The following is a 46313-nucleotide window of genomic DNA, read 5'->3' as shown; positions in this document are numbered from 1 at the left end:
CTACCCCCCACCCCTCCCCCCCCCCCCCCCCCCCTCCCCTCCCCCCCCCCACCCCCCCCCCCCCCCCCCCCCCCCCCCCCCCCCCCCCCCCCCCCCCCCGCTGCGCGACCTGGACGTGCGAGTCCTGCTGCTCCTGGCCGGGAACAGCAGGACCCATGACACGTACGAGGTGGCGACCAGGGCGGCCGACCTGCTGCCGCGCGCGGAGACGGACGTCCTTCCCGACGTCTCGCATCACGCGCTGCCGCAGGCCGGGCCCTGCGAACTGGGCCGCCGCCTCAGCGAGTTTCTCGCCGGCTGAGGCTCCGGTCGATGCTCACCCCACCTTCTCGATCACTGCCCGGCGGATCAGGAACTTGCCGGGCTCACGGACCTGTTCGAAGGCCGCGTTGTTCAGCAGGGCACAGCTGCCGGAGACCGAAGTGACCTCCACCGTCGTGGACTTGTTGTTGTCCAGGTTGGTGACCTTCAGCTTCGTACCCGCCGGGAACTGGTTGCTGGACGCGGCCGGGGCACCGCCCTCGCCGGAGAGCGTGACGGTGGAGCCGTTGCAGACCTGCTGACCGGAGGCAGCGGCACCGCCGCCGTCACCGGTTTCGCCGGCGTTCCCGGTGTCGTCGGTGTTCCCGGCGGGTGCGCTCTGCGTCGGCTGCGTGGACTGCGCAGGCTGCGGGGTCGTCGCCTGGGAGCCCTGAGCCGACTCCCCAACGACGCACCCCGACGCCTCCTGCTGGACCTTGATCTGCGCGATGACGGCCTCGCGGTTGGCGATCCGGGCGGCCGACTGCGCATCAGGAGCGGCCTTCTGTCCGTCGATGAACTTCTGGTTGTTGCCGAGGGCGGTCGCGAGCCCTTGACAGACGGACGACTCCGCGGCGGTCTGCGGGGACTGCGCGGCGTTCGAGGTGGCCGCCATGGCGAAGGCGCCGCCTCCCGCCACCGCCGCGGCGGTGACCAGCAGAGTGACCTTCTTCTTCGTACTGAGCCTTCTCCTGCGCGACATGCGCGCCTCCTGAGAGGTAGGGGAGCGTACGCCGTCATGTACGAGATACCGAACGAGGTTACTCAGCGGTTTACAGGAGTCAATGAAGTGACCTGCCCCACAAGGGAGTTACGACTTGCCCTCCTCGTACGCCACCACCGTGCCGTTGGCGTACTTGAGCAGGCCCTCCGTCTGGCGGGTGAGCTCGGCCTCGCCGGTCTCCGAGCCGTCGCCCCACTGACCGTTCGCGAACACCACGGACCGCACGGTCATCACCCGGCGGAAGACCCCGGCCGAGCCGGGCGGCACGGTCGGCAGCCCGGCCGACGGCGGCGGATCGAGCGAGACCACCTGGTACGTCACCGGGTCCATGGAAGCCATCATGAACACGCGCGAGGCGTCCTCGACGCGCCGGAAGCTCAGCACGGAGACCGTCACCTGAGAACGCCGGTCATGGTCCGTGAACAGGGCCGCCGTCAACCGGGAGCACTCCTCGCCCTGTTCGATGAGCTGGGCGAGCTGCTGGGACATGCCCCGGGCGCAGTCGGTGGTGGTGGCCAGGTCGACCCGTGTGTACCGGGAGCCGTCCTTCAGGCGCACGCTCTTCGCGGGGAACGCCTGCTCCGGGCGGATGACCGGGCGGGCCAGCAGGGAGGGGAGTGCGGTCGGGGCATTGGACACGTCGACGTCGACGGAGGGGACGGGGGTGGTCGCCGCGTCCGGCGTGGGTGCGCCGCTCGTGGCCGCGGCCGCCGCGCTGTCGTCGTTGTCGTCCCCACCCGTGTACAGCGCGACGCCGGCGGCGATGGCGGCGGCGAGGACCGCGCCCGTCCCGGCGGCCACCGCGCGCCGTCTCTGTCTGCGTCTGCGGATGCGCTCCTGCTCGGCCGCCCACTGGGCATAGGGATCGGGTGGTCCGTACGGTATTCCTTGATCACCGAAAGTCATGGCCGCGGAGGGTAACACCGGAGCCGCCCGAACTCCCGTCGACGGTCAAACCGTTGCTCAACGGGACAGAGCGTCCCGGACCGCCTCGTCGGTGCGGGCCACCATTGCGGTGCCGTCGTCCGCGGTGATGATGGGGCGCTGGATGAGCTTCGGGTGCTCGGCGAGCGCCTTGATCCAGCGGTCACGGGAATCCGCGTCCCGCGCCCACTCCTTGAGCCCGAGGTCCTTGGCCGCGGCCTCCTGGGTGCGCGTGATGTCCCAGGGTTCGAGGTGCAGACGGTCGAGTACGTCCCTGATCTCGTCCTCGCTCGGCACGTCCTCCAAATAGCGGCGGACGGTGTAGTCGGCGCCCTCGGCGTCGAGCAGGGTGAGGGCGCTGCGGCACTTGGAACAGGCCGGGTTGATCCAGATCTCCATGCGGCCCACCGTACGCCAAAACCCGTTCGGCGCCCGTGTCACTGAGCCCTCACAAGCCTTGTGGCCAGGGGCTTTTGTCAGTGGGGGGCAGTAGAATAGAAGCAGTGTTCGAGGGCGTCACCGGGGTTTCCGGTGGGGCCCTGACCGCGACAGGAGGATGCCTGTGCCCGCTGCCGCCCTGAAGCAGAAGCCGTTGCCGACCCAGTCCACCGCGAAGCGTTCCGTCCAGCTCGACCTGCCGTACGCGCCGATGGCGAAGCGGCCGCTGCCGCCGGGGCGTCCGCGCGAGTGGTACATCACGCACAACCGCCGCCTCAAGGCCATGCGCCTCGCCATCGCCCTGCTCGACGCGGGCGTCTACGTCCCGAACCAGGCCCGCAACGAGAAGATCCGCAGCACGGCCGAACTCATCGGCATCCACCCGCCGTCGGACACGACGTGCCACATGGTGCGCGCCCTGCTCCGCTACAGCCGCTGAGCCCGACTGCCCCCGCGCGCCGCCCGTCCCCTGCCGTGGGGGCGGGCGGTGCGTGCTGTCGGGGTGGGGCGGGGTTCACGGGCCGGGGAGCCGCAGGTCGGCGGGGGGCTCCAGTCGGCGGGCAGGACGGCGCCGGGTGGCCGTTTTCCGTCCGGGTGGAAGTGCCCGGCCGTACCGTCGGAAGTCGTCGTCGAGCACCAGGCCGGACCCGGCATCGGACCCGGCATCGGGCCCGCGCGGCTCGGACTCCGCGGCAGTCACTGCGCGGCCAACTCCTTCTCCAGCGGTGTCCGGAACCGTGGTGTCACCTTCGTCGCGCCCACCCACCCACGCACCCGCTCCGCCTCCGCCGCGATCAGTGCCTCGCCCTCCCGGCCGACCCCGCCCGGCTCCAGGAGGCGCCAGACGATCTCCCCGTCCGCGCGCTGGGCCCAGGCCCCCACCACGCGCCCGTCGAGCCACACCGTCGGACCCACGTTGCCGCTCCCGTCGAACAGCAGCGGGCGCCACTCCTGGGGCAGATACCAGTCCCGTTCCTGCCACCCCATCGCCGTCGGGTCGAGCCCGGGCAGCAACGCGGCCCATGGCTCGGCGGGTCCCGCGACGGGATCGACGTCGCCCTCGACGACGTACCCCGTGCCCTCGTCCAGCCGCACGGCCTGCGCCCCCGTCGCGGCCAGCGCGCGCCGGACGTCCGTCACCTTCCAGCCCGTCCACCACTTCAGGTCACCCTCCGTCGCAGGCCCGCACACCGCGAGCCACCGCCGCAGGAGTTCCGCCTGGGCCCGGGCCACGTCCAGTTCGGGGTGCTCGGGCGCCACGGCCCAGCGGAACTGCGTCGAGGTCCAGGAGCCGAGCGGCCGTCCCCGTACCACCTTGCCCTCGACGCCCAGCACCTTCAGCAGGCGCGTGGAGACGGTGTGGATGCCCTCGTAGCGCTTCCCGGCCGCGTACACGAACTGCTCGCTCAGGCGCGGCTCGTCCCGGGTGAGTTCGGTGGCCGTCGCCTGCCCGCGCCGTGCCAGCGCGGCCAGTGCCGACTCCTCGACCTCCTTCAGCCAGGCCGCGTCCGGTGCCCCGGCCTTCGCCATGTCCTTCAGCAGTTTCGCCCGCTCCCGCGCCGCGACGGCGAGACCCGTGGAGGCGTGCACGACGGCGGTCAGGCCGGTGGGGAACACGAAGACCGTGTGCCGCATGCCGTGCATACGGACCAGGGAGCGGTCCTCGTACAGCGCCCGCTCGGTCTCCGCGACGGTTCTCGTGGGGTCCGTGAGCCGCGCCCCCACCGCCAGGTACACCGTCGCCGGGTCCGTGCCGTGCAGTGCGACCAGGGAGTCGGCGACCTCCTCGGGGGCCGCCGCCCGCGCCGCACCCGCCAGCCGGTGCCGCACCGCGAGCCGGGCCCGCCGCTCCGCCGCGTCGATGTACCGCTGCCCTTCACCCATGCCGGCCTCCGCCCCTCACATCACACCTGAGGGCATCCTCCCCGACGCCACTGACAATCGGAGGGCGGTGACGGGGCGCCCCCGTCACCCGTTCGCCGTACCCGGCATGCGCACGCCCCGGAACCGGCCCTTCACTGCGAGCAGGAGGTGAAGCGATCCAGGGAGCACAGGAGGCCGTGATGCACAGGCACCGCAGGCACCACCACGGGCACCACCACAGGCACCGCGCATGACCACCCCCGCGGACCGAGCCCGGCGCGGCAAGGAGACCCGTAAGCACCTGCCGCGCTCCGCCCACGCCCGCTGGGCCCCTGCCGTCGACCGGCCCGACCCCGTCGCCGTACTGGAGCGGCAGGGCCGCGACCGGCTGCCGGAGCTGCTGCCGATCCGATATGGGCGGATGACCGGCTCGCCGTTCGCCTTCCTGCGCGGCGCCGCCGCCGTGATGGCCGCCGACCTGGCCGCCCAGCCGCACACCGGCCTGACCGTCCAGCTGTGCGGCGACGCCCACCTGCTCAACTTCGGCCTGTACGCCTCCCCGGAGCGCGCCCTCCTGTTCGACCTCAACGACTTCGACGAGACGTACCCGGGCCCCTTCGAGTGGGACGTGAAACGGCTCGCGGCCTCCGTCGCCGTCGCCGCCCGCGAGAACGGCCTCCCCGAGCCCAAGGTGCTCCGCGCGGCCCTGGACTCGGTGACCGCGTACCGCAGCACCATGCGGAGCATGGCCGGACTCGGTGAACTCGACGTGTGGTATGCCCGCATCGCCGCCGACGACCTGCTGCCCCTCGCCCGTTCCGACCGCCGGCGCCGGCACGTCGAGTCGAGCCTGACCCGCGCCCGCCGCCGCACCAGCCTGCAGGCCCTCGACAAGCTGACCGAAGTGGTCGACGGGCGGCGCCGCATCATCCAGGACCCGCCGCTCCTGGAACCCGCCGGTGCCTCCGACGGGGCCGCCGTCCGCAAGATCTTCAGCGACTACCGCTCCACCCTCACCGAGGAGCGCCGGCTGCTCCTCGACCGCTACCGCTTCGTCGACGCCGCCCGCCAGGTCATCGGTGTCGGCAGCGTGGGTCTGCGCTGCTTCATCGTGCTGCTCGCCGGCCGCGACGACGGCGATCCGCTGTTCCTCCAGCTCAAGGAGGCCCGCAAGTCGGTCCTGGAGGAGCATCTGCCGAGCGGACCCTTCGCCCACCCCGGACACCGGGTCGTGGCCGGGCAACGGCTGACGCAGGCCGCCAGCGACATCTTCCTCGGCTGGATGACCGGGCCGCAGGGCCGCGCCTTCTGCTGGCGGCAACTGCGCGACATGAAGGTCAGTGCCGAGATCGCCGGGATGAACGCCGCCGACCTGCGCGCGTACGGACGGCTGTGCGGCACCGCCCTGGCCCGCGCCCACGCCCGCTCCGGCGACCGTGTCGCCATCGCCTCCTACCTCGGCGGCGCCGACACCTTCGACCGCGCCGTCACCGAGTTCGCCCTCCGCTACGCCGACCGGACCGCCGCCGACCGCAAGACCCTCCTCGCGGCGATCGACGCGGGGGTGGTGACGGCCACGCCGGGGATCTGAGCATTCAGCCCAGCACCGCCGTCACGAACTCCGCGCGGTCCTCCGCGTGTTCCTGGAACCACAGCCCCAACCTGTGCTCGGCATCGGGCAGTTCGAGACGCGTGAAGCGTGCCCGGGCGGCGAGCGCCGCTCCCACCGCCTCCGTCACGGCCGGCGGGATCACCTTGTCCGTGCCCGGTACGGCGAGCACCGCCCTGCCCTCGTACGCCCGCAGCGCGTCCAGTGCCGGGGCCGCGCGCCAGCTGTCGGGCCTGCGGATGATGTCGCTGAAGCGGCCGTCGCCGTCGCCGAAGGGCACGTTCCACGCCTCGGCCGCGTACACCGCCGGCGCACACAGCCCCAGAGCCGCCACCCGCTGCCCGTAGTGCGTGGCGAGGTCCGCCACCGTCTGACCGCTCATGCTGAACCCGACCAGGACCAGCGGCCCGTCGGCCGGAACGTACGCGTCGATCACCGCCACCGCCTGCTCGAAGCGCCGCCGCAGGCTCAACTCCCGGAGTGCGCCGGTGCTTTCGCCGTGCCCGGAGAAGTCGAAGGCGAGGGTGCGGCAGCCCCGGGCCGCGAACTCGCCGAGCAGCGGCAGCAGTCGCTCCTTGCTGCCGTTGCCCGCGCCGTGCAGCAGCACCGCGGTGGCCGCTCCCGGACCGCCCCCGTCGCCGTACACACCGCTGAGGCGCTCACCGTCGTGGTCATGGGCGAAGGGGGCGGGAGTGAACCCGGAGGCTGTGGTCATCTCCCCATTCACTCACGGCGGTTCACGCGGGTCACGACGGTTCACGGCGCGACACGACGGTTGACGGCGGGTCACCGGAAAAGGAGATGCACGCCATGTGAGCGTCTCCCTACGCTGGAGAGGCGATGCGGAGCAGGCCACTCCCCGCTCGGCGGCACCGTCCGCCACCACTCACCCACCCACCCCACGCCCGCGGAGGGAGACCCGTCATGGGCACAGTCATCTTGTCCGGGACCGTCGTCCTCGTCGTCCTGGGCTTCGGAAACCCCGTCTACTGGCTCGCCGCCGTCGCCGTGCTCTTCCTGTACGTGCGCTACGGGCACAGCGCGTCCCCGACGTCCCCGACGTCAGGGTCGGGAGCCGCCCCGACGACGTACGAGGCGTACCGTCGGCGCCGGGACACGCAGGCCAAGTGGGAGCGCCGCTACCGTCGTGAGCGCCCCTTCGAGGCCCGCCGTCAGGAGCGCGAGAAGAGCGGATGAGACCGGGAGTGATCCCGGCCTCGGGCGCCCTCGGTCGTGAGGCTCACAGACCGGGGGCGCCCCACACGGGGAACCAGCGGCCGAGGTCCTGCTCGATCCGCAGGTCGTTCCCGAGAGCGGCCTTCACCTGGAGTTCCAGCGCGTTGTCGCGCCGCTGCCCCGCGCCGGGCAGCGGCGCGAACGGGTAGAAGGTGCCCCGCTTGTAGAGGTACACCAGCGCCAGCCCGCGCCCCCCTTCGGCCCGGAAGCCGGCCAGCGAGCACAGCAGCTGCGGCCCGAAGCCGTTGACCTCCATCGAGCTGTTCACCGCGTGCAGGTCGTTTACCAGCAACGACAGCTCGTCGGGCGCCCGGCGCGAGACCAGCCAGGAGTAGCCGTAGGCGTCCTGCGTCAGCTCCACCGGCGGGCCCGTGCGGTCGGCGTCCGCGTCGAGCAGGGCCTGGACCTCGCGGTGCGTCTGCTCGAAGGCGGCGCCCTCCACCGTCGCGAAGCACACCGCGCCCTGCCCGGTCGGGGTGAACCCGACCGCCGCCTCCAGCGTCACCGCCGCCGACGGCAGCGCGAACAACTGGTCGAGGTCGGGCACGACCGGCTTCGTACGACCGAGCAGGATGTCGAGCAGCCCCATGCTCAGCCCGCCTTCCCGGGAGCCGCCGCCTCGCCCAGCTCGGCCGAGATGCGGCCCAGCTGGTCGAGCCGCTGCTCCAGGCTGGGGTGCGTGGAGAAGTAGCGCTCGATGCCGGGCTCCTTACCGGCCGCCGGAGTGAAGTAGAAGGCGTTGAAGGCCTGGGCCGTGCGCAGGTCCTTCGTCGGGATCCGGGCGATGTCGCCGGAGACCTTGGTGAGCGCGGACGCCAGCGCCGAGGGCCGGCCGGTCAGATGCGCGGCCGCGCGGTCCGCCGCCAGCTCCCGGTACCGGGACAGCGCCCGGATGAGCAGGAAGCTGATCGCGTACACGGCCGCCGACACCGCCATCACGGCGGCCAGCACGGCGGCGGTGTTCTGGTCCCGGCGGCCCCCGCCGAACAGCCCCGAGTAGAAGGCGAACCGAATGATCAGTCCCGCGAGGACGCCGAGGAAGGACGCGATCGTGATCACGGCGACGTCCTTGTGCGCCACGTGCGACAGCTCGTGCGCGAGGACGCCCTCCAGCTCCGCCGGCTCCAGCCGACGCAGCAGCCCGGTCGTCACGCAGACCACCGCGTGATCCGGATTGCGGCCGGTCGCGAACGCGTTCGGCATGTCCATCTCGGACACGGCGACCACCGGCTTCGGCATGTCGGCGATCGCACACAGCCGGTCGACCACCGCGTGCAGCTCGGGATACTCCTCGCGCTCCACGACCCGCCCGCGCATGGCGAACATCGCGATCCGGTCGGAGAACCAGAACTGCGCGACGAACATCGCCGCGATCAGTACGACGACCAGCAGCCACGACTTCAGCAACACGATCAACGCGGCGACGAAGGCCACGTACAGCAGTCCGAGCAGGAACAGCGTGGCCGTCATCCGCACGGTCAGCTGTCGGTCGCTCTGGAAGCGGCTCCGCATCTGCACCACCACCCCGCAGTCAGGCACCCGTCCCACTGCCAGTGTGCACCCGGCCCCGCCATGAAGCGGTCGCGATCAGCCCTAGGGCCAGCAAAGGCTCAGGGGCCTCAGCGGCTCTGTGGCTCTGTGGCTCAGGGCCGGAGCCCCGCCTCCCACTTGCGCCGTTTCAGCACGTACTCACTGAACAGATGCCGCCCCCGATCCAGCAGCTCGCCCACCTCGGGCGTCCCGCTCGGCACGTCCGCCGTGAAGTGCCAGCCCTGCACGGACTGCTGGGCCCAGTGCCGCAGGTCGACGTCCTCGTCGTCGACGAGCGCGACGGCGGACCGCAGCCGCACCAGCCCCTCGTGCGCGTCCAGCAGCCGGAACGCGGCCACCCGCAGATGCCGAGGCCGCTCCGCTCCCAGCCGCTCCGTCAGCCAGCCGGCGTCGAGCGAGCGCGCCGAGGGCAACAGCGCCACGGTGGCCTCGCGCACCACCGCGGGCGCCGGATCGTCGAGGAGCGACCGCAGCCGCGCCACATCCGTGACGTCCAGGGTCCGCAGCCCGGCCACGGCCCGCGCCCGCACCCCCGCCTCGGGGTGCCCGAGCATCGGCCACAGCAGCTCGGCGTCCGCCCGCTCCCCGCACTCCGCCAGCCCGAGGACCGCGCCGGGAGGCAGCCCCGGGTCACCCGGGTCGGCACACCGACGCCGGTACCAGGACAGTGGATCACCCCCGCCCTGCCGTACGACATACCGCGCACAGGCCCGCACCAGCGCCGACCGGTCGGCGAGGAAGGGCTCCGCCCTCTCCGGGTGCCCCGCCCGCCGCAGCGCGGTCACCCCGGCCGACCGGACCTGCGGATTACGCGCACCGAGCAGCGGGCGCAGAACGTCGTCGTACGGGCCGCCCTCCCGTAGTACGGCGGCCAGGGCGGCCTCCGCGCACAGGCGCTGGCAGACGGTGTCGTGGTCCCGGGCGGCTGCGTCGGCCAGCTCCGCGGGGGAGAGGGTCCCGTCCGCGACGGCGAGCCCATACACGAACCGGCGGACGGCACGGTCGGGGTGGGTGAGGAGGGGCGCGAGGCGCTCGGCGGGCTCCCGGCGGAACACCTCGGCGGTCAGACGCGTGGCGAAATCCCCCCGGCCCCGGCGCCCGAGGCGCAGGATCAGCGGGGCGAGCCGGATCGCGCTCCCGGCGTCCAGCACCTCGGCCAGCCGTTCCCGGGCACGCTCGCGCACCGGCGGGGCCCAGTCGGCACACCGGATGACGACGAGCGGCAGCAGCGCGGGGTACCGGGTGACCTGCTCAAGCGCGCCCTGCCGGATCCGCCCCTCCCGGTGGCACAGCGCGATCGCCAGCCGCGCCTCGGTGAGCTGCTCGGGCCGACGCAGGGCCGCGGTCAGGGACCGCCCGCCCTCGGTCCTGGCCCAGTTCGGCTGGTGGTCCTCGTTCCCGTACCAGGCGATCATGCGCACGCCGGCGTCCAGGGCCGTCCAGGCCGCCGGATCCGAGGTGTCGATCGCCTCGCCCAGGGTCGCGCCCTCGGCGAGCCGCACGGCCGCCGCGTCCCCGTACCTGATGTCGACGCGCATGCCGCTCAGTACGACCCGCGGAAGTTGGCGTACCCCAACAACACGATCACCGCGGCCACGCAGCCCAGCACCAGGGCCGTCGACATCCACGACGACCTGCGCGGCCCCACCTGCCCAGGGTCGGCCCGGAAGGGCTGCGGTTCCGGCGGATTCTCCTTCCACCGCGCGGCCAACATCCGCGCCCGCGCCGAGGGCTCCTTGTGCTCGGCGGCGTCCGCCCATCTTAGGTCGAACTCGCGCTCCTCGTCGTACCGTTCGGACATCCCCGTTACCTCTCCTGCTTGTCTTCCTCGTCGTGGGGGATCGTCTCCCACGTATAGGAAGCCTGAGAAGGGCGAATGGTTGTGTGCCGGATCAGTCATTGCCGCGCCCATGCGGATCGTCCGCGGACGAGGAGCCGTCCCGGCGTCGGATGCCGCCATCGCCGTTCAGCTCCTGCCGTACGCGACGCCAGGCCCGGATGATCCGGGGCAGCCGCGAGAGCACGTCGCTGACCTGCGCCAGCAGCAGCGTGACACAGCCGAACGCGGCGAGGATGGCCAGACTGATGTCGTCCCACTTCATCATGCGCCCCTAGCCGAACAGACCGCGGTCGGCGATCCAGTCGAGGGCGGCCACGCCCAGCCGGTCGGGTGCTTCGAGCAGCGCGGCCTCCACCGCCGCGAGGTCGGCGAGCGCCTCGGGCGCGTCGGACCGGTCCAGCGTGGCGAGCCGCTCCATGGCCGAGGCGACGGCGGCAGGCCAGCCCGGCATGCCGAACTGGTCGGCGTCGAGGACGGCGGCGGAGGCGGCTCTGCGCAGGACCCCTGTCCACCAGCCCTGCTCGCGCATGACCTTCGACGTGAACCAGACCCGGTTGTCGACGTTCTCGACGAAGTCCTCAATGGGCTCGCCGCTGCCCCGCAGGGTGAAGCCCGAACCGCCCACCCACGGCAGGTCCACGTCCGAGGCGACGGCCTGGAACGCGAGCAGCGCCTCGGGCCCGTCCTCCCGGGCGGCGAGCAGTGCCCTCCGAGCCCTGCGGTACAGGTCGACGCTCTCCGCGAGGACCTCGCCGCCACTCGGCCCGCCGCCGGCCTCACGGATCGCCTCCAGCGGCCCGTCCCGCCAGGCTACGGCGACCAGACCGACGGCGGCCGCGCTGACGACGGCTTCCGTGTCGTCCGCGTCGATGCCGCAGTGCTTCAGTACGTCGACCAGGTCGTCGCTGCCCACCGTGTGTGCCGACGACTCGGGCGCGGCCGGGGCGACGTCTTCGTCCCGGCGCTCGATCACGACCCCGTGCTCCGCAAGGTCCTCGAAGACCGCGTCGGGCCCGCAGTCGATGTGGTCGCTGTCGTGCCGTCCGGAGCAGTCCTCGGGGCACTCCAGCTCCGCGCACAGCTCCGGTTCGGTGGGGGCGGCCTCGTTGATCAGGTGGTAGACGAGCCGGTTCGCGACCGCCTCACGCGCGGAGATCATCTCCAGACTGAGACGGAGGGTCTCGTCCCGCAGTGTCCCGTCCTCGGAACCGACGGCTTCCGCAGGCTCGGGGACGTTCTCGGGGGCCCAGGCGTACGCCGACTCCAGGGACACAAGCAGCCAGGCGATCCGCAGCGGCTCCACGCTTCCCTCCTCCGCGAGCCGGGTGACGGCCTCGGCTGACTCGCGCACACTCCTGATACCGGCCAGATACCGCTCGCACTCCGCCTCCCACACGGCTGCCTCGGCCCTGGCCCGCTCGGCGTCCCGTACCAGCCGGGCATCGCGTGACCGCCGGGCCAGCCGCACCAGCCGGGTCAGACAGGGGCGGCAGCCGAACAGCCCGGACGTCGGTGTCGGGCCGAGCGGTACGGGTGCTCTGTCCTCGCCGAACGGCTCGTCGCACAGACAGCAGTCCAGGGCGCCCACGTGGCGGGAGGTGGGCATGCCCGGCAGGGCGGCGCGGATCGTGTCATGGGCGTAGGGAGGGACGTGCATGTGCGGCAACTCCTTGGACGAAGGCGCTCTACCGGCGCCTTCTCCATGCTCACCGCGCCCGCCGGCCGCGAGTCACCGTTTGGCGGGCGGGACCGGGAACTTGACGAAAGCTGACTCGGCCCTGGCCTGCGACTTCTACGGTGCTGGCGGAACTTGACACATCTGGGCAAGGAGAAACTCAGTTGGCCGCATCCGCCGCCGCACCCGAACCGGCCGGTCCGCACCAGGAGTTGGTCGAAGCACTCCAGGAACTTCACCGCGCGGCGGGCAAGCCGAGCTTCCGGAAGGTGAGCACGCGCATCCGCGACCGGGACGACCTGTTGTCGGGGGCCAGCCACGAGAGCGTGCGGGCCGCCCTCAACGGCAGCCGCGTGTCGCGCTGGGAAACCGTTCACGACATCGTCGTGATCCTGGCCGGGCTGTGCAGCCCACCCCGGGACGAGGAGTCCGAGGCGACCAGGTTTCTGCCGCTGTGGCGCGCGACCGACGAAGGGGAGTCGGGCACGCTGAAGTCGTTCCAGGAACTGGTCCAGGGTGGTTGGGGAGGTGAGGACGGCAAGTGGACCCCAGAGCTGGTCATGGGCATGTTGATCAACCCGTTCAGCGCCATCGAGATCCATCCGTCGCTCGCCGTTCCGCACAAGCCGCTGGTGTCGGAGGACCAATGGGTCCATGCGATGGCGCGGTTCATCGAGGAGCAGGGAGCCGACCACGCGCTGCGGGTCCTGCTGCACATGTTGAAGGGCGACTACGTGGGGGCCGAAGAGGGAGCTCCCTACGGTTACCGGAATCCCGACCGGGAGGCAATGGAGGCGTACGCGGCGTTCCAGTACGGCTGCCGGGAGATCCGTCGGCGCCTGGGCCGCGAACCCAATCTCCTCGCGGAGTCGATCCGCGCCATGCGGGCCGACGAGACGATGGACCGGGACGACCGGGCCGAGATGCTGGAGAACGAGTCCGACATGAGCCTCATGCGAGAGGTGATGATCGTGACCCCGGACACCTGGGACGAGGTCTCGGAGGACACACATCACATGGTCTTCGGCTATCTGATCAAGCAGATCAGCCCCGTCGGCCCGTTCGGGCTTCCCGACGCCGAGCGGTTCCGGATCGTCTGGCGTATCCCCGAGCCCCCGGTCGAGTGACACAACGCGGCGGGGGCCGCCATCCTCGCGGATGGCGGCCCCCAGCGGTTGTCGACCGGGTCGATCACACGTCGAAGTAGAGCTCGAACTCGTGCGGGTGCGGACGCAGCTGCAGCGGGGCGATCTCGTTCGCGCGCTTGAAGTCGATCCACGTCTCGATCAGGTCGGACGTGAAGACGTCACCGGCGAGAAGGAACTCGTGGTCGCGCTCGAGGGAGTCGAGGACGGCCGGGAGCGAGGTCGGGACCTGCGCCACGCTCGCGTGCTCCTCGGGAGCCAGCTCGTAGAGGTCCTTGTCGATCGGCTCGGCCGGCTCGATCTTGTTCTTGATGCCGTCCAGGCCCGCGAGCAGCAGCGCGGAGAACGCCAGGTACGGGTTGCCGGAGGAGTCGGGCGCGCGGAACTCGACGCGCTTGGCCTTCGGGTTCGAGCCGGTGATCGGGATACGCATGGCCGCGGAGCGGTTGCGCTGCGAGTACACCAGGTTGATCGGCGCCTCGAAGCCCGGGACCAGACGGTGGTACGAGTTCACCGTCGGGTTGGTGAAGGCGAGCAGCGACGGGGCGTGCTTGAGGATGCCGCCGATGTAGTAGCGGGCGGTGTCCGACAGGCCCGCGTAACCGGCCTCGTCGTAGAACAGCGGGTCGCCGCCGGTCCACAGGGACTGGTGGACGTGCATGCCCGAGCCGTTGTCACCGAAGATCGGCTTCGGCATGAAGGTCGCGGTCTTGCCGTTGCGCCAGGCCACGTTCTTCACGATGTACTTGAAGAGCTGGAGGTCGTCGGCGGCGGCGAGCAGCGTGTTGAACTTGTAGTTGATCTCGGCCTGGCCGGCGGTGCCCACCTCGTGGTGCTGACGCTCGACCTGGAGACCGGCCTTGCCCAGCTCCAGCGAGATCTCGGCGCGCAGGTCGGCGAAGTGGTCGACCGGCGGGACCGGGAAGTAGCCGCCCTTGTAGCGGACCTTGTAACCACGGTTGTCCTCGAGGGCGCCGGTGTTCCAGGCACCCGCCTCGGAGTCGATGTGGTAGAAGGACTCGTTCGCGCTGGTGGCGAAGCGGACGCTGTCGAAGACGTAGAACTCGGCCTCGGGACCGAAGTACGCCGTGTCGGCGATACCGGTGGAGGCGAGGTAGGCCTCGGCCTTCTTGGCCACGTTGCGCGGGTCACGGGAGTACTGCTCGCCCGTGATCGGGTCGTGGATGAAGAAGTTGATGTTGAGGGTCTTGTCCCGGCGGAACGGGTCGACGCGGGCGGTCGACAGGTCCGCGCGGAGCGCCATGTCGGACTCGTGAATGGCCTGGAAACCACGGATCGAGGATCCGTCGAAGGCGAGCTCGTCGTCCGGGTCGAACGCCTCAACGGGCACCGTGAAGTGCTGCATGACGCCCGGCAGGTCGCAGAAGCGGACGTCGATGAACTTGACGTCCTCGTCCGCGATGAACTTCTTGGCCTCGTCGGCGTTCTGGAACATCCAGCTCCTCCTACTCCCGGCCGTTCCCGTGCCGGGGTGGTAGTTCGTTCGTGCGGCCAGTGCGGTGGCACACGCTGACCCCGACCCTAGGGACGGGTGGTTTCTCGGGCGTGACTCGTTTGTTTCGCAGAAGTTAACCGATTCCGTTCCACCGTAGCCCCTGGGCACCCCGCCTTCCCAGGGGCATATACGCGCGCAGTACCTTGGAGCGGTGGACAACAGGCAAGCAATCGGATCGTGGCTTTCCGGGCCCCGCGCGGCCGCGGAAGAGGCCGGTGCCGACTTCGGATACCGGGGCGAACAGCTCGGCCTGCCGGAGGAGGGACCGGGTTCCATCGCCCGTCCCGGCCGCCGACTCGGTGCCCTGGCCGTGGACTGGGGCCTGTGCCTCTTGATCGCATACGGCCTGATCACCCAGAGCTATCACGAGGCCGCCCAGGTCTGGGCGCCGATCATCCTTTTCGTGCTGATGGTCCTGACCGTCGGCACGGTCGGCTTCACTCCGGGCAAGCGCTTCTTCCGTCTGAGGGTGGTCGCCCTGGACACCGGCACGGTCAACCCGCTGCGCGCCCTGCTGCGCACGGTTCTGCTCTTCCTCGCCATCCCGCCCCTGATCTGGGACCGCGACGGCCGGGGTCTCCACGACCGGCTGGCGCGGACCGTGGAAGTGCGGATCTGACACATACGTATGCGGATCTGACACATACGTAGAAGCACATACGTAGCAGAGGGCGCCCGGATCACTCCGGGCGCCCTCTTTCTGTCACGAGGAAGGTCAGCGTGTCTTCGGTCCGCCCCTCGGCATGCGCATGCCCTTCGGCATGGGGCCCTTCGGCAGCGGCATGTTGCTCATCAGGTCGCCCATGGCGCGCAGCCGGTCGTTGGTCACCGTGACCTGCGGGCCGCTCAGTACGCGCGGGAACTTCAGCAGGGTCGTGCGCAGCTTCTTCAGCGGCACCTGGCCGTCGCCCGTGCCGACGATCACGTCGTGCACCGGTACGTCCGCGACGATGCGCGCCATCTTCTTCTTCTCGGAGGCCAGCAGGGACTTCACCCGGTTCGGGTTGCCCTCGGCGACCAGCACGATGCCGGCCTTGCCGACGGCACGGTGCACCACGTCCTGGCTGCGGTTCATCGCCACCGCGGGTGTCGTCGTCCAGCCCCGGCCGATGTTGTCCAGCACGGCCGCTGCGGCGCCCGGCTGGCCCTCCATTTGCCCGAAGGCGGCCCGCTCGGCCCGGCGCCCGAACACGATCGCCATCGCGAGGAAGGCGAGCAGGAGGCCCAGGATGCCGAGATAGATGGGGTGACCGATCAAGAAACCGATCGCGAGGAAGACACCGAAGGTGACGATTCCGACAGCCGCGAGTACAAGACCGATCTTCTTGTCGGCCTTGCGGGTCATCTTGTAGGTCAGGGCGATCTGCTTGAGTCGCCCAGGGTTCGCAGCGTCCGCTGCCGTGTCCTTCCTCGCCATGCCACGAAGTCTACGTGGCCCCACAAGTGCCGACGACGGCAGTGCCCGCGGGGTGGGCTGAGGGGGGTTTCAGGGGCGGGCGTCGAGCAGCTGGACCTGGTCGAGGACGCGCTGCGCCTCGACCCTGTCCTTGGCGCGCCGGCGGTCCTCCAGGACGGAGGTCCACGCGTTGCGGCGGGCGGTGGCCTGGCCGCTGCTCATGAGCAGCGACTCGACGGCGCGCAGTGCGGTGGTGAAGGACGGGATCGCGGTGGCGCTAACGGGCGCGGCCTGCATGGTGGTGGTCCCCCTCGGTCAGCCCTGGGACGGGTGTACGTGGTGTGAGTTCAGCGTCACTGATTGGTGTTACCAGGGCATGACCGACCGGTCAAACACCCATGAACCCTTGATTTGACAGCCCTTAACGCCCGACGCGGCCCTGACGGACGTCCTCATCTGCGAGGACGGTCAGGACCGCGTCGAATCGGACACTACTGGTCAGTAGGGGCTTGTGCGTGAATTCACACGCTTGTCGCACGCGCTGTTGGGCAGGGTGGGTGACGCCGTGTCGGGCAGGTCACACGGCCTGGGCGGCGATGTGAGTGTCCCGCTTCTCCATGGCCATCCGGTAGAGGCGACCAGCGCGGTACGAGGAACGCACCAGCGGGCCGGACATCACGCCGGAGAAGCCGATCTGCTCGGCCTCTTGCTGGAGCTCCACGAACTCGTGCGGCTTGACCCAGCGCTCGACGGGGTGGTGGCGCACGGAGGGGCGCAGGTACTGCGTGATGGTGACCAGCTCACAGCCGGCCTCGTGCAGCTGCTTCAGCGCCTCGCTGACCTCCTCGCGGGTCTCGCCCATGCCGAGGATCAGGTTCGACTTGGTGACCAGGCCGTAGTCGCGGGCCTCGGTGATGACCTTCAGGGAGCGCTCGTACCGGAAGCCGGGGCGGATGCGCTTGAAGATCCGGGGGACCGTCTCGACGTTGTGCGCGAAGACCTCGGGGCGGGAGGCGAAGACCTCCTGAAGCAGCTCCGGCACGGCGTTGAAGTCGGGGGCGAGGAGCTCGACCTTGGTGTGGCCGCCCTCGCGGCCCGCGGTCTGCTGGTGGATCTGACGGACCGTCTCGGCGTACAGCCAGGCACCGCCGTCCTCCAGGTCGTCGCGGGCGACGCCGGTGATGGTGGCGTAGTTGAGGTCCATGGTGACCACGGACTCACCCACGCGTCGGGGCTCGTCACGGTCGAGCGCCTCGGGCTTGCCGGTGTCGATCTGGCAGAAGTCGCAGCGCCGGGTGCACTGGTCGCCACCGATGAGGAAGGTCGCCTCGCGGTCCTCCCAGCACTCGTAGATGTTCGGGCAGCCGGCTTCCTGGCAGACCGTGTGCAGGCCCTCGCTCTTCACGAGGTTCTGCATCTTGGTGTACTCGGGACCCATTTTCGCCCGGGTCTTGATCCACTCGGGCTTGCGCTCGATGGGGGTCTGGCTGTTGCGGACCTCCAGGCGCAGCATCTTGCGTCCGTCGGGTGCGACTGCGGACACGACCGGCTCCCTAGCGATTGATTCTTCGGCGGCTTTAAGCGTACGCCCGTTGATTCGAAACCCGGTGCGGGTGTCGGCCCTGCTGGGGGCTGCGGCCCCCGGTGTCCCCGCTTCGGCCTGACGGCCTCGTCCTCAAACGCCGGACGGGCTGACGGCTGCCGGTGTTTTGTCGATCACCCTCGGCTTCAGGTCCGCGGCGCCCAGGACCTCGGTGAGGTGGCGCTCCACGACCGGCAGCACCTCGGCGATGGTGACCTCGCGGCCCAGTTCGTGGGAGAGGGAGGTCACGCCCGCGTCGCGGATGCCACAGGGGATGATCTTGTCGAAGTTGGACGTGTCCGGGTTCACGTTCAGGGCGAATCCGTGCATGGTGACGCCCTTGGCGACCCTGATGCCCATGGCGCAGATCTTGCGGTCCTCGCGGCGCTGGCCCGCGTTGGAAGGGGCGTACTCGGGGCCGTTGAGGCGCGGGTCGAACTCGTCGTCGGTCAGCCGCGGGTCGAAGTCGAGGGAGAGGCCGCCCAGGGTTGGGCGCTGTTCCACCGGGTCGCCGAGGACCCAGACGCCCGCTCGGCCCTCCACCCGGCTGGTCTCCACGCCGAACTCCGCGCAGACGCGGATCATCACGTCCTCGAGGCGGCGCAGGTGTGCCACGACGTCCACCGGGCGCGGGAGCTTCTGGATGGGGTAGCCCACCAGCTGGCCCGGGCCGTGCCAGGTGATCTTGCCGCCGCGGTCCACATCGACGACCGGGGTGCCGTCCAGGGGGCGCTCGTCGTCGGCGGTGCGCCGGCCGGCCGTGTAGACCGGGGGGTGCTCCAGGAGCAGGACTGTGTCGGGGATCTCGTCGGCGAACCGCGCCGCGTGCACCCGGCGCTGTTCGTCCCACGCCTCCTGGTAGTCGACGAGCTCCGATCCGAACCCCATACGGACGAACCGCACCTCACTCACGGCAAGCGCCTCCCTCGCGACGGGTGTATCAGGCATGTAGCGCGCCCAGGCCACTGTACGTCCGGCCCTCGCGCGTCAGCGTCGGGGTTAATCCTCACACGATCGGATGAATGAACGTCGAAGTGTGCGATCGGCTGCTTACGCTCAGCTACATTCGCGCCGTTCACGAGGCCATAAGGGCTGCTCACAGGCAATCCGGGCACTTCAGAGCCCGGAAGGCAGGAGACCGCACCGCACCATGACGGAACGACCCGCGCAGCGCACCCCCAACCGTCAGCTCGCCGCGCTCATCGCAGAAGCGGGGTTCTCCAACGCCGGTCTGGCCCGTCGCGTCGACCAGCTCGGTCTCGAACACGGGCTGGACCTGAGATACGACAAGACGTCCGTCACCCGATGGCTGCGCGGACAACAGCCCCGGGGCACCACTCCCGCCCTCATCGCCGAGGTCTTCACCCGCCGCCTCGGCCGCCGTCTCACCGCCCAGGACCTCGGCCTGGACGCCTGTGCCCCCGTCTACGCGGGACTGGAGTTCGCCGCCACCCCCGAGGAGGCCGTCGACATCGTCAGCGGGCTGTGGCGCAAGGACTCCGGCAGCCACGCCGAGCTGCGCAAGATCGCGTTCACCCCGGCCGGGCTCGTCGTCCCCAGCCGCGACTGGCTGATCGGGCGGGCCGACGAGAGGGTGGCCCGCGGTGAGGCGCCTTCCGCCAAGCTCTCGGCCGCGCCCGAGCAGGGAGGCGCCCCCAGGGTGCCCGCCCAGGCACCTCTCGCGCCCAGGCTCCCGGCGGTGCCCGAACAGGTGGTACCCACCCTGCCCCGGCAGCGCGGCCAGGCCGAGCGCGGCCCCGGCCAGAAGGTCACCGGTGGCGACATCGCGGCGCTGCGCTCGGTCGGCGAGCTGTTCCGCACCCTCGACAACGCCTACGGCGGTGGCCACGCCCGCCAGGCCCTCGTGCGCTACCTGGAGCACGAGTGCGAGCCGATGCTGCGCGGCACCTACGGCGAGCAGACGGGCCGCCGCCTGTTCGCAGCCGCCGCCGACCTCACCCGGCTCGCCGGCTGGACGTCGTTCGACATCGCCGCGCACGGCCTCGCCCAGCGCTACTTCGTCCAGTCCCTGCGGCTGTCCCAGGCCGCCGGGGACCGGGCGTACGGCTCCTACGTCCTGGTCACCATGAGCCGCCAGGCCGTCTACCTCGGGCACGGGCGCGAGGCGGTGCAGCTCGCGCGCGTGGCCCAGCAGGGTGTCGGCACCAACGCCCCGCCCGCGATCCAGGCGCTGCTGCACGCCGCCGAGGCTCGCGGGCACGGGGTGCTCGGCGAGGTGCGGGCCTGCACCGCCTCACTCGTACGTGCCGAGCGCGCCCTGGAAGTGGCCCGGCCCGGCGACGAAGTGCCGTACTGGGGGCGCTGCTTCGACGAGGCGCAGCTCGCCGACGAGTTCGGGCACTGCCACCGCGACCTCCAGCAGTTCCGGGCGGCCGCCCAGCACGCCGAACGCTCCCTCCAGCTACGGGCCCCCGGCTACGCCCGCAGCCGCCTCTTCTGCCGCGTCGTCCTCGCCTCCGCCCGCCTCGGCCTCGGCGAACTCGACCAGGCCTGCCAACTCGGCGCGGAGGCCGCGGGCCAGGCCGCCGAGATGCGCTCGGTCCGCGCGATCGAGTACGTCCGCGACTTCGAACGCAGGCTGGAGCCCTACAAGGACGCGGCACCGGTACGGGGGTACCGGGACAAGGTCGCGGCACTGGGGTGAGACCGGCCCCCCGGGGGCGGCCCGGGTGGCGCCGGCTCCTTGCGGCGGCCCGGGGGAGGCCGGCTCCCCCGGGGCGCCCCGGAGCGAGGCTGGCTCCCGCCGGACCGCCCGCGTGGCGCTGGCTCGCCAGGCGGTCCGGGTGGCGTCGGCTTTCGGCGGGTGGGCCGGGAGAGGTGGGCTTCCGTCGGGCGGTCCGGGTGGCGTCGGCTTCCGCCGAGCCGCCCGTGTGCCGCTCCTCGTGCGCCAGCGCCCTTTCTCCGCCGCCGTGGCGGGCAGCCACGACGGTGGGGAACGGCGGTGCCGGATCGGTCGCAGTGGCTCGGTGGGGAACGGCGGTGCCGGGCCGGTCGCAGTGGCTCGGTGGGGAACGGCGGTGCCGGATCGGCCGCGACCGGTCGGCCCGCGTCCGCCGGGGCCGGAGCGCCTGGGGGCGGGCACGGGCCGGGTGTGAGCGGTCGGTGCTCATGCCGCCCGGGGCACGCTCCTCGGGGGCTCGGCCGCGTGCATCGAGCCCGTCGCCCCCAGGTCCGCCAGGAGTGCCGCCGCGGCGCGATGGGCCGAGTGCAGTGCGCCCTGGACGGTGCTGGTGTCGCGGTGATCGCCGCAGACGTACAGGCCCGCCAGGAGCCGTACCGGACGCCGGAGGTCGTGCGGTGGGCGCATCGCTGGGACGGCCTCGGGGGTGTGGTGCACGGCGAGGGTCTCCCAGCGGGTGGTGGAGGTGCCGTACAGCCGGGAGAGGTGCCGTCGGACGGCGGTGTCGATCTCGGTCGGCGGCACGCCCAGGACCGTCGACGACACCAGGGCCCGGCCGGCGGGCGCCCGGCTGGGGTCGACCCGGCTGACCACCGCCGTGTGCGCGACGGGGCCCCCGTGGTCCGCGTCGAGGAGCAGCGACGCGCCGGTCTGCGGCGGCTCGTCCGTCGTGTGGTGGACGACCGTCACGGGGTGGAAGTCCGGTACGCGCAGGCCGGGCAGCAGTGTCGCGGCGGTGCGCGCGTCGGTGGCCACGAGCACGGCACGGCAGCGGAACTCGCCGTGCTCCGCGGTCGCCACCGAGGTCGTGGCGACCGAGGTGACCCGCACCCCGGTGTGCACGGTGCCCGGCGGCAGCGCCCGCGCGAGCAGCTCCGGCAGCACCTCCGCCCCGCCCTCCGGCACGCACAGCCGCCCGGACGCGAAGGCGCGCAGCGCGAGGTCGGCGCACCGGCTGGACGTCGTCAGCTCCGGGTCGCACAGCAGGCCGGCCAGCAACGGACGCAGGAAGCCGTCGACCGTACGGGCGGGCAGGCCACGCGCGGCCAGCGCCTCCCGCGCGGAGGACTCCGGGCGGGACAGCAGCCGTTCCACGGGCACGGCCGCGAGCCGGCCGAGCGCGGCACCGAGCCGGGCCTGGTCGACGGCGGTACCCCACGGAGGCGCCGGACGGGCCGCCTTGGTCAGCGGGGCCGGCCGGGGCCGCTGCGTAGAGCGGGGGGCGCTTGCGAGGGCGCGCACCGCATGCAGTGCGCCCCTGGCACCCCGCCCGGGCACCTGCGCACCCACGCGGTGCCGGCGTCCGTCGCTGTGGAGGAGGACGCCCGGCGCGAAGGGGCGCAGCACGAGCGCGTCGAGCCCCGCGGCCAGGCGTAGTTCGGGATACGACGTGGACAGCATCTGGCCCACGCGGTCGAGACGGAAGCCGTCGACCTTCTCGGTCGCCATCCGGCCGCCCACGTAAGGGGCGGCCTCCAGGACGGCGGTTGTTACACCTGCGCTGTTCAGCCGATGCGCCGCCGAGAGTCCGGCCACCCCGGCTCCCACGATGACGACGTCTGCCTGGTACGCGGGCTCAAGCACGTGCCCCTCCTCGAGGTTGCGCGGCAGGTGGGGACGTGATGCCCTCAACAGCCGTCCGGGATGCCCGAGTTCGGATCGAGGTTAGGGCCGGGATCGGTCAGGTACAGTCGCGCATCGACAGGGCACGGTCGCACGGCGGTCGCATATGGTCGCAGGGGCTGTCACGCCGCCCGGATGGCGTCCTCGATCCCCGGAAACGCGAAAGTGAACCCGGACCCCAACAGCCGCGTGGGCAGCACCCGCTGACTGCCCAGCACGTCCCCGGCCATCTCCCCGAGCACGCCCCGCAGCACCGGCGCCGGCACCGCGAACAGCGTCGGCCGGTGCAGCACCCGCCCCATCGCCTCCGTGATCTCACGGTTGGTCAGCGGCTGCGGAGCGGTCAGGTTGAACGGCCCCGACAGGTCGTCCCGGTCCAGGAGATGGCGGATCGCGGCGATCTCGTCGTGCAGGGAGACATACGACCAGTACTGCCGCCCGTCGCCCAGCCGCCCGCCGAGCCCCGCCTGGAAGAGCGGGAACAGCTTCCCCCAGGCCCCGCCGCCACGCGCCACCACCAGCCCGGTCCGCGTGAACACCGTACGGACGCCCGCCTCACGCGCGGGCGTCGCGGCACCCTCCCACTCCACGCACAGCGAGGGCAGGAAACCGTCCCCCGCGGGCGCGCTCTCGTCGACCTCCCGCTCCCCGGTCTCCCCGTAGATGCCGATCGCGCTGCCGTTCACGAACACCCGCGGCGGCTCGTCCAGCGAGGCGATCGCGCCCGCGAGCGCCGTCGTGCCGAGCACCCGGCTGTCGCGGACCCGCTTCTTGTACGCCTCCGTCCAGCGCCGGTCGCCCACCCCGGCCCCCGCCAGATTGACCACGGCGTCACACCCGGCGAGCCCGGCCGCGTCCACCGACCCGCGTTCGGGATCCCACCGGACCTCGTCCGGGCCCCGGGGCGCACCACGGACCAGGCGCACCACCTCGAGCCCGTCCGCGGTCAGTGACCGCACCAGTGCGCTGCCGATGAGACCGGACGCGCCGGCCACCGCGATTCGCCTGAGTTCCATGAGGACCATCCTGCCTGGGCGTGACCCCCGAAATCCCGTAGGGCCGCCCCGGTCGTTGTGCTTAGGGTGACCTCCATGCCCGAGCCGAAGGAACCCCGTATACGCGTCGCGCGCCTCGCGGACGAGGACGCGCTGGCCTCACTGGACCGCGCCACCTGGTCGCCGCTGCACGCGGTCGCACCCCAGCCGCAGCCGCCGTACTCGCCCTTCTTCGACGAACGCCACGCCCCCGAGGACCACATGGTCGCCGAACTCGACGGCCGCGTCGTCGGCTACGTCCGTCTGGCCTTCCCCACGAGGCTCGCCTGCAACGCGCACGTCCGGCAGATCCAGGGCCTGGCCGTCGCCGAGGAGGCCCGCGGCCGCGGTGTCGGACGGGCGCTGATCCGCGCGGCGGTCGAGGAGTCCCGCCGGCGCGGCGCCCGCCGCATCACCCTGCGCGTCCTCGGCCACAACACCCCCGCCCGCAGACTCTACGAGGCCGAGGGCTTCGTGGTGGAGGGGATCCTGCCGCAGGAGTTCCTCCTGGCCGGCGAGTACGTCGACGACGTGTTCATGGGCCGGTCGCTGGTGTGAGGTGATCAGGTTCTGTCACGACGTGGTCAGCTCGCCCGTGTCCACCGGCGCCGTCGCGTTCGCCGCGCGCTCGGCGTCGGAGGCCACCTCGTTCACCGTCAGGACGTAGCCCGTCTCGTCGTCGGACGTCGAGCGGGCGAAGACGACGCCGTAGACCCGGCCGTCGGTGGTCAGCAGCGGGCCGCCGGAGTTGCCGGGGCGGACGGTGGAGCGGATCGAGTAGATCTCGCGGGTGACCGTCGCGTCGTTGTAGATGTTCTGGCCGGTCGCCTTCACCCGGACCGCGACCGTGGCGGCCTGGAGGTTCAGGTCGCCGTCCTGCGGATAGCCCGCGACCACCGCTTTGTCGCCGCGCTCGGCCTCGTCCTCGAACCGCAGCACGGGGGCCCGCAGCTCGGGGACGTACAGGACGGCCACGTCCTTGTTCGGGTCGAAGAGCACCACCCGGGCCTCGTACGACCGCCCGACGCCCCCGACCCGCACGGTCGGGTCGTCGATGCCGGCCACCACATGGGCGTTGGTCATCACGTGCTGGGCGGCGTACACGAAGCCGCTGCCCTCGCGGCCCTGGGTGCCCGAGACGCCCTCGATCTTCACGGTGCTCAGCTTGGCGGCGTTCGTGGCGCTCGCCGTGACGCTGTCGCCGGTGGGCTTGGCGACCTCGGCGGTCGACTCGTTCTCGAACGGGTTGAAGACCTGCGGGAAGCCCGCCTGGGTGAGCGCGGACGTGGCGTCGGAGAACCACGACGGAGTGGTCTCCGGCATCGCGTCCTGCACGGCCCCGAGCAGCTTCGAGTCGCGGATCGCGGTCGTCACCAGCGGCGACGAGGACGCGCCCAGCACGCTCGCGGCCACCCAGGCCACGATCAGCACGGCCACCGCGTTCGCCGCGGCCCCGCCGACCCCGTCGGCCACCCGCAGCGGCCCCCGGTCCAGCTCACGCCGCAGCCGCAGCGCCAGCCGCCCCGCGAGCTCGTGCCCGACCGCGGCCGGGACCAGCACGGTGAGCACCGCTGTCACCGTCGCCGTCGTCGTGCCCGGTGTCACCAGGTCCATCATCCAGGGGAGGATCCACACGCCGACCGCCGCGCCGCCCACGAACCCGGCGAGCGAGACACAGCCCGCCACCAGTCCGCGTCGGTAGCCGGAGCCCGCGTACGCCAGGATCACCAGCAACAGCAGGATGTCGAGCAGGTCCACGGAGCCGCCTTTCTCTAGGACCCCTTCATACGTGGGGGAGAGGCCCAGTGATCAGCCACGCGCGCGTGGCGCCCGGAACCCGCCACGCGTGCGTGTACCCCGAAAAACGTCGCGGACCAGGACGTTGGTTCCACCGGGTGGCACACCACACATCGCGGGCGGAGCGGATCGGACCGACAGTGGGACCATGCGTGTCCTCCGAAGAGCGCGCGGGGCACGAAGGCGGCGCCCGGTACGGATACCGGGCCCGGCCCTCGTGCTCCTGGGCTGTCTGCCCGGCCTCGCCGCCGGTGCCGCGCTGGTGCTGTGCGCGGGCGCCGTCGACAGCACGGTGACGGCCGCCGTGGCCCACCGGCCCCGCACGGTCCGCCCCGCCACCGTCCACCATCCGGCCGTGAAGCCGCAGGTGGTGCCCCGCGCGTCCTGGCTGGGCGGCGCCGCCCGCCCGCAGCCGCCGCCACGCTACGACGACGAGGTCGTCGCCGTCTTCGTCCACCACACCGACTCGCCCAACGGCTACGACTGCGCCGACGTCCCGCGCATCATCCGTGGCTTCTACACCGGCCAGACCGGCGCGCGCGACTGGGACGACATCGGCTACAACTTCCTCGTCGACCGCTGCGGCACCATCTACGAGGGCCGCGCGGGCGGTGTCGACCGCCCCGTCACCGGCGCCCACACCCAGGGCTTCAACCACCGCACCGTCGGCATCGCCGCGATCGGCACCTTCACGGCCGGCGTCCCCGTCCCCCGGGAGATGACCGACGCGATCGCCGCGCTGGCCGCGTGGAAGCTCGGCCTGGCCGACATCGACCCACGGACGAGTGTCCGTCTGACCTCCAGCAACAGCGGCAGCCGCTACGCCGCCGGGCGCGCCGTCACCCTCCCCGCCCTGGCCGGCCACAAGGACGGCTACATGACGAGCTGCCCGGGCGCGGCCCTCAGCGCCCGCCTCCCGGAGATACGGGAGAGGGCGGCCCGCCTGCAGGGCAGGACGTCCACAGGAACGCCATAGGCGGCACGCAGGCTCCTCAGATCCCCGCGCCCTACGGTCATGGACAACACAAGCCGACCGGAGGTGGGGACCATGAGCAGCAGCCGTACGCACACCACGAACGCGACGGAGAGGGCGGCCGGCTGGACCCGGACCGCCCACGGGCCCTGGGCCGTCGTCTGCGCGGTCGCGACGGTCGTCCTGGGCCCGGCCGCGGTCACCGCGTCCGCCCTCGACCAGGCCAACGCGGCGCCGATGCATCACGCGGTGAGGGCCGACCAGACGCAGGCGTACATCCCGACGGACACCGTCCGCAGGCGCGCCGCGGCCTGAGGAGCCGCGCGACTCACTCCCGGAAGCGGTCCCACAGCTTGGGGTACCGCTCGGCGAGGGCCCGCTCGTTCTCGAAGTCGACCGGCGTGCCCTCGGGCTCCGAAGCCGCGGGCGGAATACCCAGATCGGGTGCCACGGTGCCGGTGAGCTGCTCGTACGCCTCGTCCGCCGCGTAGCCCAGCTCCTCGCCGTCGCCGTCGATCTCCTCGTCGAAGTCGCCCAGCAGGTCGGCGAGCGAGTCCGGGTCGTGCACGGCATGCTCGTACACCTCGCGGCCCTGGCCGATCAGCCAGCATCGGAAGAAGTCGAAGGCGTCGTCGCTCGCCCCGTCGAGCAGCACCCAGGCGGCGCCCCAGAGGTCCCAGGTGTACGCCCGGCTGTAGCGGGCCTCGAAGTGACGGGCGAAGTCGAGGACCGACTCGGGGTCCAGCTGGAGCAGCCGCTCCACGAGCAGGTCGGCCTGCTCCTCCGGGTCGCCCTCGGCGGCCTCCCGGCTCGCGTCCACCAGCTCCCAGAACTCCGTCTCGTCCATCACGGGTCCAGCATCGGACCTCCGGGGGTGGGGCGCACCCCGGCGTACACGGGAATGTCACGAGCGGTACAGCCGCGCGAGCCGTATCGCGTCCTCGGTGAAGCGCCGGCGCAGCGTCGCCGGGGAGAGCACCTCGGCCTCCGCCCCCAACGCCGTGAGCTGCGTATGGGCGACCTCCTCCGACTCCACCCGCAGCGTCACCGTCACCCACCCCTCCCCGTCGGCCTCCTCCACCGCCGCGAGGGCGTCCCGCGCGGCCACCGGGTCGACGGTGTACGGCAGCCTGCGCACCCCGGCCGCCGAAAGGCGTACGACGACCTCGGCCCGCAGAATCGAACGCGCGAACCGCTCGGCCTGCTCACCCCAGAACCCCGGCAGATCAAAGGTCTCGTCCCGCTCGAACCGCCCGTCAAGGCCCTCGGACGGCTCTACGGCGGCGAACCGGCCGAGGCGGTACGTCCGGAAGGCCCCGGCGTCGACCGCCCGCGCGCACAGGTACCAGACGCCCGCCTTGAGCACGAGCCCGTACGGCTCCAGCTCGCGCGTGACCTCACCCTCCCCGCGCCGGTAGCGGGCCCGGATCCGCCTGTCGTCCCACACCGCGTCCGCGACGACGGGCAGCAGCGCGGGCACCTCCGGCTCCTGGAACCAGCCCGGCGCGTCCAGATGGAACCGCTGCGCGGCCGTCCGCGGGGCGTCCCGCAGGGAGGGCATCAGCGCGGCGGACACCTTCAGCCGGGCCGCCGAGGCCGCGTCCTCCAGCCCCATCTCCCGCAGCGCCCCCGGCACCCCCGACAGGAACAGCGCCTCCGCCTCACCGCGCGCCAACCCGGTCAGCCGCGTCCGATACCCCCCGATCAGCCGATACCCCCCGGCCCTCCCCCGATCGGCGTACACCGGCACCCCCGCCTCCGACAACGCCTGCGCATCCCGCGTCACGGTCCGCTCCGACACCTCCAACTCCCGCGCGAGCTCGGCGGCGGTCATGGAGGGCCGGGACTGCAGGAGAAGCACCATCTTGATGAGCCGGGCGGCACGCATGGGTTCATGATGCCGGGGGCCACTGACAACGAAGGGGTACGGCTGCCGCCGTACCCCTTCACCGCTGCGCTGCCCGTCTGCCCTGAGGACCCTTACAGGCCGTACTTCTCCCGCGCTTCCTTGACGGACGTCGCCTTCACCTCGCCGCGCCTGGCCAGCTGGGCCAGGGCCGCCACGACGATGGACTCCGCGTCGACGCCGAAGTGGCGGCGGGCGGCCTCGCGGGTGTCGGAGAGGCCGAAGCCGTCGGCGCCGAGGGAGGAGTAGTCCTGCTCGACCCACTGGGCGATCTGGTCGGGCACCTGGCGCATGTAGTCGGACACCGCGAGGACCGGGCCCTCGGCGCCCTGCAGGGCCCGGCGGACGTACGGGATGCGCTCCTCGCCGCGCAGGAGGGCCGCGTCGGCATCCAGGGCGTCGCGGCGGAGCTCCGTCCACGAGGTGGTCGACCAGACGTCCGCGGCCACGCCCCACTCCTCGGCGAGAAGCTTCTGAGCCTGGAGCGTCCAGTGGATCGCCGTACCGGAGCCGAGCAGCTGGATCCGCGGGGAGTTCGCCGTCGGGGACAGGCCCGCCGACTCCGCCGTGTTGAAGCGGTACAGGCCCTTGACGATGCCCTCGTCGATGCCGGGCGCGGCGGGCTTGGCCGGCTGCGGCAGCGGCTCGTTGTAGACGGTGAGGTAGTAGAAGACGTTCTGGTCCTCGCCCGGGGCCGCCTCGCCGTACATGCGGCGCAGGCCGTCCTTCACGATCGTCGCGACCTCGTAGGCGAACGCCGGGTCGTACGTCAGCGCGGCCGGGTTGGTCGCGGCGATCACGGGGGAGTGGCCGTCCGCGTGCTGGAGGCCCTCGCCGGTCAGCGTGGTCCGGCCCGCGGTCGCGCCGACGAGGAAGCCGCGGCCGAGCTGGTCGCCGAGCTGCCACATCTGGTCGGCCGTGCGCTGCCAGCCGAACATCGAGTAGAAGATGTAGAACGGGATCATCGCCTCGCCGTGCGTCGCGTACGCGGTGGACGCGGCGATGAAGTCGGCCATCGAACCGGCCTCGGTGATCCCCTCGTTGAGGATCTGGCCGTTCTTGGCCTCCTTGTAGTACATCAGCTGGTCACGGTCGACCGGCTCGTACGTCTGCCCCTTCGGCGAGTAGATGCCGAGAGAGGGGAAGAGGCTCTCCATGCCGAAGGTGCGCGCCTCGTCGGGGACGATCGGCACCCAGCGCTTGCCCGTCTCCTTGTCGCGGACCAGGTCCTTGATCAGGCGGACGAAGGCCATGGTCGTGGCGACGTTCTGCGAGCCCGAGCCCTTGTCGAAGGACGCGAACGCCTTCTCCGCGGGGGCGGGGAGAGGCGCCACCGGGTGGACGCGGCGGGCCGGGGCGGGACCGCCGAGGGCCGCGCGGCGCTCCTGGAGGTAGCGCACCTCGGGGGAGTCGGCGCCGGGGTGGCCGTAGGGGACGACCCCGTCGACGAACTGGCTGTCGGAGATCGGCAGCTCCAGCAGGTCACGCATCTGCTTGAACTCGTCCACCGTCAGCTTCTTCATCTGGTGGTTGGCGTTCTTCGACGCGAAGCCCTCGCCGAGGGTGAAGCCCTTGACGGTCTGGGCCAGGATCACGGTCGGCGCGCCCTTGTGCTCCAGGGCCGCCTTGTAGGCCGCGTACACCTTGCGGGCCTCGTGGCCACCGCGGGAGAGGTGGAAACACTCGAGGATCTTGTCGTCGCTCAGCAGCTTCGCCATCTCGACGAGCGCCGGGTCCTTGCCGAAGAAGTCCTCGCGGATGTAGGCCGCGTCGCGCGTCTGGTACGTCTGCACCTGCGCGTCCGGTACCTCACGCAGGCGGCGTACGAGCGCGCCGGTCGTGTCGAGCTGGAACAGCTCGTCCCAGGCGGAGCCCCACAGGCTCTTGACGACGTTCCAGCCGGCGCCGCGGAACTGGGCCTCCAGCTCCTGCACGATCTTGAAGTTGGCGCGGACCGGACCGTCGAGGCGCTGCAGGTTGCAGTTGATGACGAAGGTCAGGTTGTCCAGGCCCTCGCGGGAAGCGAGCGCGAGTGCGGCCGTCGACTCCGGCTCGTCCATCTCGCCGTCGCCGAGGAAGGCCCAGACGTGGGAGTCCGAGACGTCCTTGATGCCGCGCGCCGTCAGATACCGGTTGAAGCGCGCCTGGTAGATCGCCGACAGCGGGCCGAGACCCATCGACACCGTCGGGAACTCCCACAGCCAGGGCAGGCGCCGCGGGTGCGGGTAGGAGGGCAGGCCGTTGCCGCCTGCCTCCTGGCGGAAGTTGTCGAGGTGGGTCTCGTTCAGGCGGCCGTCGAGGAAGGCGCGGGCGTAGATGCCGGGGGAGGCGTGGCCCTGGATGTAGAGCTGGTCGCCCGAGCCGTCGGCCTCCTTGCCCCGGAAGAAGTGGTTGAAGCCGGTCTCGTAGAGCCAGGCCGCGGAGGCGAAGGTGGCGATGTGGCCGCCGACGCCGTGTTTGCTGCCCCGGGTCACCATGGCGGCCGCGTTCCAGCGGTTCCAGGCGGTGATCCGGGCCTCCATCGCCTCGTCGCCGTCCACGGCGGGCTCGGCGGAGGTGGGGATGGTGTTGACGTAGTCCGTCTCGAGGAGCTTCGGCAGCGCGATGCCGGCGCCCTCGGCGCGTTCCAGCGTACGGCGCATCAGGTACGCGGCACGGTGCGGCCCGGCCGCCTTGGCGACGGCGTCCAGGGAGGCCTGCCATTCGGCGGTCTCCTCCGGGTCCCGGTCGGGGAGCTGGTCGAGCGCGCTCGGCTGGATGGCGTTGGGGTCGGTCATGTCGCCGCCTTCCTCAGTCGAAGGGGGTTCCCTCATCAGGGTTCGGGGGTGCCCTTTGTCTTTGGCAGGACAGGGCGGAGGGCTTGGGTTCGGTGTCGGTTTGCGACACCGTCGCGTGGCCCGTCGGCGACTGTAACCACTGATCGATGATCGATCAAAGGGTTGAGGGGCAAAACCTCTTGATCACGAGAAAATCGGCACGGGGTGCCTCGGTTCCAGGCACCGGGTGCCGTGTTTTCGCATGGTTTTCGCAGGTGGGGAGACGTTTGAGCGAGGGGGCGCTCAAGGCACGAACCGACTCAGGCACGCGGTGCGCAGCCCAGTACGTGCGCCTTCACGATGTCCGCGATACGCGGGTCCCGGCGCCGGAACGCCTCCACCAGCTCCTGGTGCTCCTCGGCGTACGACTGCTGCACGGTCCCCAGCCAGCGGATGGACAGCGCGGTGAACACCTCGATGCCCAGGCCCTCCCAGGTGTGCAGCAGCACGGAGTTGCCGGCCGCGCGCACGAGTTCCCGGTGGAAGCCGACCGTGTGCCGGACCTGGCCGGTGCCGTCGGAGTCCCGGTCGGCGTCGTACAGGGCGGCGACGTGCGGTTCGAGGGCCGAGCAGTCGCCGGCGAGCTTCTCCGCCGCCAGCTCCGCCGCGATGGCCTCCAGACCGGCCCTGACCGGGTAGCTCTCCTCCAGATCGGCGGCGGTCAGGTTGCGGACCCGGACGCCCTTGTTGGGGGCGGACTCGATGAGTCGCAGCGACTCCAGCTCGCGCAGTGCCTCACGCACGGGGGTCTGGCTGACCTCCAGCTCTGTCGCGATGCGGCGCTCCACGATCCGCTCGCCCGGCTTCCAGCGCCCGCTGACGATCCCTTCCACGATGTGCTCGCGGATCTGTTCGCGCAGCGAGTGGACGACGGGCGCGGTCATGGACGGCTCCTTAGGGAGGGCTTTGACGTTTTAGACAATAAGGCCGGTGCGCTTCGCCGGGAGGGGGCGTGGGGGTGCTTTCGTGCAGGTGAGACGAGGCGCACATGGGGGTTTCGGCGCGGGGGAGCTCGGGCCGGTACGTTGTCGGGCGGCTGCGGGGTGTCTGTGGCTTGTCGCGCAGTTCCCGCGCCCCTGGGGGTTGCAGCCAGGCCCGCTGCAAAGGGCGGCGCCCCGCCCGGAAAGATCCGGACGGGGCGCCGTACTGCCTGATCAGGGAATCAGAGGCCGAGCTCGACCTCGAACTCGCCTGCCTCCAGGATGGCCTTGACTGCCGTCAGGTAGCGGGCCGCGTCGGCGCCGTCGACCAGACGGTGGTCGTAGGAGAGGGTCAGGTAGGTCATGTCGCGGACGCCGATGACCGTGCCCTCCTCCGTCTCGATGACGGCCGGACGCTTGACCGTGGCACCGATGCCGAGGATCGCGACCTGGCCCGGCGGCACGATGATCGTGTCGAAGAGCGCGCCGCGCGAACCGGTGTTGGAGATGGTGAAGGTCGCGCCGGACAGCTCGTCCGGGGTGATCTTGTTGGCCCGGACCTTGCCCGCGAGCTCGGCGGTGGCCTTGGCGATACCGGCGATGTTGAGGTCGCCCGCGTGCTTGATGACCGGGGTCATCAGGCCCTTCTCGGAGTCCACCGCGATACCGACGCTCTCGGTGTCGAAGTAGGTGATCGTGCCCTCGGCCTCGTTGATCTTGGCGTTGATGACCGGGTGGGCCTTCAGCGCCTGGGCCGCCGCCTTGACGAAGAAGGGCATCGGGGAGAGCTTGACGCCCTCGCGGGCCGCGAAGGAGTCCTTCGCCTTGGCACGCAGCTTCATCAGGCGGGTGACGTCGACCTCGACGACCGAGGACAGCTGGGCCTGCTCCCGCAGGGCCTTGACCATGTTGTCGCCGATGACCTTGCGGATGCGCGGCATCTTGACGGTCTGGCCGCGCAGGGGGGAGGCCTCCAGCGCCGGGGCCTTCTTCGCGGCTGCCGGAGCGGCGGCGGGCGCCGGAGCGGCGGCCTTCGCGGCCTCGGCGGCGGCGATGACGTCCTGCTTGCGGATACGGCCGCCGACGCCGGTGCCCTTGACGCTGGCCAGGTCGACGCCGTTCTCGGCGGCGAGCTTGCGCACCAGCGGGGTCACGTAGGCGCCGTCGTCCCCGGCCGGGGCGGCGGGAGCCGGAGCCGCCGGGGTGACCGGGGCGGGCGCCGGAGCCGGAGCGGACGGGACCGGCTCGGGAGCCGGGGTGGTCTGCTGCTGCGGGGCCGGGGTCGTGGGCGCCTGCGGGGCCGGGGCGGCCGGAGCGGGCGCCGGAGCGGCGGGGGCGGCCGGGGCCGGTGCCGGAGCGGCGGGGGCCTCGGCGGCGGGCGCGGGAGCCGGAGCGGCCGGGGCAGCGGCCGGAGCCGCACCCGGGGCGCCGATGACGGCCAGCTTGGCGCCGACCTCGGCGGTCTCGTCCTCGCCGACGGTGATCTCGAGCAGCACACCGGAGGTGGGCGCCGGGATCTCGGTGTCGACCTTGTCCGTGGAGACCTCGAGCAGCGGCTCGTCGGCCTCGACGGAGTCGCCGACCGACTTCAGCCAGCGGGTGACGGTGCCCTCGGTGACGGACTCGCCGAGCGCGGGCAGGACGACGTCCGTGCCCTCGGCGCTGCCGCCACCGGCGGCGGCCTCGGCGGTGGGAGCCGGGGCCGGAGCGGCCTGCTCGGTGGAGGGCTGGGCGGCCGGGGCCGGCTCGGGAGCCGGCGGGGCGACCTCCTCGGCCGCGGGGGCCGGGGCAGCGGCCGGGGCACCCGTGCCGTCGTCGATCACGGCCAGCTCGGCGCCGACCTCGACCGTCTCGTCCTCGGCGACCTTGATGGAGGCCAGGACGCCGGCGGCGGGGGAGGGGATCTCGGTGTCGACCTTGTCGGTGGAGACCTCGAGCAGCGGCTCGTCAGCCTCTACGCGCTCACCCTCGGCCTTCAGCCAGCGGGTGACAGTGCCCTCGGTGACGCTCTCGCCGAGCGCCGGAAGGGTTACGGAAACCGCCATGGTTTCGGTTGCTCCTTACGAATTGCGGAAGTCTGTGTCGTCGCTTCGTCGACCGAGGGGTCAGTCGTGCGAGTGCAGCGGCTTGCCCGCCAGGGCCAGGTGGGCCTCGCCGAGCGCCTCGTTCTGCGTCGGGTGAGCGTGGACGAGCTGGGCGACCTCGGCCGGCAGCGCCTCCCAGTTGTAGATCAGCTGGGCCTCGCCGACCTGCTCGCCCATGCGGTCGCCGACCATGTGGACGCCGACCACGGCACCGTCCTTGACCTGGACGAGCTTGATCTCGCCCGAGGTGTTCAGGATCTTGCTCTTGCCGTTGCCCGCCAGGTTGTACTTCAGAGCGACGACCTTGTCCGCGCCGTAGATCTCCTTGGCCTTGGCCTCGGTGATACCCACGGAGGCGACCTCGGGGTGGCAGTACGTCACCCGCGGGACACCGTCGTAGTCGATCGGGACGGTCTTCAGGCCGGCCAGACGCTCCGCCACCAGGATGCCCTCGGCGAAGCCGACGTGCGCGAGCTGGAGCGTCGGGACCAGGTCACCGACGGCGGAGATGGTCGGGACGTTGGTGCGCATGTACTCGTCGACCAGGACGTAGCCGCGGTCCATGGCGACGCCCTGCTCCTCGTAGCCGAGACCGGCGGAGACGGGGCCGCGGCCGACCGCGACGAGCAGGACCTCGGCCTCGAACTCCTTGCCGTCGGCCAGGGTGACCTTGACGCCGTCGGCGGTGTACTCGGCCTTCGAGAAGAAGGTGCCCAGGTTGAACTTGATGCCGCGCTTGCGGAACGCGCGCTCAAGAAGCTTGGAGGAGTTCTCGTCCTCGACCGGGACGAGGTGCTTCAGGCCCTCGATGACCGTGACGTCGGAGCCGAAGGACTTCCACGCGGAGGCGAACTCGACGCCGATGACACCGCCGCCCAGGATGATCGCGGACTTCGGCACGCGGTCCAGGACGAGGGCGTGGTCCGAGGAGATGATCCGGTCGCCGTCGATCTCCAGGCCCGGCAGCGACTTCGGCACGGAGCCGGTCGCCAGCAGGACGTGACGGCCCTGGATGCGCTGGCCGTTCACGTCGACGGAGGTGGGGGAGGAGAGTCGGCCCTCACCCTCGATGTACGTCACCTTGCGGGAGGCGACGAGTCCCTGGAGCCCCTTGTACAGGCCGGAGATGACCCCGTCCTTGTACTTGTGGACCCCGGCGATGTCGATGCCCTCGAAGGTGGCCTTGACACCGAACTGCGCGCTCTCGCGGGCCTGGTCGGCGATCTCGCCCGCGTGCAGCAGGGCCTTGGTGGGGATGCAACCCCGGTGCAGGCAGGTGCCGCCGACCTTGTCCTTCTCGATCAGGGCGACGTCCAGGCCCAGCTGCGCCCCGCGCAGGGCCGCGGCGTAACCGCCACTACCACCGCCGAGGATCACTAGGTCGAAAACGGTGCTGGCGTCGTTCGCCACGTCACGTCCTCCATGCATGTGCGCCGTACGCCGGTCTCCAGTGACCGGGCGGCGGCTGGTGTCCGGCCGCTCTTTCTTCGGCCCTGTGGTGGGGGCCCTGTCCTGCCGAGCCCCATCTTCGCACTTGTCGGAGGCGGAAGAGACGCGGGGCCGGGGTGTGAGACGCCCCACGTTCACATGAGCGCCCCAAGGGGCGCGAGGCTGTGTCGGTATGCGGCTCCGCCGCGCGGGCGCGACCAGCCCGCGCGGCGGAACCCCCACGACTGAGGGACCTCACTCAGTGGGCGAACGTCACCCCAGGTCACCCGAGGCGGTCAGCGCGGCGAGCCGCACCAACGTCCGCACAGCCGACCCCGTACCGCCCTTGGGCGTGTACCCGAAGGGACCCCCTTCATTGAACGCGGGCCCGGCGATGTCCAGGTGCGCCCACGTGATCCCCTCACCCACGAACTCCCGCAGGAAGAGCCCGGCGACCAGCCCGCCGCCCATCCGCTCACCCATGTTCGCGATGTCGGCCGTGGGGGAGTCCATCCCCTTGCGCAGGTGCTCCGGCAGCGGCATGGGCCACGCCGGCTCGCCCACCTCCTCCGCCGCCTCGTGCACGGCGGAGCGGAACGCGTCGTCGTTCGCCATGATCCCGAACGTCCGGCTGCCCAGCGCGAACACCATCGCCCCGGTCAGGGTCGCGACGTCCACGATCGCGTCCGGCTTCTCCGCGGACGCGGCCCACAGCGCGTCGGCCAGCACGAGTCGGCCCTCGGCGTCGGTGTTGAGCACCTCCACCGTCTTGCCGCTGAACATCCGCAGCACGTCGCCGGGGCGCACGGCGGAGCCCGACGGCATGTTCTCGGCCAGCGCCAGCCAGCCGGTGATGTTGACCTCCAGGCCCAGGCGGGCGGCGGCGACGACTGCGGCGAACACGGCGGCGGCGCCGCTCATGTCGCACTTCATCGTCTCGTTGTGCCCGGCGGGCTTCAGGGAGATGCCGCCCGAGTCGTAGGTGATGCCCTTGCCGACGTAGGCGAGGTGCTTCTTCGCCTTGGAGTGCGTGTACGACAGCTTCACCAGGCGGGGAGCGGCCGCCGAGCCGCCGCCGACCCCGAGGATGCCGCCGTAGCCGCCCTTGGCGAGCGCCTTCTCGTCGAGCACCTGCACCTTGATGCCGTGCTCCTTGGCCGCGGCCTGCGCGATCGCGGCGAACGCCTCGGGGGTGAGGTCGTTCGGCGGGGTGTTGATCAGGTCGCGGGCGCGGTTGAGCTCCTCGGCGACGGTGATCGCGTGCGCGACCGCGGCCTTGTGCTCCTTGTCGCGGGGCTTGGCGCCGAGCAGGGCGACCTCGGCGAGCGGCGCCTTGCCGTTCTTCGCCTTGGAGGCGTTGCCCGCGGGCGCGGTCTCCTTGTAGGCGTCGAAGGAGTACGCGCCGAGCAGCGCGCCCTCGGCGACCGCGCCGACCGCCGCCGCGTCCGCCAGCGGCAGGGCGAAGGCGGCCTTCTTGGACCCGGCGAGGCCCCGGGCGGCCACGCCGGCCGCCTTACGCAGCGCCTCGGTGTCGTACGAGGAGTCCTTGTCGGGCTCCCCGCCCAGCCCCACCGCCACCACGAGCGGCGTCTTGAAGCCGGCCGGGGCGGGCAGCTTCGTCACCTCGCCCTCGGCCCCGGAGGCGCCGAGGGTTTCCAGGACGACGGCGAGGCGGCCGTCGTACCCCTTGTCCACGGCCTCGGCGCCGGGTGCGACGACGAGGTCCCCGGACTTTGACGCAGTGCCCTTGGCGACGCCGACGACGATCGCGTCGGCGCGCAGGCCGGGCGCCGCGGCGGTGCTGAGAGTGAGAGCAGTCACGGTGGTGAATTCTCGCTTCCGATGTGAAGTTCCGGTGGTCGAACGGTGTGGGTCGACCGGCCCCGACAGCCGACCCTAGAGCTGGGCCGAGTGTGCGGTTTCCGTCGGGGGTGCTCACCGGCGCGGCGGACCGGTGCGGAGGACCCGGGACGAGCCTACGCGCGTGCGTGCGTTCGCTCATTCCTGCGGGCGGTCACCTCTCGGAGATCATCCTTGATGTACGTTGCCCAACAGCCTGGAGACCGCCCGGTGAAACGTCCGATCCTGCTCGTCGCCCTGCTGCTGCTCGCGGGCTGCACCTCCGCGCCGGACGACGAATCCGCCGGCACCCCCGGCCGCGGTGGGCGTTGGCGGCCCGAACCCGGCGTCGCCTGGCAGTGGCAGCTCAGCGGCCGCCTCGACACCTCCGTCGACGTGCCGGTCTACGACATCGACGGCTTCGACCACTCCAAAGCCACGGTCGCCGCCCTGCACGCCAAGGGCCGCAAGGTCATCTGCTACCTCTCCACCGGCGCCTGGGAGGACTGGCGCCCGGACGCGGGGAAGTTCCCGAAAGCCGTGGTGGGCCGGGGCAACGGCTGGGAGGGCGAGCGCTGGCTCGACATCCGCCGCACCGACGTCCTGGAGCCCCTGATGGCGGCCCGCCTCGACATGTGCCGCGAGAAGGGCTTCGACGCGGTCGAGCCGGACAACATGGACGGCTACGACAACACCACCGGCTTCCCGCTCGAGGCGGCCGACCAGCTCCGCTACAACCGCCTCCTCGCACGCCTGGCCCACGAGCGGGGCATGTCCGTCGGCCTGAAGAACGACCTCGACCAGATCCCCGAGCTGGTGAAGGACTTCGACTTCGCGGTCAACGAGCAGTGCGCCCAGTACGACGAGTGCGCGACCACGGAGCCGTTCATCAAGGCGGGCAAGGCGGTCTTCCACGTCGAGTACGAACTCCCCACGGACCGCTTCTGCGCCGAGTCCCGCCGCCTGAAGCTGAGCTCCATGCTCAAGAAGTACGAACTGGGGGCCTGGCGGCAGGCGTGCTGACGTCAGACGCCGAGTGACAGCACCACGAGCGCCGTCGTCGCCGCCGTCTCCGCGAGGCCCCCGAACACATCGCCGGTGATCCCGCCGAAGCGGCGCGTGCAGTGCCGCAGCAGGAGTTCGGCGACGGCGGCCGCGACGACGACCGCCAGGGCGGTGCGGACGACGTCGTACGGCCCGAGGAGGGCGCCCGCGGCCGCGGCGAACCCGGTGACGGCCAGGGCGACGACCGCCGCGCCGCCCACCGGAACCACCCCGGCGACCGCGGCCCCCAGCCCCTCCGGCCGGGCGGCCGGCACCCCGGAGCGCGCGGCAAGCGTCAGCGCGAGGCGGGCGGCGGTCGCCGAGACGACGGCGGCGACCGCACCCCGGGCCCAGGAGTCGCCGTACGCCTGGGCCAGCGCGGCCACCTGGGCGAACAGGGCGAACACAAGGGTGATCACGCCGAACGGCCCGATGTCCGACTGCTTCATGATCCGCAGCGCGTCCTCGGCGGGCTTCCCGCTGCCGAGCCCGTCCGCGGTGTCGGCGAGCCCGTCGAGGTGCAGGCCACGGGTGAGTACGGCGGGTACGGCCGCGGAGGCCACGGCGGCGAGGAGGGGCCCGGCGCCCAGGAGGAGGAGCAGCAGCCCCAGCGTCGCGGCGCACGCGCCGATCACCAGCCCGGCCAGCGGGGCGCACACCATGCCGCCGCGCGCTGCCTCGCGATCCCAGCGGGTCACCTTGACCGGCAGCACGGTCAGGGTGCCGAAGGCGAACCGGAGGCCGTCCGGCCAGGGGGTGGTGGAGGAGGCGGGCACCGGCGCAGGTTACCCGGCGGTCGGAAGAGCGACCGAGGGGGTCGGGGATAAAGTGCGCATATGGGAGATTGGTTGCAGCGGAACATCATCGAGCCGGGCAAACTGCCGCTCCTCCTCGCTCTCACCTCCTTGGTCCTGACCTTCGTGATCACCCGTGTCATCACCCGCCTCATCCGGGCGGGCAAGGGCCCGTTCCGCAACGTCGAGGGGGCGGGTGGGGTGCACATCCACCACGTGGTCCCGGGGGTCCTGCTCACCCTGGCCGGCGGCTTCGGCGCGGTCGCCAGTGGCCGGCACGGCTTCGGCGCCGCCCTGTGCGGGGTCCTGTTCGGCGTCGGTGCCGGGCTCGTCCTCGACGAGTTCGCGCTGATCCTGCACCTCGACGACGTCTACTGGACCGAGGAGGGCCGCAAGAGCGTCGAGGTCGTGGTGGTCACCGCGGCCCTGGTGGGCCTGCTCCTCCTGGGCTACGCCCCGTTCGGCGTCAACGACCTCTCCGACGACGAACTGCAGAACCGCGGCACCGTCCTCGGCAGCATCGGGGTGAACTTCCTCTTCGCCCTCATCGCGCTCTTCAAAGGCAAGGCCCGCCTCGCGGTCTTCGGCGTGATCGTCCCCGTGATCGCCCTGGTCGGCGCCATCCGCCTGGCCCGCCCCGGCTCCGCCTGGGCCCGCCGCTTCTACCGCAACCGCCCCCGCGCCCGGGCCAAGGCCGGGCTGCGCGCCGACCGGCACGACCGCCGCTGGTCCCGCCCCCGCCGGGCGTTCGAGGACTGGCTCGGCGGCAAACCGGACTCGGCACAGCTCCCCGACGGTCGCTGACGCATCCGCCACGCCGAGGCCGCGCACAGCACCGGCACCCCCGCGATCGCCGCCAGGTGCTCCTTGCCGGCCAGGTTCCCCTTCAGCAGCACCTCGACGACCATCGCCAAGGCGACCGCGCCCACGGTGACGTACGCGCCGTACCGCAAGCCCAGGAACACGGCCAGGCCCACCACGGCCGCCGACGGGCCGGTGTCCACGACATGCGCGTCCGAGGCGGGCAGGCCCAGCGGGGTGCCGGGGCCGAGGGCGATGCCGACGCGAGCGTAGAGGGTGCCGGCGAGGGTGGCGACGTACGCGACGAGGAGGGTCCACCACCGGCCCAGGCAGAGCTCCGCGAGCCCGAACACCAGCAGGACCTGCACGAGCGCGCCCCACACGGGCAGGTCCAGCGCCGGAACGAAGAGCGAGAGCGGGGTGCGCAGGAGGGCGAGCCACAGGGGGTCCTCGGCGCGTACGGCACCGATGTCCTGGACGAGCCGGTATCCCCAGGACTGGTGGTGCACGACGTGCAGGGCCGCCGTCAGACACGCCGCCCCCAGCGTCATCGCGACCGCCCGCCCGCGCCCCTCCAGCAGCGGCTCGCGCGCGTCCGCGTACAGCGCCCCCCACTCCGCGCGGGCCCAGCGGGCGAGGGTGCTCATCGGAGGAACCCCTCCGCGCGGGCCGACGCGAGACCGATGCGGGGCAGGTCCGCGCTCTTCTCGAAGAGCAGGAAGCGCGGCTCCCAGATGGGCCGGTACTTGGCGTTGGCGCGGTACAGCGACTCGATCTGCCACCACCGCGAGAAGAAGCTGAGCAGCGACCGCCACAGCCGCAGCACCGGCCCGGCACCCAGGCGGGCGCCCCGTTCGAACACCGAGCGGAACATCGCGAAGTTCAGCGACACCTGGCTGACCCCGATCTCCCCGGCGCGCCGCAACAACTCGATGACCATGAACTCCATCAGGCCGTTCTCGGCGTCCCGGTCGCGCCGCATCAGGTCCAGCGACAGCCCCTTCGGCCCCCACGGCACGAAGGACAGCAGCGCCTTCACCTCACCGTGGGCGTCCGCGCACTCGAGCATCACGCACCGGCCGTCCCCGGGATCCCCGAGCCGCCCCAGCGCCATGCTGAACCCGCGCTCGGTGGCCCCGTCGCGCCAGCCGTCCGCGCGCCGCACGAGCCGCGTCATCTCGTCGGCCGGAACGTCCTCGTGCCGCCGCACGCGTACGGTGTACCCGGCCCGCCGCACCCGGTTGTACGCCTGCCGTACGGTCCGCATGGCCCGCCCCTCCAGGGTGAAGTCGGCGACCTCCACGACGGCCTCGTCCCCGAGCTCCAACGCGTCGAGCCCGTGCCGGGCGTACACGGTCCCGGCCTCCTCGCTCGCCCCCATCACCGCCGGGATCCAGCCGTGCGCGCGGGCCTCGGCGAGCCACGGCTCGATCGCCCCGGGCCACGCCTCCGGATCCCCGAGCGGGTCCCCGGACGCCAGCGACACCCCGCCGACGACCCGGTAGGCGACGGCCGCCTTGCCGGTGGGGGACCAGACGACGCTCTTCTCCCGGCGCAGCGCGAAGTACCCGAGCGAGTCCCGCTCCCCGTGCCGCTCCAGCAGGTCCCGCAGGCGCCGCTCGTCGTCCTCGGTGAGCGGGTCGACGGCACGCCGGGAGCGGAAGGCGGCGTAGAGGACGGCGAGGACGAGGGCCGTACTGAGCACGTTGACGGCCACGTCGACCCAGTTCGGCGTGGTGATGCCGGGGGAGCGGAAGTCGGAGATGGAGACCAGCCGGAGCGTGCCGTAGCGCCAGCGATCGGCGACGGTGGACGCGGCCTGCGCCTGGTTGGTCGCCGTCACCAGCAGCGCCGCGAGCAGCGACGACACGAGCAGTCCGCCGACGCCGACGACGGCCGCGAGCTTCGGATTGGCCCGGTCGCCCTTGGCGTAGAACTCCCGCCGCCCGAGCACCAGCGCGCCCACGAAGGCGGCGGTCAGGCCCAGTGAGACCCAGTTCTGCGGGTGCCGCCGGATCTCGGGGGACGCCATGGCGAACGTGAACAGCGCGAGGAACGCCCCACTGAGCCCGAGGTTGAGGATCCATGCGGCGCGCTTGCGGCGCCGCATGGTGATTGCCAGAAACACCGTGAAGACCCCGGAGGCGAAGCCGGCGGTCAGCAGATACGGCGTGAACAGATCCTCCTGGTTGTGCCGCCGCACGTCCTGCCCCAGGGACACCCACAACGCACTGAGGAAGTTGACGGACGCGACGAGACGCAGATACCAGACGGCGAATCGGGCATATCCCATGAGTTGGGATCATATGGTCCCGACGGCGTGGTCCGGCGGCGCCGAACCGGCCGGACTACTCCTCCTTCTCCGCCATCTCCGCCTTCTCCCCCATCTCCGCCTTCTCCCCCATCTCCGGCTTCTCCGCCTCCGCCCCCTCGGAAGCCTCGGGCCTCTCCGGCAGTTCCGCCGCCAGCGCGGACGCGGCCAGCACCAGCGGCAGGGCCAGCAGGGCGCCCGCGCCCTCGCCCACCTTCACGCCCTGGTCCAGCAGTGGCTCCAGGGCCATCCGGTCCAACGCCTTGCTCTGCCCCGGCTCCCCGCTGTCGTGGGCCGCGAGCCACCAGTCCGGCGCCCGGAACGCGATCCGCTGCCCGACCAGCGCACAGGCGGCGGCCACGACCCCGTCGAGGACCACCGGCATCTTCCGTACGGCGCTCTGCAGCAGGAACCCGGTCATCGCGGCGACATCGGCGCCGCCCGCGGTCGCCAGCAGCTGCAACTGGTCCCCGAGCACCGGCCGGGCCCGCCGCAACGCGTCACGGATCGCCGCGCACTTGCGCATCCACGCCAGGTCGTCGATCGCGAGGCCACCCCGCCCGGTCACCACGGACGCGTCGGTCCCGCACAGCGCGGCGACCAGCACACCCGCCACCGTGGTCCCGCCCACGCTCACATCGCCGAGCACGACCAGATCCGTACCGGAGTCGGCCTCCTCGTCGGCCACCGCGACCCCGGCCCGGAAGGCCGCCTCGGCCTCCTCCAGGGTCAGCGCGTCCTCGATGTCGATACGGCCACTGCCGCGCCGCACCCGATGCCGTACGACATCCTCCGGCAGCGTCTGCGGGTCGCAGTCCAACGCCATGTCCACCACCCGCACCGGCACCCCGAGCCGCCGCGCCAGCACGGACACGGGCCGGCCGCCCTCCAGGACCTCCCGCACCAACTCCCCGGCGCTGCCCGCGCGCCGCGCGGAGACACCCAGCTCGGCGATGCCGTGATCGCCGGCGAACAACACCACCCGAGGTCGCTCCACCGGCCGCACCGGCACGGCGCCCTGCGCCGCCGCCAGCCACTCACCCAGGTCGTCGAGGCGCCCCAGCGATCCGGGCGGCACGATCTGACGTTCTCGGCGCGCCTCGGCGTCACGGCGGACCCCGCCGTCGGGGCGTTCGATCAGGTCGGTGAAGTCGTCGAGATTAAGCGAGCTCATTCGCCGAACAGTACCGGCACCGGTCGAACAGGGCCGCGCCACATGGTCACCACACCCCCGTGCCGTCATTGCACCCGAGGGCCCGATCCCATACGTTCCGTTTTGCAGCGGATTGTCGTAACGCCCCTCCGTAGGGAGCAGCCCGTGCCCGCCAAGCCCAGACCCACCCAACTGGCCCTGCCCGTCGAGCACTTCCACGAGCCGCGCCGACCGGACTGCCCCTGGTGCGGCGCGACGTGTCTGCGCCCCCGCAAAAGGGACACGTTCACCATCGACGAGTGCGGCGACTGCGGCCACGCCTTCCAGAACCCCCGCCTCACCCCCGAGGGCCGGGAGTACCACCGCCGCGCCTGCGCGGCCCAGTCCGCCGCCCCCACCTTCCGGCACCTGCGGGCCGTCGCCCGCGCGATACTGCCGTTCCCCGAGCCGGAGAGCTGGCTGGACGTGGGGACGGGCACCGCCCGCTTCCCCGTCGCGGCGAAAAGGGTCTTCCCCTACACGTCCTTCGACGGCCTCGACCCCACCCGCCGCGTGGAACGGGCCTGGGCGGCCGAGCGCGTGGAGGAGGCGTACGTCGGTCACCTCACCGCCCCGGACATCGCCGCCCGCCTGCACGGTCGCTACGACGTCGTCAGCATGCTCCACCACCTGGAGCACACGCCCGACCCCCGCGCGGAACTCCACGCCGGCCTCGCCGCCCTCCGCCCCGGCGGCCATCTCCTCCTGGAACTCATCAACCCCCAGAGCGTGTTCGCGTCCCTCCTGGGCAGATGGTGGCACCCCCACACCCAGCCCACCCACCTCCACCTGATCCCCCCGGCCAACCTCCTCGTCGAGCTGGAGTACGAGGGCTGCACGATCGTCACCCTGGACCGCCACACCCCCCACACCCCCACCGACCTGGCCAAGGCGACGACCCACGCCCTCTCCCGCGCCCTCCCCACCCCCGCGACAGCCCCCTTCACCGCCACAGCCACCCTCCTGGACCGCGCCCTGGCGCCGGTACTCCGCCACACCGCCTTCTCCAACGCGTACCGGGTGATCGCCCGCAAGGGCTGACCCCCGCCCACGCACACGTCAACCCCGCAGCACCAACGCCTGCCCCGCCACCACCAGCAGAACCTGCTCGCACTCACTCGCGAACGCCGCGTTCAACCGCCCGAGCTCATCCCGGTACCGCCGCCCGGACGCGGTGGCCGGCACGATCCCCGAACCGACCTCGTTCGACACCGCGACCACGGTCCGCCGAGCCCCCCGCACCGCCGCTGTCAACTCCGTGACCCGCGCACGCAACGCCCGCTCACCCCCGCCCGCCCACACCGCGTCGTCCCACGCCCCGACGGAGTCCATCGCGTCCGTCAGCCACAGCGACAGACAGTCGATCAGCAGCGGCGCCCCCTCCTCGGCCAGCAGAGGCACCAGGTCGCACGTCTCCACCGTCCGCCACGACCCCGGCCTGCGCTCCCGGTGCCCGGCGACCCGGGCCGCCCACTCGGTGTCCCCGCTCCGCGAACCCCCCGTGGCGACGTACAGCACCTCGGGAAACGACTCCAGCCGCCGCTCGGCCTCCACGGACTTCCCCGACCGCGCCCCGCCCAGCACCAGCGTCCGCCGCGGTACGTCAGGCACGTCCTCGTATACCCCCACCACCAGCGTCGACCCGTCCGCCACCGCCCGCGCCCCCGCCGCCGCGAGCCGCCGCCGCAACTCCGCGCCGGGCGGCACGTCGTGGTCGAGATGAACGGCGATCACATCCGTGGTCGGCCCGACCGCGCCCACCGCCCGCAGCTTCGCCAAGGCGTCCGGCCGCCCCACGGCGTCCGCGAGCACCATGTCGTACCCGGCGGCGGCCTCGCCGCCCTCCTCCAGACCGGCCGGCGCACCCCCGGGCGGCAGATACAGCAACCGCTGCCCGTCCGGCCCGGTCACCGCGTACCCCGTGCCCGGAGCGTCCATCGCCACCGCCCGCACCCGATGCCCCGTCAGCAGCGTCAACTCCCGCCCGTCCGGCACCCGCGTGGGCTGCGGCAGCCCGGCCGGCACCTCCACCGGCGGCCCGTCGTGCGGATGCGACAGCAGCACCTGCCGTACACCCCCGAGCGAATGCCCCGCCCGCGCCGCCGCGAACGCCGCACCGGGCGTCAGATCGAGCAACAGCGCCCCGTCCACGAGCACCGCGGCAGCAGCCCGAGCGTCCACCCCTGCAGCGGCCGCACACGCGGCACAGGGACAGTCGGGCCGGGGGAGTCCAGCAGGGGCACCGGTACCGAGCAAAGTAACTTCCACGCCCCGATTCTCACCGTCCACGACACAACATGCGCACCGGATACCCCCTCAAGGGGGCGCGGGGCTGTGACCCATGCGGCTGCGCCGCGCGGGCGCGACAAGCCCACGACGGCCCGCACACGACCAACCACATGGATCATTCACGGCGCACCAGGCGGAGCGCATACGCTCTTCCCTGCACCTGTTCACATCTGGGAGGCGTACATGGCGGCATGGACGTGGCGGTTCGAGAAGGCCGACGGGACGGAGGTCCAGCCCGCGGTGCAGCCCGAGGAATTCACGACACAGGGAGACGCCGAGTCGTGGATCGGGGAGCAGTGGAAGGCCCTGCTCGAAGGCGGCACGGACCAGGTGCGGCTGTTCGAGGACGTCACGGAGATCTACGGCCCGATGAGCCTGCACGCCGAAGAGCCGGCGTCGTAACCGACCCGAAACCGACCTGAACGACAAGGAGGGGCGGCCCGCACCGGGCCGCCCCTCTTCATGTCCGTCGTGCATGTCGTTCATGTCCGTGCCCAAGGGCCTCAGCCCCGCACCCCGCACAGATGCAGCAACGCCGCGACCCCCCGATAGGGATCCGTCCGCCCCGCCCGCTCCTCCGCGGCCAGCAGCGTGTCCAGGTCCGCCGGGAGCTGCGCGTCGTCCGCCGCCGTGTCGGTGAAGACCCGCACGCCGTACCAGGCCTGAAGCGGCGCCCCGATCCCGGCCAGCGTCGCGGTCAGCGTGGCGAGCCGGTCCGCGCGTACGTCCAGCCCGAGCCGGTT

44 protein-coding genes and 1 pseudogene (1 of these 45 cut by a window edge) are annotated in these 46313 nt (G+C 72.0%); 14 read left to right on the top strand and 31 right to left on the bottom strand.

What is annotated here, in order from left to right; genetic code table 11:
- The first annotated feature begins 115 nt into the window (after positions 1–115).
- Positions 116–301 carry a hypothetical protein gene (locus tag AC067M_RS01730; protein WP_478694961.1) on the top strand — a complete coding sequence of 62 codons (186 nt, stop codon included), beginning with the start codon at positions 116–118 and terminating at the stop codon, positions 299–301.
- A gap of 15 nt (positions 302–316) precedes the next feature.
- Here AC067M_RS01730 and AC067M_RS01725 read toward each other — a convergent pair whose 3' ends face one another.
- The 3 genes from AC067M_RS01725 to AC067M_RS01715 all read right to left on the bottom strand — a co-directional run bounded on the left by AC067M_RS01725 (position 317) and on the right by AC067M_RS01715 (position 2347).
- Positions 317–1003, bottom strand: coding sequence for an RlpA-like double-psi beta-barrel domain-containing protein (locus AC067M_RS01725; RefSeq protein ID WP_478694960.1), 687 nt, complete (start codon positions 1001–1003; stop codon positions 317–319).
- Between the two features lie 108 nt (positions 1004–1111).
- Positions 1112–1930: a hypothetical protein gene (locus tag AC067M_RS01720; RefSeq protein ID WP_478694959.1), complete on the bottom strand. Its 819-nt coding sequence runs from the start codon at positions 1928–1930 to the stop codon at positions 1112–1114.
- A 57-nt stretch (positions 1931–1987) separates the two neighbouring features.
- Entirely contained in the window at positions 1988–2347 is a 360-nt protein-coding gene (locus AC067M_RS01715) for an arsenate reductase family protein (protein ID WP_478694958.1), read from the bottom strand.
- A gap of 163 nt (positions 2348–2510) precedes the next feature.
- Between AC067M_RS01715 and AC067M_RS01710 the strand changes: the two genes are divergently transcribed.
- On the top strand, positions 2511–2825 hold the full coding sequence (locus AC067M_RS01710) for a hypothetical protein (RefSeq protein ID WP_478694957.1): 315 nt from the start codon (positions 2511–2513) through the stop codon (positions 2823–2825).
- Positions 2826–3082: 257 nt separating this feature from the next.
- Here AC067M_RS01710 and AC067M_RS01705 read toward each other — a convergent pair whose 3' ends face one another.
- Complete coding sequence (locus tag AC067M_RS01705) at positions 3083–4270, bottom strand: winged helix DNA-binding domain-containing protein (protein ID WP_478694956.1); 1188 nt, start codon at positions 4268–4270, stop codon at positions 3083–3085.
- 229 nt (positions 4271–4499) lie between these two features.
- Here AC067M_RS01705 and AC067M_RS01700 point away from each other — a divergent pair, with 229 nt between their 5' ends.
- Entirely contained in the window at positions 4500–5840 is a 1341-nt protein-coding gene (locus AC067M_RS01700; protein WP_478694955.1) for a DUF2252 domain-containing protein, read from the top strand.
- 10 nt (positions 5841–5850) lie between these two features.
- On the opposite strand, the pseudogene AC067M_RS01695 reads toward AC067M_RS01700, so the two are convergent.
- Positions 5851–6573, bottom strand: a pseudogene (locus AC067M_RS01695) (alpha/beta hydrolase); the annotation flags it as partial.
- A gap of 209 nt (positions 6574–6782) precedes the next feature.
- Here AC067M_RS01695 and AC067M_RS01690 point away from each other — a divergent pair.
- Complete coding sequence (locus AC067M_RS01690) at positions 6783–7055, top strand: hypothetical protein (RefSeq protein ID WP_478694954.1); 273 nt, start codon at positions 6783–6785, stop codon at positions 7053–7055.
- A gap of 43 nt (positions 7056–7098) precedes the next feature.
- Here the strand turns inward: AC067M_RS01690 and pspAB are convergent, their stop codons facing one another.
- From pspAB to AC067M_RS01660, 6 genes are all read right to left on the bottom strand, one after another.
- Positions 7099–7683: a PspA-associated protein PspAB gene (gene pspAB, locus AC067M_RS01685; protein ID WP_478694953.1), complete on the bottom strand. Its 585-nt coding sequence runs from the start codon at positions 7681–7683 to the stop codon at positions 7099–7101.
- A 2-nt stretch (positions 7684–7685) separates the two neighbouring features.
- On the bottom strand, positions 7686–8606 hold the full coding sequence (gene htpX, locus AC067M_RS01680; RefSeq protein WP_478694952.1) for a zinc metalloprotease HtpX: 921 nt from the start codon (positions 8604–8606) through the stop codon (positions 7686–7688).
- A gap of 131 nt (positions 8607–8737) precedes the next feature.
- Positions 8738–10183 carry a HEAT repeat domain-containing protein gene (locus AC067M_RS01675; protein ID WP_478694951.1) on the bottom strand — a complete coding sequence of 482 codons (1446 nt, stop codon included), beginning with the start codon at positions 10181–10183 and terminating at the stop codon, positions 8738–8740.
- Between the two features lie 5 nt (positions 10184–10188).
- Positions 10189–10446, bottom strand: coding sequence for an SCO2583/SCO2584 N-terminal domain-containing protein (locus AC067M_RS01670; protein ID WP_478694950.1), 258 nt, complete (start codon positions 10444–10446; stop codon positions 10189–10191).
- 91 nt (positions 10447–10537) lie between these two features.
- Positions 10538–10750 carry a hypothetical protein gene (locus AC067M_RS01665; protein ID WP_478694949.1) on the bottom strand — a complete coding sequence of 71 codons (213 nt, stop codon included), beginning with the start codon at positions 10748–10750 and terminating at the stop codon, positions 10538–10540.
- 6 nt (positions 10751–10756) lie between these two features.
- On the bottom strand, positions 10757–12142 hold the full coding sequence (locus AC067M_RS01660; RefSeq protein ID WP_478694948.1) for a hypothetical protein: 1386 nt from the start codon (positions 12140–12142) through the stop codon (positions 10757–10759).
- Between the two features lie 182 nt (positions 12143–12324).
- Between AC067M_RS01660 and AC067M_RS01655 the strand changes: the two genes are divergently transcribed.
- On the top strand, positions 12325–13287 hold the full coding sequence (locus tag AC067M_RS01655) for a hypothetical protein (RefSeq protein ID WP_478694947.1): 963 nt from the start codon (positions 12325–12327) through the stop codon (positions 13285–13287).
- A gap of 64 nt (positions 13288–13351) precedes the next feature.
- Here the strand turns inward: AC067M_RS01655 and glnA are convergent, their stop codons facing one another.
- On the bottom strand, positions 13352–14761 hold the full coding sequence (gene glnA, locus AC067M_RS01650) for a type I glutamate--ammonia ligase (protein WP_478694946.1): 1410 nt from the start codon (positions 14759–14761) through the stop codon (positions 13352–13354).
- A gap of 211 nt (positions 14762–14972) precedes the next feature.
- On the opposite strand from glnA, the gene AC067M_RS01645 reads away from it, so the two are divergent.
- Positions 14973–15440, top strand: coding sequence for an RDD family protein (locus tag AC067M_RS01645; protein WP_478694945.1), 468 nt, complete (start codon positions 14973–14975; stop codon positions 15438–15440).
- Positions 15441–15536: 96 nt separating this feature from the next.
- Here the strand turns inward: AC067M_RS01645 and AC067M_RS01640 are convergent, their stop codons facing one another.
- The 4 genes from AC067M_RS01640 to lipB form a co-directional block, all read right to left on the bottom strand.
- On the bottom strand, positions 15537–16238 hold the full coding sequence (locus tag AC067M_RS01640; RefSeq protein ID WP_478694944.1) for a DUF4191 domain-containing protein: 702 nt from the start codon (positions 16236–16238) through the stop codon (positions 15537–15539).
- 69 nt (positions 16239–16307) lie between these two features.
- Positions 16308–16514 (bottom strand): SCO2195 family GlnR-regulated protein, encoded by a 207-nt coding sequence (locus AC067M_RS01635; protein ID WP_478694943.1) that lies wholly within the window; start codon positions 16512–16514, stop codon positions 16308–16310.
- A 280-nt stretch (positions 16515–16794) separates the two neighbouring features.
- A complete protein-coding gene (lipA, locus tag AC067M_RS01630; protein WP_478694942.1) occupies positions 16795–17760 on the bottom strand; it encodes a lipoyl synthase in 966 nt (321 codons plus the stop codon).
- 132 nt (positions 17761–17892) lie between these two features.
- Complete coding sequence (gene lipB, locus AC067M_RS01625; RefSeq protein WP_478694941.1) at positions 17893–18711, bottom strand: lipoyl(octanoyl) transferase LipB; 819 nt, start codon at positions 18709–18711, stop codon at positions 17893–17895.
- Positions 18712–18949: 238 nt separating this feature from the next.
- Here lipB and AC067M_RS01620 point away from each other — a divergent pair, with 238 nt between their 5' ends.
- Entirely contained in the window at positions 18950–20464 is a 1515-nt protein-coding gene (locus AC067M_RS01620; protein WP_478694940.1) for a regulator, read from the top strand.
- A 462-nt stretch (positions 20465–20926) separates the two neighbouring features.
- Here the strand turns inward: AC067M_RS01620 and AC067M_RS01615 are convergent, their stop codons facing one another.
- Together AC067M_RS01615 and AC067M_RS01610 are read right to left on the bottom strand one after the other, a co-directional pair.
- Positions 20927–22303, bottom strand: a complete 1377-nt coding sequence (locus AC067M_RS01615) for an NAD(P)/FAD-dependent oxidoreductase (RefSeq protein WP_478694939.1) — start codon at positions 22301–22303, stop codon at positions 20927–20929.
- Positions 22304–22464: 161 nt separating this feature from the next.
- Positions 22465–23358: a TIGR01777 family oxidoreductase gene (locus AC067M_RS01610; RefSeq protein ID WP_478694938.1), complete on the bottom strand. Its 894-nt coding sequence runs from the start codon at positions 23356–23358 to the stop codon at positions 22465–22467.
- Positions 23359–23433: 75 nt separating this feature from the next.
- On the opposite strand from AC067M_RS01610, the gene AC067M_RS01605 reads away from it, so the two are divergent.
- A complete protein-coding gene (locus AC067M_RS01605) occupies positions 23434–23934 on the top strand; it encodes an N-acetyltransferase family protein (RefSeq protein WP_478694937.1) in 501 nt (166 codons plus the stop codon).
- A 15-nt stretch (positions 23935–23949) separates the two neighbouring features.
- Here the strand turns inward: AC067M_RS01605 and AC067M_RS01600 are convergent, their stop codons facing one another.
- Positions 23950–25134, bottom strand: coding sequence for a MarP family serine protease (locus tag AC067M_RS01600; protein WP_478694936.1), 1185 nt, complete (start codon positions 25132–25134; stop codon positions 23950–23952).
- Positions 25135–25390: 256 nt separating this feature from the next.
- On the opposite strand from AC067M_RS01600, the gene AC067M_RS01595 reads away from it, so the two are divergent.
- Positions 25391–26149, top strand: coding sequence for a peptidoglycan recognition protein family protein (locus AC067M_RS01595; protein WP_478695344.1), 759 nt, complete (start codon positions 25391–25393; stop codon positions 26147–26149).
- A 72-nt stretch (positions 26150–26221) separates the two neighbouring features.
- Complete coding sequence (locus AC067M_RS01590; protein WP_478694935.1) at positions 26222–26461, top strand: hypothetical protein; 240 nt, start codon at positions 26222–26224, stop codon at positions 26459–26461.
- A 13-nt stretch (positions 26462–26474) separates the two neighbouring features.
- Here the strand turns inward: AC067M_RS01590 and AC067M_RS01585 are convergent, their stop codons facing one another.
- The 7 genes from AC067M_RS01585 to AC067M_RS01555 form a co-directional block, all read right to left on the bottom strand.
- Positions 26475–26993, bottom strand: a complete 519-nt coding sequence (locus AC067M_RS01585) for a DUF4240 domain-containing protein (RefSeq protein WP_478695343.1) — start codon at positions 26991–26993, stop codon at positions 26475–26477.
- Positions 26994–27050: 57 nt separating this feature from the next.
- Positions 27051–28034: a helix-turn-helix transcriptional regulator gene (locus AC067M_RS01580; protein WP_478694934.1), complete on the bottom strand. Its 984-nt coding sequence runs from the start codon at positions 28032–28034 to the stop codon at positions 27051–27053.
- 92 nt (positions 28035–28126) lie between these two features.
- Entirely contained in the window at positions 28127–30829 is a 2703-nt protein-coding gene (gene aceE / locus AC067M_RS01575; RefSeq protein ID WP_478694933.1) for a pyruvate dehydrogenase (acetyl-transferring), homodimeric type, read from the bottom strand.
- Between the two features lie 299 nt (positions 30830–31128).
- Positions 31129–31752: a GntR family transcriptional regulator gene (locus AC067M_RS01570; RefSeq protein ID WP_478694932.1), complete on the bottom strand. Its 624-nt coding sequence runs from the start codon at positions 31750–31752 to the stop codon at positions 31129–31131.
- 278 nt (positions 31753–32030) lie between these two features.
- Entirely contained in the window at positions 32031–33833 is a 1803-nt protein-coding gene (sucB, locus tag AC067M_RS01565; protein ID WP_478694931.1) for a 2-oxoglutarate dehydrogenase, E2 component, dihydrolipoamide succinyltransferase, read from the bottom strand.
- Between the two features lie 60 nt (positions 33834–33893).
- Positions 33894–35282 (bottom strand): dihydrolipoyl dehydrogenase, encoded by a 1389-nt coding sequence (lpdA, locus tag AC067M_RS01560; RefSeq protein WP_166662267.1) that lies wholly within the window; start codon positions 35280–35282, stop codon positions 33894–33896.
- A gap of 291 nt (positions 35283–35573) precedes the next feature.
- On the bottom strand, positions 35574–37121 hold the full coding sequence (locus AC067M_RS01555) for a leucyl aminopeptidase (RefSeq protein ID WP_478694930.1): 1548 nt from the start codon (positions 37119–37121) through the stop codon (positions 35574–35576).
- Positions 37122–37337: 216 nt separating this feature from the next.
- Between AC067M_RS01555 and AC067M_RS01550 the strand changes: the two genes are divergently transcribed.
- Positions 37338–38162, top strand: coding sequence for an endo alpha-1,4 polygalactosaminidase (locus AC067M_RS01550; RefSeq protein WP_478694929.1), 825 nt, complete (start codon positions 37338–37340; stop codon positions 38160–38162).
- A gap of 2 nt (positions 38163–38164) precedes the next feature.
- Here AC067M_RS01550 and AC067M_RS01545 read toward each other — a convergent pair whose 3' ends face one another.
- On the bottom strand, positions 38165–38959 hold the full coding sequence (locus AC067M_RS01545; protein ID WP_478694928.1) for an adenosylcobinamide-GDP ribazoletransferase: 795 nt from the start codon (positions 38957–38959) through the stop codon (positions 38165–38167).
- Between the two features lie 60 nt (positions 38960–39019).
- On the opposite strand from AC067M_RS01545, the gene AC067M_RS01540 reads away from it, so the two are divergent.
- Complete coding sequence (locus AC067M_RS01540) at positions 39020–39781, top strand: hypothetical protein (RefSeq protein WP_478694927.1); 762 nt, start codon at positions 39020–39022, stop codon at positions 39779–39781.
- 640 nt (positions 39782–40421) lie between these two features.
- Here AC067M_RS01540 and AC067M_RS01535 read toward each other — a convergent pair.
- Together AC067M_RS01535 and cobT are read right to left on the bottom strand one after the other, a co-directional pair.
- Complete coding sequence (locus tag AC067M_RS01535) at positions 40422–42071, bottom strand: phosphatidylglycerol lysyltransferase domain-containing protein (protein ID WP_478694926.1); 1650 nt, start codon at positions 42069–42071, stop codon at positions 40422–40424.
- A 55-nt stretch (positions 42072–42126) separates the two neighbouring features.
- Positions 42127–43263, bottom strand: a complete 1137-nt coding sequence (cobT, locus tag AC067M_RS01530) for a nicotinate-nucleotide--dimethylbenzimidazole phosphoribosyltransferase (RefSeq protein WP_478694925.1) — start codon at positions 43261–43263, stop codon at positions 42127–42129.
- 144 nt (positions 43264–43407) lie between these two features.
- Between cobT and AC067M_RS01525 the strand changes: the two genes are divergently transcribed.
- Positions 43408–44322: a class I SAM-dependent methyltransferase gene (locus AC067M_RS01525; RefSeq protein ID WP_478694924.1), complete on the top strand. Its 915-nt coding sequence runs from the start codon at positions 43408–43410 to the stop codon at positions 44320–44322.
- 18 nt (positions 44323–44340) lie between these two features.
- On the opposite strand, the gene AC067M_RS01520 is transcribed toward AC067M_RS01525, so the two are convergent.
- Positions 44341–45549 (bottom strand): bifunctional adenosylcobinamide kinase/adenosylcobinamide-phosphate guanylyltransferase, encoded by a 1209-nt coding sequence (locus AC067M_RS01520; protein WP_478694923.1) that lies wholly within the window; start codon positions 45547–45549, stop codon positions 44341–44343.
- A 204-nt stretch (positions 45550–45753) separates the two neighbouring features.
- Between AC067M_RS01520 and AC067M_RS01515 the strand changes: the two genes are divergently transcribed.
- Complete coding sequence (locus AC067M_RS01515; protein ID WP_133926848.1) at positions 45754–45972, top strand: hypothetical protein; 219 nt, start codon at positions 45754–45756, stop codon at positions 45970–45972.
- Positions 45973–46073: 101 nt separating this feature from the next.
- Here AC067M_RS01515 and AC067M_RS01510 read toward each other — a convergent pair whose 3' ends face one another.
- Positions 46074–46313 carry the 3' portion of a class I SAM-dependent methyltransferase gene (locus tag AC067M_RS01510; protein WP_478695342.1) on the bottom strand. 465 nt of this gene lie beyond the right edge of the window, so the window shows 240 of its 705 coding nt (coding positions 466–705); its start codon lies beyond the right edge, outside the window; the stop codon is at positions 46074–46076.

This window comes from Streptomyces sp. NPDC043427 (assembly GCF_056436655.1).
This window is presented reverse-complemented; position numbering and strand designations above follow the sequence as displayed.

What these genes read in the sequence shown, in the direction of transcription:
- AC067M_RS01725 (WP_478694960.1), bottom strand. Translation starts at nt 1,003, where the DNA reads ATGTCGCGCAGGAGAAGGCTCAGTACGAAGAAGAAGGTCACTCTGCTG.
- AC067M_RS01720 (WP_478694959.1), bottom strand. Translation starts at nt 1,930, where the DNA reads ATGACTTTCGGTGATCAAGGAATACCGTACGGACCACCCGATCCCTAT.
- AC067M_RS01715 (WP_478694958.1), bottom strand. Translation starts at nt 2,347, where the DNA reads ATGGAGATCTGGATCAACCCGGCCTGTTCCAAGTGCCGCAGCGCCCTC.
- AC067M_RS01705 (WP_478694956.1), bottom strand. Translation starts at nt 4,270, where the DNA reads ATGGGTGAAGGGCAGCGGTACATCGACGCGGCGGAGCGGCGGGCCCGG.
- AC067M_RS01700 (WP_478694955.1), top strand. Translation starts at nt 4,500, where the DNA reads ATGACCACCCCCGCGGACCGAGCCCGGCGCGGCAAGGAGACCCGTAAG.
- AC067M_RS01690 (WP_478694954.1), top strand. Translation starts at nt 6,783, where the DNA reads ATGGGCACAGTCATCTTGTCCGGGACCGTCGTCCTCGTCGTCCTGGGC.
- pspAB (WP_478694953.1), bottom strand. Translation starts at nt 7,683, where the DNA reads ATGGGGCTGCTCGACATCCTGCTCGGTCGTACGAAGCCGGTCGTGCCC.
- htpX (WP_478694952.1), bottom strand. Translation starts at nt 8,606, where the DNA reads ATGCGGAGCCGCTTCCAGAGCGACCGACAGCTGACCGTGCGGATGACG.
- AC067M_RS01675 (WP_478694951.1), bottom strand. Translation starts at nt 10,183, where the DNA reads ATGCGCGTCGACATCAGGTACGGGGACGCGGCGGCCGTGCGGCTCGCC.
- AC067M_RS01670 (WP_478694950.1), bottom strand. Translation starts at nt 10,446, where the DNA reads ATGTCCGAACGGTACGACGAGGAGCGCGAGTTCGACCTAAGATGGGCG.
- AC067M_RS01665 (WP_478694949.1), bottom strand. Translation starts at nt 10,750, where the DNA reads ATGATGAAGTGGGACGACATCAGTCTGGCCATCCTCGCCGCGTTCGGC.
- AC067M_RS01660 (WP_478694948.1), bottom strand. Translation starts at nt 12,142, where the DNA reads ATGCACGTCCCTCCCTACGCCCATGACACGATCCGCGCCGCCCTGCCG.
- glnA (WP_478694946.1), bottom strand. Translation starts at nt 14,761, where the DNA reads ATGTTCCAGAACGCCGACGAGGCCAAGAAGTTCATCGCGGACGAGGAC.
- AC067M_RS01640 (WP_478694944.1), bottom strand. Translation starts at nt 16,238, where the DNA reads ATGGCGAGGAAGGACACGGCAGCGGACGCTGCGAACCCTGGGCGACTC.
- AC067M_RS01635 (WP_478694943.1), bottom strand. Translation starts at nt 16,514, where the DNA reads ATGCAGGCCGCGCCCGTTAGCGCCACCGCGATCCCGTCCTTCACCACC.
- AC067M_RS01620 (WP_478694940.1), top strand. Translation starts at nt 18,950, where the DNA reads ATGACGGAACGACCCGCGCAGCGCACCCCCAACCGTCAGCTCGCCGCG.
- AC067M_RS01610 (WP_478694938.1), bottom strand. Translation starts at nt 23,358, where the DNA reads ATGGAACTCAGGCGAATCGCGGTGGCCGGCGCGTCCGGTCTCATCGGC.
- AC067M_RS01605 (WP_478694937.1), top strand. Translation starts at nt 23,434, where the DNA reads ATGCCCGAGCCGAAGGAACCCCGTATACGCGTCGCGCGCCTCGCGGAC.
- AC067M_RS01590 (WP_478694935.1), top strand. Translation starts at nt 26,222, where the DNA reads ATGAGCAGCAGCCGTACGCACACCACGAACGCGACGGAGAGGGCGGCC.
- AC067M_RS01585 (WP_478695343.1), bottom strand. Translation starts at nt 26,993, where the DNA reads ATGGACGAGACGGAGTTCTGGGAGCTGGTGGACGCGAGCCGGGAGGCC.
- AC067M_RS01580 (WP_478694934.1), bottom strand. Translation starts at nt 28,034, where the DNA reads ATGCGTGCCGCCCGGCTCATCAAGATGGTGCTTCTCCTGCAGTCCCGG.
- aceE (WP_478694933.1), bottom strand. Translation starts at nt 30,829, where the DNA reads ATGACCGACCCCAACGCCATCCAGCCGAGCGCGCTCGACCAGCTCCCC.
- AC067M_RS01570 (WP_478694932.1), bottom strand. Translation starts at nt 31,752, where the DNA reads ATGACCGCGCCCGTCGTCCACTCGCTGCGCGAACAGATCCGCGAGCAC.
- sucB (WP_478694931.1), bottom strand. Translation starts at nt 33,833, where the DNA reads ATGGCGGTTTCCGTAACCCTTCCGGCGCTCGGCGAGAGCGTCACCGAG.
- AC067M_RS01550 (WP_478694929.1), top strand. Translation starts at nt 37,338, where the DNA reads ATGTACGTTGCCCAACAGCCTGGAGACCGCCCGGTGAAACGTCCGATC.
- AC067M_RS01540 (WP_478694927.1), top strand. Translation starts at nt 39,020, where the DNA reads ATGGGAGATTGGTTGCAGCGGAACATCATCGAGCCGGGCAAACTGCCG.
- AC067M_RS01535 (WP_478694926.1), bottom strand. Translation starts at nt 42,071, where the DNA reads ATGGGATATGCCCGATTCGCCGTCTGGTATCTGCGTCTCGTCGCGTCC.
- cobT (WP_478694925.1), bottom strand. Translation starts at nt 43,263, where the DNA reads ATGAGCTCGCTTAATCTCGACGACTTCACCGACCTGATCGAACGCCCC.
- AC067M_RS01515 (WP_133926848.1), top strand. Translation starts at nt 45,754, where the DNA reads ATGGCGGCATGGACGTGGCGGTTCGAGAAGGCCGACGGGACGGAGGTC.